Genomic DNA, 56,956 nt, shown 5'->3' on the forward strand with positions numbered 1-56,956 from the left:
CCCCCCCCATCCCGAGGCATGGAGGTGACGCTGCTGAATCGCGGTCAGTCGCGCCGGGAGCCCGCGGAGGGCGTCGAGGTGCTGACGGCCAACATCACGGATGCCGCCGCGGTCGACGCCGCGCTCGCCGGGCGCGAGTTCGACGTCGTCGCCGACATGATCGCGTTCACGCCTGACCAGGTGCAGCGCGACATCGACCGCTTCGAGGGTCGCACGGGGCAGTACGTCTTCATCAGCTCGGCATCCGCCTATCAGAAGCCCGTCGCCCGCCTGCCGATCACCGAGTCGACGCCGCTGCGCAACCCGTACTGGCAGTACTCGCGAGACAAGATCGCGTGTGAAGATCTGCTCACCGCCGCCTATCGCGACCGCGGCTTCCCGGTCACGGTGCTGCGCCCCTCGCACACCTACGACAAGTGGACGATCCCGGCGTTCGGCGGATGGACGGCGATCGATCGCATCCGCCGTGGCCAGGAGATCATCGTGCACGGCGATGGCACGTCGCTGTGGACCCTCACCCACTCGAGCGACTTCGCCGTCGGATTCGCCGGGCTGCTCGGCAACCCGCTCGCCTACGGCGACACTTTCCAGATCACCAGCGACTTCGTCTACACGTGGAACGAGATCTACTCGATCCTCGGACGCGCGGCCGGGGCCGAGCCGAAGATCCGCTATGCCACAAGCGCGGCGATCGAGGATGCCGCACCGGATCGCGCCGGTCAGCTCTCGGGCGACATGGCGCACTCGGTCGTCTTCGACAACACGAAGATCCGCCGGGTCGTGCCCGACTTCACCCCCGTCATTCCTCTGCACACGGCGGCGCGAGAGATCATCGACTGGCACGACGCGCACCCCGACCTGCAGCGGGTCGACCCTGCCGTGAACGCCCTGTTCGACGGCCTGCTCGGCTGACGCCGGATCAGCCGGCGGCGAGCACGGCGAGCACGTTGCCCGCGGGGTCCTTGAACCAGGCGATATCGGGCCCGCGGTCCGGGCCGCCCCGAAGGATGCCCTTGTCGTCGGTGTCGAACTCCGAATCGTCGTAGATCTTCGTCACGACCCCGCGGCCGTTGAGCTCGTCGACGGCGGCCTCGACGTCATCCACCGGGAAGTTGAGGATCGTGAAGCTCGCGGGCTCGTGGTTCGGTTTGGCGTAGACGAGGATCGACCCGCCCTCGGGCAGGCTGATGTCGAGGAACCCCATGGCGTTGGTGGTGACGTCCATGCCGAGGGTGTCGCCGTAGAAGGAGCGGGCGGCATCGATGTCGTCGACGCTGAATCCGCTGAACGCGTGTGCTGTCTGAAAGGCGGTCATGGGTTCAGCATGCGCCGCTCCCGGCGAGGTGTCCAGACCCTATGGCCGCACCTGGTTCACGAGACCGTCGCCGGCGAGCAGGCGGGTGACGTTGTCGTCGACGAGCCGGGCGGCACCCACCGGCCGGTTGCCGGCGATGTGCGGTGTGATGAGCAGGTTCGGCGCCTCCCAGAGCGGATCGGATGCCGGGAGCGGCTCCGACTTCGCGACGTCGATCGCTGCGGCGCGCAGCTGCCCTGACTCGAGTGCCGCGATCAAGGCGCCCTCGTCGACGGTGGCACCCCGACCCACGTTCACGAACACGGCACCGGGCTTGAGCGCGGCGAACACCTCGGCGTCGAACAGATCGGCGGTCTCGTCGGTGGCGGGCAGGATCGACACCAGCACGTCGGTGTCTGCCAGCACATCGGTCGCATCGGCATCCGCGTGCACGTCGAAGCCCGACCGCTCGCCGGCGGTGCGGGCGATGCCCTGCACCTCGGCCCCGAGTGCGGTGAGCGACGGAGCGAGCGTCGAAGCGATCGATCCGAAGCCCCAGATGGTCACCCGAGCACCGGAGAGCGTGTGCAGCGCCCGGGTCTCGGCAGCACTCTGCTCGTCGATGAACTCGTCGTCCCAGCGGTGCTCGCGCTGGGCGTCGCGCAGGCGGTCGAGTCGGCGCACCGCGCTCAGGATCAGCGCCAGGGCGTGCTCGGCGACCGGACCGTCGTGCAGCGAGCGACCGGAGCAGATGCGCACGTCCGCCGCGAACCCGGCGTTCAGCACCGCGTCGGCTCCCGAGGCCAGAGCCTGCACGAGCTGCAGCCGGGGGAGCACGCGAGCTGCGTGCTGCAGCCACGACGAGGAGTTGTGCCAGACCACCAGCACCTCGGCGTCGCGGTGCTCATCGGGGACGTCCGCGTCGATGTCGTAGACGACGGTCTCGACGTCTGCTGTCAGCGGCAGCGCGATGGTGTTCGGGATCAGGATCTTCATGTGCGTCTCCAGTTCACGGCGGTCAGCGGGGGGGATTCGGTCGACTCGCGCCAGATCACGGTGAGCAGACCGTCGGGTTTCGTCGGCGGCTCTCCACCGCGCACGGCGGCGATGAGGCGATGCATCGAGTAGGCCCCCAGTCTCTCGCGGTCCTGCGAGACGCTCGTCAGCGAGGGCACGAGGAACGCGCTCTGGGGGTGGTCGTCCCACCCGGTGACGGCGACGTCGTCGGGCAGCGTCCATCCGCGCCTGGTCGCCGCGCGGATGGCGCCCGTCGCGATGACGTCGTTCGCCGCGATCACGGCCAGGGGCGGTGCATCCGACGGCAGCGCGTCGACGGCGGCCTCACCGGCGCTGCCGCTCCACTCGTCGCCGAACACCCCCAGTGACTCGAGTCCGAGTCGGGCGATCGTGTCGAGATAGGCGGCGCGGCGGGCTCGCGCCGACGGGAAGTCGTCGGGGCCGGCCAGGTGCACGAATCTCCTGTGGCCCTGCTCGGCGAGTCGCTCGATCATCTCGGCGATCGGACGGGAATCGGTGAACTCGCCGGTCATGTGCATGGCGTCGTCGAACTCGCCCACCGACAGCACGACGGGCCCGCCGCCCCCGTTCGTGTCAGTGAAGGGGAGCGGGGTGAATGCGAGCACCCCCTCGTACTGACCGGAGTCGACGAGCTCGGAGAGGCGCTCGTCGCGGGCCGTCGGGTCCTCGGGCAGGCTCACGACCTCGACGACGTAGCCCTCCTCGCGGGCGGCGGAGATCGCACCCGACAGCAGGGTGAGCGGGTTCATGGTGGCGATCGGCACGACGACCGCGAGTCGCCCGGTGCGGTGCGTGCGCATGGAGCGGGCGGCGAGGTTCGGCCGGTAGTTCAGCTCGGATGCCGCTCGCATCACCCGGTCTCGGGTGGCCTCCGAGATTCCGGCGCGCCCGGTGAAGACGAAGGACACGGTCGACTGCGACACCCCGGCGAGGTGTGCGACGTCATGGCTCGTCGGCCTCTTGTCCACGGCATCCGTCCTTTCCGGGCTTGACGTGACGGGTGTGCCTCTCGATAGTATCTACTACGTCTTAGTAATACGTAGTAACACCTCATTGAGGAGGCAGCGAATGCTCAGGATCGGCATCATCGGCACCGGCGGGATCGCCGACGCGCACATCCGCGGATACCTCGCGTTCCGCGACGAGTGCGAGGTGGTCGCGCTCGCCGACGTGATCCCGGGCAGGGCGCCGCAGAAGGCCGAGTCCTTCGGACTCGCGGATGCGGCGACGTTCGACGATCCGCTCGAGATGATCGCCCACGCGGACCTCGACGTCGTGAGCATCGCGACTCCGCCGTCGACGCACGCGTCGCTGGCGATCGCCGCCCTCGACGCGGGGATCCACGTGCTCGTCGAGAAGCCGATGGCCCCCTCGCTCGAAGAGTGCGACGCGATGCTCGCGGCACAGGAGCGCTCGGGCAGAGTGCTGTCTGTCGTCGCGCAGAACCGGTTCCGTGACGACCTCGCCGCGTTGAAAGACGTCGTCGACTCCGGTCTGCTCGGCTCGATCTCGCACGTGCGCGTCGACTCGGCCTGGTGGCGAGGGCTGCCCTACTACGACCTCTGGTGGCGCGGTACGTGGGAGAAAGAGGGTGGCGGATGCACGCTGAACCACGCCATCCACCACATCGACCTGCTGCTGTGGCTGCTGGGGACTCCGACCGAGATCACCGCCATGCTCGCCAACGCGCAGCACGACAACGCCGAGGTCGAGGATCTCTCGGTCGCGATCTTCCGGTACGACCGCGGCCTCGCCCAGCTGACCAGCTCGGTGGTGCACCACGGCGAGGAGCAGGCGATCGTGATCCAGGGTGCGGATGCGCGGGTGTCGCAGCCGTTCTCCGTCGTCGCAGAGCAGTCCCGGCGCGACGGATTCCCCGAAGAGGGCGGAGCTCCCGACGCCGTGGCGCGCATCGAGGCTCTCGTCGCGGGCCGCACACCGCTCGCGCATCTCGGCCACGAGGGTCAGATCGGCGATCTGATCGCCGCGATCCGCGACAGCCGGCCGCCGATCGCCGGGGGTCAGGACGGCCGCAATGCGGTCGAGGTGGTCACCGCCATCTACAAGGCGGGGTTCGAACGCCAGTTCGTGTCGCTGCCGATCGCCGCGTCCGACCCCTACTACCGAGCCGGGCAGCTGGTCGCGCACGCTCCGCACTTCTTCGAGAAGACCTCGTCGCTGGTGGAGGCGGCATCGTGACCGCATCCTCGTTCCCGGGTGGCACCTCGCTGTCGCATCTCGACGTGTATGCCGATGCCGCGCCCGACGGCATCTGCGGAGGGAGCCCCCACATGCACCTCGTCTCGACCGAGGCCTATGTCGTGATCTCGGGTGAGGGCGCGCTGCAGACGATCGACGCCGACGGAGTCCGTGAGACGACCCTGACTGCCGGGTCGGTCGTGTGGTTCACCCCCGGCACGATCCACCGCGCCGTGAACCGCGGAGACCTGCGCGTGGTCGTGCTCATGAGCAATGCCGGGCTGCCCGAGGCAGGCGATGCCGTGCTGACCTTTCCGTCCGACGTCGTCAGCGACCCCGACGCGTATGCCGCAGCGGTGTCGCTCGGGGACGACGACGGCGAACGCGCAGTACGAGCCGGACGACGACGCGACCTCGCGGTGACGGGGTTCGAGACGCTGCGGGACGCCGTCGCCGCCGGCGACCGCACCGCTCTCACCGCCTTCCACGATGCTGCTGCGGCGCTCGTGCTCGACCGTGCCCGGACATGGCCCGACCTGGTGCGAGAGGGCCCACTGGCTCAGGCCGAGCACTCGCTCGCGCTCGCCGAGGCGGTGGCATCGGGCTCTGTGGCGCATCTGGCCGACGCCCGCGTGCACCGGGCCGCACCCTCGGTGGGAGAGCGCGCATTCGGCATGTGCGGACGCCTGCGCACCTATAGCGTGAACGATGGTGGCGTGAACGATGAGGAGACCCTGCGATGACCCGCACCTACACCTTCGATCCGCTGCCGGAGCCGGTCGTCGGCCCCGGTGAGTTCGTGTTCGCCGCCGTGGGGCTCGACCACGGCCACATCTTCGGCATGGTCGAGCAGCTTCTCGAGGCTGGCGCCACGCTGTCGCTCGTCTACGACGCCGACCCCGCGAAGCTCGCCGACTTCGTCGAGCGGTTCCCGCAGGCGCGGGCGGCCGCCAGCGAGCAGGAGGTGCTCGACGACCCGCACGTGCGACTCGTCGCGAGCGCGTCGATCGCCAATCAGCGGGCTCGGCTCGGTGTCCGCGTCCTCGACGCCGGCAAGGACTTCTTCGCCGACAAGCCCGCGATCACGACGATGGACGACCTCGCCGCGGCCCGCGAGGCCGTCCAGCGCACCGGGCACAAGTTCGCCGTCTACTACGGCGAGCGGGTGCATTCCGAGGCGGCGATCCTCGCCGGCCAGCTGATCGATCAGGGAGCGATCGGAACCGTGCTCCAGGTCGCGTCGTTCGGCCCTCATCGCATCGGCACCGGGCGCCCCGACTGGTTCTACGACCCCGAGCAGTACGGCGGGATCATCTGCGACATCGGCAGCCACAACTTCGAGCAGATGCTCTACTACACCGGCGCGACGGACGGAGAGGTGGTCAGCTCGACGGTCGCCAACTACGCGCATCGCGAGACCCCGGGGCTGCAGGACTTCGGCGATGCACACGTGGTGCTCGACAACGGCACGACCGGCTATGTGCGCGTGGACTGGTTCACCCCGGCAGGACTGGACGTCTTCGGCGATGGGCGCACCGTGCTGCTCGGCACGGACGGGTACATCGAGCTGCGCAAGTACACCGACATCACGACCGACAACGGCGGCGGTCAGGTGCTGCTCGTCAATCAGGACGGGCAGTTCCGGTTCGATGCGACGGGCAGGACGGGGTTCCCGTTCTTCGGCCGGCTGATCCGCGACTGCCTCGACCGCACCGAGCATGCGATGACGCAGCAGCACGCCTTCGCCGCGGCCGAGCTGAGCATCATCGCCCAGCGCGACGCTCGGGTGCTCGCCGGCTGACCGCATCCGCATTCGGCATCCGCATTCGGCATCCGCCTTCGGCATCCGCTGCCTCGCGCGTGGTTCGCAGTACGCGTCCGACGCAGTCGCCACCGGTTCGGGAGGAGTACTGCGCCTCGGGAGGACGGATGCCGTTCACGGCTCCTCCCGAAGCGCAGATCTCCTCCCGAGGCGCACATCTCCTCCCGAGGGGCTGTCCTCCCGAGGGGCAGGTGCGCAGGATCAGTCGACGATCAGAGCAGCCTGGCGCGCAGCGCCGAGCGCCACGTACTCACCGGGTTCCGGCACCTCGACAGGGAGACCCAGGATCTCCGGCGCGACGCGGCGCACGGCCTCCGACTGCGCGCCGCCGCCGATCAGCAGGGCGCGCTCGAGAGGGATGCCGAGGTCGCGCAGCGCGTCGAGGCCCGCGCCCAGTCCGCGCAGCATCCCCTCGACCGCAGCGCGTGCCAGGTTCTGCCTCGTCGTGGATGCCAGTGTCATGCCCGAGAGGGATGCCGTGGCATCCGGCAGGTTGGGTGTGCGCTCGCCCTCGAAGTAGGGGAGCAGCGTGAGTCCGTCCGCGCCCGGCGTGGCCTGCAGAGCGAGATCGCTGAACTCGTGGTGCGTCACACCGAGCAGTGCTGCCGTCACGTCGACGACCCGGGCCGCGTTGAGCGTGGCGACGAGAGGGAGGAAGTTGCCCGAGGCATCGGCGAACCCTGCCACAGTTCCGGTCGCATCGCTCAGCGGGGTGGTGCTGATCGCACACACAGTGCCGGATGTGCCGATCGACACGACCACATCCCCGGGCACGGCGCCGAGTCCGAGTGCGGCAGCGGCGTTGTCTCCGGCTCCGGCGCCGACGCGCCGACCATCGGCATCCGTCGTCCACTCGTCGTGTGCGAGCACCCGGGGCAGGATCGCATCGTGCCCCAGAGCGGCGACCAGCAGCTCACGGTCGTACTCGCCCGTCGACGGATTCCAGTAGCCGGTGCCCGACGCATCCGACCGATCGGTCACGAGCTCGTCGAGCACCGGGTTCTCGGGGCCGAAGCCGCGCAGGCGCCACGTCAGCCAGTCGTGCGGAAGAGCGACCGCGGCCACCCGTGCCGCGTTCTCGGGCTCGTGATCGCGCAGCCAGCGCAGCTTCGTGATCGTGAACGAGGCCACGGGAACGAGCCCGGTGCGCGCGGCCAGCTCGGTTGCCCCGTACTCGGCGATCAGATCCGTCGCCGCGCCGGCGGAGCGCGTGTCGTTCCACAGCAGTGCATCGCGGATGACACGGCCGGATTCGTCGAGCGCCACCAGGCCGTGCTGCTGCCCGCCGATCGACCAGGCCTCGATCTCGTCGAGAGAGCCGGCCTCCGTGATCGCGGCGTTCAGGGCACGCCACCAGGCCTCGGGGTCGACCGACGTCCCGTCAGGGTGCGTCGCTCGACCGGCGCGGACGACCGCTCCGGTCGCCGTGTCGACGACGACGGCCTTGCAGGACTGGGTCGACGAGTCGACCCCGAGAACCAGCGGCATGTCGATCAGCGAGCGCCGAGCAGGTGCTCGGTCGCGAGCTGCTGCAGTCGGACGAAGCCGAAGCCCTTGCCGCCGAAGTAGGAGTTCGCGTCGAAGTCCTCGTATGCCGAGCGGTCGGCGAGGAAGTCGTCGTAGCTCTCTCCGGGGCTGAGGGTCGGCGTCGAGAGCTCGTCGACGCGAGCCGCCGCGAGTGCCTCCTGCACCTCGGGGTCGGCGCGGAACGCCGCAGCGCGCTCCTTCAGGAGCAGGTAGGTGCGCATGTTCGCGGCCGCAGAGTCCCAGACGCCCTTCTCGTCTTCGGTGCGGCTCGGCTTGTAGTCGAAGTGGCGAGGGCCGTCGTAGGCGGGCACTCCGCCGGGGCCGCCGTTCTCGAGCAGGTCGACGAGCGAGAAGGCGTTGTGCAGGTCGCCGTGACCGAAGACGAGGTCCTGGTCGTACTTGATGCCGCGCTGACCGTTGAGATCGATGTGGAAGAGCTTGCCGTGGAAGAGCGCCTGCGCGATGCCGGCGGTGAAGTTGAGTCCGGCCATCTGCTCGTGACCCACCTCGGGGTTCACGCCGACGAGCTCGGGGCGCTCGAGCGAATCGATGAAGGCGATCGCGTGTCCGAGGGTCGGCAGCAGGATGTCGCCGCGCGGCTCGTTGGGCTTCGGCTCGATCGCGAACCGGATGTCGTAGCCCTTGTCGGTGACGTAGTCGCCGAGCAGGTTCACGGCCTCGCGGTAGCGCTCGAGTGCCTGGCGGATGTCCTTCGCGGAGTCGTACTCGGCACCCTCGCGCCCACCCCACATGACGAACGTCTTGGCGCCGAGCTCCGCGCCGAGGTCGAGCTGGCGGAACACCTTGCGCAGGGCGTACCGGCGCACATCGCGGTCGTTCGACGTGAAGCCGCCGTCCTTGAAGATGGGTGCGCTGAACAGGTTGGTGGTGACCATCGGCACGACGAGGCCCGTGTCGTCGAGGGCGCCCTTGAGCCGGTCGATCTGCGTCTGGCGCTCGGCGTCGGTCGATCCGAAGGCGAACAGGTCGTCGTCGTGGAAGGTCAGACCGTAGGCGCCGAGCTCGGCGAGCTTCTCGACGGCGTGCACCACGTCGAGCGCGGGCCGGGTGGGGCCGCCGAAGGGGTCTGCGCCGTTGTAGCCGACGGTCCACAGGCCGAAGGAGAACTTGTCATCGCGGGTGGGGGTGCTCATGGCTGCTCCTGTGCAGGTCATCGAATAAGTTGTGCTTGACAACATATCTCATGACAGGGGGCGCGTCCACCCCCTACAGTGAAGGGATGCCGTCGCAGTCGAGCCCCGCGCTGGGCACCCGCCCCCACAATCTCTCCCTCATCCTGCGGCTCGTGCACGAGAACGGCGCCCAGTCGAGAGCAGCTCTCACCGAGCAGACGGGGCTCAACCGCTCGACGATCGCCGACCTCGTCGCAGAGCTCGTCAGACGGGGGCTCGTCGACGAGCGGGTCCCGGACGTCGCCGGTCGCGTGGGTCGACCGTCGCCGGTCGTGACTGCCTCTGCTCGCATCGTCGCCATCGCGGTGAACCCGGAGGTCGATGCGATCGAGATCGCTGCGGTCGGCCTCGACCGCAGCATCCTCGTGCGCGAACGCCTGCCGAACGAGACGGTGCCGACACCCGGAGTCGTCGCGGCGACGATCGCCGAGCGCATCGCCGCATGGCGCGAGGGGCCGCTCGCCGATACGCGGATCGCGGCCATCGGCGTCGCCGTGCCCGGTCTCGTGCGCGCCTCCGACGGGGTCGTGCGCAACGCGCCGCATCTGGGCTGGACCGACGTGCCGCTCGCCGACCTCGTCTCCGCGGCCACGTCGTCTGCCGCCTTCGTCGACAATGATGCGACGCTCGGGGCCATCGCCGAGCACCGCTACGGCGCCGGCCGCGGCATCGACGACGTCGTCTACCTGAACGGAGGTGCGTCGGGCATCGGCGGCGGCCTGATCGTCAACGGCAAGCCGGTCGCCGGCGCGGGCGGATACGCGGGGGAGTTCGGCCAGAACAGGCCGCGGATCTCTGCAGACGCGGATCGCCGCACCGCCGATGGCGTGCTCGAGGCCGAGGTGAGTCGCCGTCTGCTGCTCGACGCGGTGGGCCTCGATACGGCGGATGACGAGACGCTCGACGCCGAGCTCTCGGAATCCGGATCGGCGGTGGTGGCTGATGAGATCACGCGTCAGGCGCGTGTGCTCGCGGGGGCGCTGGCCAACGCCGTCAACGTGCTCAACCCCGCTCTCGTCGTGCTCGGAGGGTTCCTCGCGACGATCGCCGATCTGAGGGCGACGCAGATCGCGGACGACGTGCGAGCGCTGGCGATGCCGGAGAGCGCGGAGACGCTCGAGATCCGTCCTGCCGCTCTCGGCGCCGACAGGCTGCTGATCGGCGCGGCCGAACTGGCCCTCGCCGACCTGCTCGCGGATCCGGGGGAGCGCAGCTGACCTCGCGAGGCGACTGATCGGATCCGACGCGGAAAGTCGGGTCGCGGCACACCCTCGGATCGCACGATGGTGAGGAAAGGAGGACCTCATGATCGGAACGCTCAACGCACTGGTCGATCTCGTCGAGGCCGACGCCGCAGACGAGATCGACGTCGCCGGGTTCGCTCGTGTCCACGGGACGACGGAGTACCACCTGCGGCGGATGTTCTCGGCTCTGGCCGGGATGCCGCTGTCGGAGTATGTCCGCCGCCGCCGGATGACGCTCGCCGGAGCAGAACTCGCCGCCGGCGCCCCGAACGTGCTCGATGTCGCGGTGAGACACGGCTACGGCTCGAACGAGGCGTTCGGCCGCGCGTTCCGCGCCGTGCACGGGATCAGTCCGGTCGACGCGCGCCGCGACGGGGGTCCTCTCCGCACACAACCCACGCTCCGGTTCCGCCTGAGCGTCGAAGGGAGCACCCAGATGGACGTCACCATCACCACCACCCCCGAGCTCGTGCTCGTCGGCCACGCCGCGCGAGTGCCGCTCATCCACGAGGGCGCGAATCCGCACATCCAGGCGCACATCGCCTCGATCGCACCCGAAGAGCATCTCAGGCTGAAGGCGATGAGCGACGCGGAGCCCGGCGGAATCCTCGCCGTCACCGGTGATGTCGCACCGGACGCGCCGGAGGGGACGGAGCTCACCTATCTGCATGGCGTCTCCGTGTCTGCATCCACCGTGGTTCCCGACGACCTCGACGCCATCCGGGTCGAGGCGGGCGCGTGGGCGGTCTTCTCCGCGTCAGGTCCGTTCCCTGAGACCCTGCAGACCCTCTGGGCGGCCACGGCGACCGAGTGGTTCCCGTCGAACCCCTGGCGGCTGCGCCCTGGTCCGTCGATCGTGCGGTACCTCGAGTTCACCGGCTCGCACGCGTCGTGCGAGCTCTGGCTGGCGGTCGAGCCGGCGTGACGCGACTCGGGTGGGCGGCACGTACTGTCGCGCCGCCCACCCGATGTCTGCGGCCCGTGCGACACTGTGGCGACGGTCGGATGCCGATGCCGCCGTGAGAGGACCCGCGATGGCGCTCGATCCCAAGAAGACCCTCGACGCCTATCGGGCGAAGCGCGGTGAGTTCCGCATCCTCGAGGTGCCCCCGATGCAGTACCTGATGGTCGACGGCGCGGGCGACCCGAACAGCGCCCAGGCGTATCAGGATGCGGTGTCCGCCCTCTTCCCCGTCGCCTACACGCTCAAGTTCGCGAGCAGGGAACAGCTCGGGATCGACACGGTCGTGATGCCTCTCGAGGGGCAGTGGCACGCACCCGACATGGAGTCGTTCACATCGCGCCGCGACAAGTCGGCGTGGGAATGGACGCTCATGATCATGGTGTCGGAGCACGTCACCCGCGAGATGTTCGATCGCGCGGTCGACACGGTCGAGGAGAAGCTCGCGAGGAAGAAGCAGGCATCTCCCGCGCTGCGGTCCGTGCGGCTCGAGACGCTCGACGAGGGACTGTGCGTGCAGACCCTTCACGTCGGCTCATACGACGATGAGGCCCCGGTGCTCGACGAGCTGCACCACCGGTTCATCCCCGAGAACGGTCTGGCCATGACGGGGCTGCACCACGAGGTCTACCTCAGCGATGTCAGGCGCGTCGATCCGTCGAAGCTCCGGACGATCCTGCGCCAGCCCGTGGAGCGCACCGGCTGACGAGTGTCGAGCGCGCTCCGCGCAACCCCTCCGGCGTTCTTCGTGGCGGGGGATATCCTGCTCGGATGACCTCAGCGAAGGGTGCCGCGCGCACCGCGCAGCGATCCGATGCCTTCCGACGGGTGGCGCGGGCAGGTTTCGTCGTGGTCGGTCTCGTGCACATCATCATCGGGGCGATCGCCGTCTCCATCGCCACAGGCGGCGGCGGCGACGCCGACCAGGACGGAGCGATGGAGCAGATCCGCTCGACCCCCGTCGGCGGGCTGGTTCTCGGGCTGGTCGCGGTGGCGCTGGTCGCCCTTGCCGTGTGGCAGATCGCCAGCGGGCTCCTCGCCCGCGGCAAGGAGCCCCGCAAGTGGGGGATGAGGATCAAGCTGATCGGCATCGCGGGCGCGTACCTCGTGATCGCCGGCCTTGCGCTGATCTTCGCCTTCGGAGGGCACGTCGAGTCCGAGACGACGCTGCGCGCCCTCAGCGCGGTGATCCTCGGTGCTCCCGGCGGGATCGTGCTGCTCATCATCATCGGGCTCACCGTGGCGGGTGTGGGTGTCGGGTTCATCGTCATCGGCTTCACCAGGGGCTTCGAGAAGACGATGGATGTTCCGGAGGGGCCCTCGCGGCCCGGGATCATCGCCCTCGGCATCGCGGGCTACATCGCCAAGGGCATCGCGATCACCGTGACTGGCTTGCTGTTCGTCGTCGCGGCGTGGACGCAGGACCCCGAGAAGGCTGCCGGCCTGGATGGAGCCCTGCGGAGTCTGATCGACCTGCCCCAGGGCCGCGCGATCCTCTGGCTCGTCGGGGTCGGACTCGCGATCTACGGCATCTTCTCGATGGTCCGCGCGCGCTTCGCACGGATGTGACGCTGCGCCTCAGCCGTTAGCGGGCTTCTCGCTCCACAGCAGCAGGAACGCGCCGAGGCCGATCATGAGCCCACCTCCGGTGGCGCCCATGGCCTCGACGCGGCGAGGAGATCGACCGAACCACTCACGGGCGCCGCTGGCGAGCAGCACCCAGATCGCATCACAGGCGACACCGATCGCGACGACGATCGCGCCGAGCACGAACAGCTGCATCGGCACCGACCCCGCGTGCAGGTCGACGAACTGCGGGAGGATCGCCAGGAAGAAGGCGATCGACTTGGGGTTGGTGACGCCGACGACGAAACCCTCGACGAGCAGCCGCACGCCTGATCGCCTCGCCACCGGCCCGGTCATCGTGGCCGCGGAGTCCTTGCGATGCCTGATGGCCTGGATGCCGAGGAACACCAGGTAGCCGGCGCCGAGCACCTTCACGATCGTGAAGAGCACGATCGACTGCGCCACCACCGTGCCCACCCCCAGCGCGACGCCGACGACCAGCACGATCGACCCGAGCGCCGTGCCCAGGATGCTGAGGAACCCGCCGAGCCGCCCCAGGGCCATCGCTCTGCCGATCGTGAAGAGCACCGTCGGCCCGGGGATCACGACCATCACGAACGCGGCCACGACGAAGGTCGCAAGGGTCTCGGCGCTGAACATGCTGCGAGCTTAGGGCAGGCCCGCGGAGACCCTCGAAAAGTTTTTTCTCGCGCCCGTCATAAAAACTCCGCATCCAGGTCTGGGTATGTGACAGGCAGCTTCTGCTTCCTGTTCGCACTGGGGACACACACGACTTTTCGGGGACAAGGCATGCGCCTCTCCTGCTCGCCGTACGTGGCGGACGGGATCGGCGCGCCGGGATTGGGACATTCATGAGCATTCGCTCGCACCACCGCACGACGGAGCGGTCATCACGCTCCGGAGTCGCGCCTCGCCGACGGGCGATGACGCGGCTGCTCGGCGTGCTCGCCATCGCCGGCGTGCTCGTCGCCGGCGCGACTCTCGCCCCCAACAGCGGCATCACGGCCGCGGCGACGGTGCCTGGCACTCCTGGCACCCCGCAGCCGGGCACGCCCGTGTACACCGAGAACTTCTCGAACCAGAACGCGTCGCTCCTGCCGATCAGCATCCTGAACTACACGGGTGGCGCGGCCGCGGCCAACTCGACGTACACCGCCTCGACTCAGTACACGCCCGCCGGCAACCAGTGCAACGGATGGGTCATGAGCAGCGTGACCCCGACGGCGCCCGTCACCGATGTCGGCTGCCTCAACAACCCGACCACGACCTGGCCCACGCTTCAGCAGATGGCGGCGGCACTGGGCACAGCGCAAGGGCAGACGGCGGCTCAGGCCGCGACGAACCAGGTGCTCACCTCGTACACCAACGCGACGAACGGCGTCATCGCCGCCGGTACGCAGTTCCGCACGGTCAACACCATCCCCGCGGTCGCCGGACACTACTACGCCGTGTCGGCGTACTTCGCCGCGGTCAACTGCCCCGCCGCCGGTGGTGCGAACCAGCCCAAGGAGACGTTCAGCCTGATCGTCAACGGCAACCCGATCGTGCTCAGCACGGGTCTGAACCCCTGCACGAACAACACCTTCTGGGGCACGCAGACCGCGAAGCTGCAGTCTGCTGCCTATCAGGTGCCCGTCGGAACCACGGCCAACCTCGGCCTGACGCTGTTCAACGCGACCGCCACGGGTTCGGGCAACGACGTCGCCTTCGACCTGCCGCAGATCGTCGATGTGACTCCTCAGCTCGACAAGGCGTTCAGCCCGACGGTGATCACGAACGGCTCGACCTCGAAGATGACGCTCACGGTCACGAACACGAGCGACCTCATGGCCAAGAACGACTGGTTCATCACCGACGCGCTGCCGGTGAACCTCAAGATCGCGGCGGCGCCGAACGTCGGCGGAACCTGCGTCCAGCGCGCCGGTGCGGCCTATGCGGTCACGGCACCCGCAGGCGGAACCTCGGTGTCGGTCACCGGCGGCGACCTCGCCTTGGGCCAGGCCTCGTGCACGATCACGGTCGACGTCACCTCGACGGTCAACGGCACCTACATCAACGGCCCGGCCAACATCACGACGAACCTGAACCCGCCGGCCGACGCCTCGCTCGAGGTCATCCAGCCGTCGATCGACATCGTCAAGAGCATCACCGCCGTGAACGGGGTCGCCGTGACCAGCGACACCGACCCCGACAAGGTGTACACCAAGGTCGGCGACGTCATCACCTACTCCTTCGTGGCGACCAACACGACTCCCAAGGCACCGACCAACACGACACTCAGCACCAACCTGACGAATGTGCGCATCACCGAGGACGCGTTCTCCGGTGTCGGTGACATGAGCGCCCTGACCTGCGTTCCGCCGCAGGGCTCCACGCTCGCCAGCGGCGCCAAGATGACCTGCACGGCCACCTACGTGGTGCAGCAGGGCGACATCGACAACGCACCGCTGACGAACGTCGCACGCGCCACCGGAACTCCGGCCGTCGGCCCCACCGTGACCGACACGGACGACGAGATCATCCCGGCCACATGGACGCCCGAGATCGTGCTCGACAAGACGGCCTCGGTCGTCGACGTCGACCAGGACGGCGTGACCGGGCTCGGCGATCACATCATGTACGCGTTCGACGTCACCAACACCGGCAACGTCACGGTCGCGAACATCACGGTGGTCGACGACCGGCTGACGCAGCGCAACATCACCGTGACGTGCACGCCCACGACCATCGCGCCCACTCAGGTCTCGCACTGCATCGCGAATGCGCCGTACGTCATCGGACAGGCCGATGTCGACGCGAAGAAGGTCATCAACACGGCCTACTCCACGGGAACCGACCCCAAGGGCGGCCCGGTGCGCTCGAACAACGACAGCACCGAGACGCCGATCGAGCCGTTCCGCATCCCGTTGCAGATCGAGAAGGTCGGCGAGGCATCCGCGAACACGTGGGTGCGCATGGACGGCTCCTCGTTCGCCGTGCTCGCCGACGCGAACGGCGAGCCGGGCACCGCGCTGCCGTTCACGATCGACGGCATCGAGACGGGACTGTTCCAGATCGACAGCATCCCCGCCGGCACGTACTGGCTGAGCGAGCTGACGGCACCAGACGGATTCAGCCTGCTCGCAGCGCCGGTGAAGTTCACCATCAACCCCGACCGCACCGTGAGCATCACGGCAGGCGGCGACGCGGCGGTGACCGCCACAGGCCAGATCATCACGGTGCGCGATGTTCCGGCGATGAGCCTTCCGACCACCGGGGGGACGGGCGCGCTGCCCTACATCCTCGCCGGTTCCCTGACCGTGTTCGGCGCGGGCGCGCTGGCCCTCTGGGTCCGCAGACGTAGTGCACGTGCCGACGCCGATGACCCGCAGATCTGATCTGCACTTCTCACCGACCACCATCTGTACACCACCAGGGCGACCTGGCCACCGAGAGAGAGACACAGTGAACACTCCCAACAACGGACGCGGATCCCGCGTCGCGGCAGGTCTGCTCGTCGCAGGCGTCGCCGCGCTGACCCTCGCAGCACCCGCAAGCGCTGCGACACCGAACCTCGTCGACCCGGATGCTGTCGGTTCGCTGACGATCCACAAGTTCGAGGCGCCTGAGACGCCGACCGGCCTGCCGAACGACGGCACCGAGCAGAACGTCGCACTGGCACCGCTGCCCGGCGTGGGCTTCACGGTCTACAAGGTCGACACGATCGATCTGACGAGCAACCAGGGCTGGATCGACGCGAACGATCTCGCCGACCTCGACCCCGACAGCGTCGCCGACATCACCGCTGCCGGCTACACGGCCAGCGCGGTCGGCGGTCAGACGCTGACCGACGCGAACGGCGAGATCGCTCTGGCGAACCTCGACCTGGGTCTGTACTTCGTGGTGGAGACCGCACCGCTGGCGGGCTCGACCGGTGTGGCGCCGTTCCTCGTGACCGTGCCGTTGACCGATCCGGCCGATGACAGCAGCTGGCTGTACGACGTGCACGTCTACCCTAAGAACGCCCTGACCGAGGCGACCAAGACCGTCGAGGACTCGGAAGACGTCAAGCTCGGCGACGAGATCGACTTCACCATCACGGGTGACATCCCCAATGTCGCCGTCATCGACGGCTACAAGATCGTCGACACGCTCGACGACAAGCTCGACTACGTCAGCGCCGCTGTCTCGCTCGTCGACGGAACCCCGCTCGCCGCGGGCGACTACACGATCGTGCACGACGCCGCGACCAACGCGGTCACGGTCGAGTTCACCGCGTCGGGCCTCGCAGTGCTCGCTGCTCACCCCGCGACGCAGGTGCAGGTCGTCGTCACGACCGAGGTCAACACGGTCGGCGAGATCGCCAACACGGCAGTGCTCTACCCGAACGCCGGTTCGTACACGGTTCTGCCCGGTGAGCCCGGCGGACCCACGGTCACCCCTGAGGTCATCACCAAGTGGGGCGACATCACGGTCGAGAAGACGGACAAGGCCGGCGCACCGCTCACCGGCGCCGTGTTCTCGGTGTACCCGACCGAGCAGGACGCGATCGACGGCACCAACGCCATCGCCCTCGCCGGCTCGACGGAGTTCGCGGTCGCCGCTGACGGCACCGTGACCATCTCGGGTCTGCGCTACTCCGACTGGGCGGACAACGCCACGGTGGCAGTGGGCGAAGACGGCTACCAGTCGTACTGGCTCGCCGAGATCGTCGCACCCGACGGATTCGAGCTGCTCGCGGCTCCGATCGAGTTCACCGTCACCGCAGCCACCACGGCCGTGGGCGTCGACCTCGAGGTCGTCAACGTTCCCTCTAACGCCGGCTTCACCCTGCCGCTGACCGGTGGCACCGGCACGACCCTGTTCCTCGCCGGTGGCGTCATGCTGCTCGGTGGAGCGGTCCTCCTAGCCATCCGCAGCCGCCGCAAGGCCGCAGCACAGGCGTAACCCGAAGACCGGCCGTGCGGGGGAGGTGAAGACATTCCTTCCCCCGCACGGCCCACTCGTCTTCACCTTCTTCTTCCCCTTCTTCGATCAGAGAGCGCAGCATGACCCTCATCGACGCGTCCACACCGGATTCTCCGACGCGACCCTCCACGCGTGCCACCGCGCACAAGGCGCGGTGGGGATGGAGCCAGTCGATCGTCATGCTCATCGCGACCATCGGCATCGTGGTGCTCGTCTATCCGACCGCAGCCTCGTGGTTCTCCGCGTGGAGTCACGACACCGATGTCGACGGCTACGTGCAGTCCGTCGAGCAGATTCCCGATGCGGCCGTCGACGAGATGCTCGCCGCGGCCGACGAGTACAACGAGAACCTGCCGACCGGACCGCTGCGTGACCCCTATGCACTCGGCGCTGACGGTCAGCAGACAGCGATCGGGGAGGGCGCGTCGGCATACTTCGACACCCTGAGCGCCGACGGAACAGACACGATGGCACGGATCCGCATTCCGAGCATCCACGTCGACCTGCCGATCTTCCATGGCACCGACGAAGAGACACTGTCGCGCGGGATCGGGCACCTTTACGGATCGTCCCTCCCCGTGGGCGGCTCGGGCACCCACTCGGTGCTCACCGGGCACAACGGCTTCGTGCAGGCAACCCTCTTCGACGACATCGACGAACTCGTCGAGGGCGACATCATCGTCGTCAGCACCCTGGGCCGAGACCTCTACTACGAGGTCGACCAGACGAAGACCGTTCTTCCGAACGATGCCGAGGATCTGCGCCAGGTCGTCGGCAAGGACTACCTGACGCTCGTCACCTGCACGCCCACGGGCGTCAACACCCACCGTCTTCTGGTGCGCGCCGAGCGCATCGACGCTCCCACCGAGGAATCCTCCGTCACCACGATCGCGGATACGACCGACCCGGCGGGATTCCCGTGGTGGGCACTGCTCGTCGTCGGGGTCCCGGTGCTCACTTTCATCGTCGTCATGCCCCGGCGCGGGCGCAAGAACCGCAGCGGCCGACGAGCCACGCATCGTGCCGCTGAATCCGACTCATGACAGTCGACATGACAGTGGACCGCACCGACTCGAACCGAGGAGCTTCCGGTGGGACTGTTCCGAGTCGCCGACCGCGGCGACGATTCGGTCTGTTGTTCGCGAGCATCGTGCTCGTCGGACTCGGGATGTCCTTCCTCTCGGCATCCGTGTTCGCCCCCGATCTCGTGGACAAGGTGACCGGTGACGTCAAGGTCTCGGTGCTGAAGCAGTTCCATCAGATCTTGGCCCCCGACGAGCTGCCGTCGATCCGGCTCGGGGGTGAGGGCGGGATGGTGGAGCTCGACCACTGCGACGGCACGTTCACCGAGATGGTCAGTTATCGGATAGACGACGTGCTTCCGCTCTTCGCCGCCCACAACAACTGCGGAGGCGACGTGATTCTCGGGTGGGATCTCGGTCAGCGCGTCATGGTCGAGGGCTCTGACGTCGTCTACGAGGTCGTCGAGGAGAGGCACACTCCGAAGTGGTCGAACGTCGAGGCGCTCGTCGGCATGACGGGCGAGTTCATGGTGCAGACCTGCTTCTACGGCGAGAACAGGATGCGCTTTCTGTCGCTCGCACCCGTGGGTCCGGCGGGGAGCGTCGACTGATGTGCCTTTCGTCGAAGAAGTCCGGTGGACCCCGTCATGTTTTCCGGTCATATCGGTCTTGTAGGTATGGCCATCGGCCTCGCGTCGGGTTCCCGGCCGACGCCCGCACAGCAGAGATCGACCGCTCCCCGGCCGAACCCTCTCCCCGCGGAATCGACCCCTACGAGGGTCCGAGGGACGAGGCATCCCCACTGCCTCGTCCCTCATTCGTCTCCGGCGCTCCCCGTGAGACGCCGGTCCTGACAGCATCCGGAGCAGCATGACTCTCGGCACGCACATCGATGGTGAAGACGACATCCCGGGTGAACCATCCGATGCTCAGATCATCGAGGCCGTGCGCGGCGGGGACATCGGTGACTTCGCGCTTCTCTGGCGCAGGCACGTCGAATCGGCTCGACGTGCGGCCAGGGCGATCTCGCCGTCGTCGGATCCCGACGATCTCGTGAGCGAGGCCTTCGCGTCGATCCTCCGGGTGACGAAGGCGGGCGGTGGACCGAGCGACGCCTTCCGGCCCTATCTTCTCGCCACGTTGCGCAACACCGCCGCCCGCTGGGCTCGGAACGGGACCGCGCTCTCGATCGACCTGGTGTCAGAGCGCGACCTGTCAGCGGAGGACGGCGACGCCTTCGAGCGCATCGCCGAGCGGTCCAGCATCGCCGCGGTGTTCGGCACGCTGTCGGCGAGGCACCGGACCCTGCTCTGGTATCTCGAGGTCGAGGGGATGAAGCCGAGAGAACTCGCGCCCCTGATGGGAATGACCTCGAACGCGGTCTCCGCCCTGGCCGCACGGGCACGCGACAGCTTCCGTCGAGCCTGGCTGGAGGCGCACATCCACGACCCCTCCCGGTCGGAGGAGTGCCGGTGGTTCTGCGAGCGCGTGGTGGCCAGGCGAGAGCGCTCGATGGGTGCCGGCGACGCGGACCGATTCAGCGAGCACATGAACACGTGCGGCGGATGCCGGATCGTCGCTGCGGAGATCGACACCGTCTCGCAGCGGCTGCGTTCGATCCTGCCCGCGGCACTGCTCGGCGGCGCGGCGGCGGCGATCTACACAGGCGATCGGACGGCAGAGGCCCACGTCATGGGGGCGGCCCCGTCGGTCGGGTCAGCCGGGGCGTTCCGGACGGACGGTGGGGCATCGTTCGGCGCCGGCACTCCTGCCGCCGCGCACGGAGCAGCATCGGCGGTTCCGGCCGGAGGCCTCGCGGCGCTGGCGGCCACCGCTGTCGTCGTCGTCGGCGCTGTCATCTTCACCGGCAGCGTGCTGACTCTGTCCGCCGGGGATTCCGACCGCACCGCACTCCCTTCGTCGTCGTCTGAGGTGACGATCGCGGGTGAGGCCGGTCCGGTTCTCAAAGAGCTGCCCCACCTTGTGGTCCTGCCGCCTGCGGCCGAACCGACGCCCGAGGCGCAGCCGGCACCGGAGCACGAGCCGGCGCCCGCACCGGAGTCGATGTCGGATTCGACGGAGAGCGATCCGCGTGAGAGCTCGGCACGAGTCACGGAGGAGGGCCACCCGCTGGTTCCGGGCAGCGATGGCACTCCGGTTCCCTCGGCAGTCGCGCCCGAGACGACGGGGCCGACCGAGGGCAGCGAGGAGGCATCACCTCCCATCGACGCACCGGAGTTTCCCATCACGAAGTCGATCGCGCAGAACTCCTTGATCCCGGATCTGCTGGAGGGGATCGGCACTCCCGGCGCGATCATCACGGTCGTCGACGAGAACGGTGTCGTGCTGCATAAGGCGATCGTCGATGAGTTCGGCGCGTTCGTGCTCGACGTCTCGGGCGAAGAGACTCACCAGGGCATGACGCTCAGTGTGAGGCAGCAGAACGCCGTGACCGGAGTCACCGAGTGGGCGGAGGACGTCGGGCCGCTGACCTTCGCGACGCCGACCATCGCGCCCGCCGACCCAGACACCTGCCCCGGGGTCTCTCTCGGCGCTGTGAGCTGCCTGCATCTGCGCGCAGAGCCGGATGCGTGGGTCGAGCTGCTCGATGGTCAGGGGCGGTCGCGCATGGTGTGCCTTCCGGCCGCAGCTCGCGACGGGATCGTCATCCGCTCCGGGGCCGATGAGCCGTTCGTCGCCGCCCGATATGTCGACCCGACGACGAAGCGCGCCGGCGTGACCATCCTGCTGCCGGCGGCCATCGAATGAGCGCTCAGTCCGTTGTGCGCGAGTCGGCTGACAGACGGAGCCAGAGCCAGAGCCGAGTGTCGGGCGAATCGAGATCGATCGCCAGCTCGGTGCGCACGACATCGAGCCGGTACCGGACGGTGTTCTGGTGAACGTGCAGCGCATTCGCCGTCTCGCGGACGCTGCCGAGCTGGTCGAGGTAGACGCGCATGGTGCGCGTCAGATCGGTGCCCTGCGCCGCGTCATGTGCGGCGAGGATGCTCGCCGCATCGCCGACCGCGGCGTCGAGACCCTCGATGAGATCGCCGACCTGCAGGATGGCGAGGCGATCGCGCATCTCGTCGAAGGTCGCGACAAGGGCGTGACGGTCTCTGTCATGGCGCGGCGAACTCATGAGCGCGCCGGCGACGGCTCCGGCCTCGCGGTACGAACGAGCGATGCCGTTGATGTCGTTCGCACGCCTGCCGATGCCTGCGATCAGCGCGTTGTCGACGCGGACCATCGCCTGGGTGAAGGTCTCGGCCGCTGCCTGGTGAGGGCCGGGGATGAGCGTCACGACCTGGGAGCCCACGATCGCGCTGTGCGAACCCGGGAACGCGGCGCTGGACACGCTGATCGCCAGATGGAGCACGCGGTGCAATCCACGCACAGCCTCGACCTCGTCGAAGGTGTTCACCCGCAGGCACACGACGGTGCAACCGGCCTCGGGTCGGAGAAGCAGCTGCGAGGCCGCGCCGCGGGCAAGCCGACGGTCCTCGAGAAGCGTTCGGAGAAGCCCGGAGGTGCGCTGGTCGCGGTCGCCCGCGTCCTCGCGTGCGCGCAGCAGATGCTGGGCGACGATCGGCTCCATCTCCTGCAGCAGATCTCGGGTGTGGGCGGCGTGCGACGGGTCGACCTGGATCACCCAGAGAGAGCCGAGCAGTTCTCCGGACGCCCTGACGGCGATCCCGACCCGGCCGAACAGGTCGGTGCTCGAGGGGAAGTGCCGCGCCTCGGTGGCACGGAGCAGCGATCGGTAGCGGGAGTCGGACGTGATCGAGATGTCCTCCTGCAGCAGGAGAGTGGTGCGTCGTCGTGCGTCGTCGATCGGCTGCTCGCTGTGCGTGGAGTACCCCACGACCTGGCCCGCGGAGTCGACGATGCTGACCGCTCCGCCTGCCAGGGTGGCGACCGCGTCGGCAAGACCGAAGAGATCACCCAGTCGCACGCCGGTGACCTGCCCGATCGAGTGAGCACCCAGCAGCGACCGCAGGACGTTCGCGAGCTGCGCCCAGTCTCCCTCGCCGTGGCGGAGCACGGCGAGGGCGGGGTGCTGATCGGTCGACGTCCAGTCCCGAGGATCGTCGTCCATGGGGGCACGCAGCACGAGAGCGGACGCCCCGGCGTCGGCCAGCTCGGCTGTGAGCGCCGTCACGTGACTCGATGCGACGCCGGCACCGAGCACGATCCGGTCGATGTACGCGGGGGCCGGTGTCGACGGATCGTAGAACTCCACTCCGGCGAACGTCCTCGAGTCGAAGCGGGCGCTTCGGGCAGCCGTGAAGAGCCGCCCGCCACTGACCCGCAGCGCGTCTCGCAACGTCGGATCTGCGGGGTGTACCTCCGAGGGTGCCATGGAACCTTCTCTACTCGCCGCGGAGAACTTTCATACGAATCTACATACCGGTCAGATCGCTGGATCGCAAGGCTGGTAGTGAGAAATCGAAAGGGAACCCAGTGAACAACCCGCCCGTTGCTCCTGACTCGATGCGCGCCCCCGGGGCCATGCCGTGAGCGCCTCGACTGTGCGCGAGCGGCGCATGCGGACCGCCTCCGAGGTGAGCGACGACGAACTCGTGCTCGCCACCCGCGCGGGGGACAGCAGGGCGTTCGGCGTGCTCTGGGATCGTCATTCGCCGGCCGCACTTCGCGCCGCGCGTTCGATCACGAGCTCCATCGATCCGGAGGACCTCGTCAGCGAGGCATTCGCCAAGACTTTCAGCGCGATCCGCAACGGCGGCGGTCCGACCGACGCCTTCCGGCCCTACATCTTCGCTGCCGTGCGCAGTGCCGCGGCCACCTGGGGAGGCAAGCAGAAGGACGTCGTCGCACTCGAGTACATCGACGAGCTGCCGGTCGAGCACGCCGACGACTCGCTCGACCTGCTGTCGGACAAGGCGCTGCTGACAGCGGCGTTCAAGGATCTCCCCGAGCGATGGCGCACCCTGCTCTGGTACCTCGAGGTCGAGGGCATGAAGCCGCGAGAGATCGCACCGCTCATGGGAATGACCCCGAACGCCGTCTCGGTGCTGGCAGCGCGGGCGAGGGAGGGGTTCAAGCTCGCATGGCTGCAGGCGCACATCACAGAACCCGGACGCGACCCTGAATGCCGGTGGGCGTGTGAGCGCATCGTGGCGCAGGGACGGAAGCGCCATGTGGCGCGCGCCGACCGCGCGCGCTTCGACGCGCACCTCGAACGCTGCCCACGATGCACGATGGCCAGTGCCGAGATCGAGCGGGCTTCGTCGAAGCTGCGGGCCGTGCTGCTGCCCGTGGTCATCGGCGGACCTGCGGCGGCAGCCTATTCGGCCGGATCTCCGGCGCCCGCCATGGCGGCTTCGATGACGGGCTGGATGCCCCGAGGAAGGTCGCAGTGGCTCGTGGTCGGCGGATCTGTCGCCGCGGCGACGGCGGTCGTCGCGGTCGCGGCGGTCGCCACGCAGCTGGCGCCGGTCGGATCCCCGGATGCCGACGAGTCGTCCGCACTCGTCGTCGCATCGCCGGCTCCGATCGAATCGCCCGCATCGGCTGTGGCTCCGGCACCGGTCGATTCCCCGGCACCGGTCGCATCTCCGGAACCGACCGAACCTCCGATCGAGGCGGAGCCTCCTGTCGAACCGCAGCCGCCCGCGTCGGTCCCTGAGGCGCAGCCCGATCGCGAGGCCGTCGAGGACCCGATCGCCGTGCCCCCGGCGCCCGCGGACACCACCGAGCCTTCGACACCGGGGGACGTGCGCACCCCACCCCCGGTACGACCGCCGTCGGCCCCCGCGCAACACCCTCCGGTCGTCGAGCCTCCCGTCGTGGACCCGCCGGTGGTGGACCCTCCGGTGGTGGACCCTCCCGTCGATCCGCCCGTGACGATCTCCTGGAGCATCCTGCCGACCACGGCCGTTCCGCCGGTGATCACCGGCACCGGGACGCCGGGTGCAGCCGTCGAGATCGTCGATGAGACGGGCCGCGTGATCGCCACGACGGTCGTCACTGCGGACGGAACGTTCTCGGTTCGTCCCGACGTCGAGTTCCTTCATCAGGGCATCTCGATCTCGATGCGGCAGACCTCGCCGACCACAGGCGAGCAGACGGCGAGCGAGCCGACCGGACCGGTGTACTTCCCCGTCCCGGGACTTGCTGAGGACTCGGACGGGGTCATCTCGCGCACGGATTCCGACGGCGACGGGAGGCGCGATGACCTCGCGCTCGATGTTCGGGGCATCGCCGGGTCGACGGCATCCGTATCCGTCGACGGGGGTCCTGCGTCGACCGTGGTGCTCACGGGCGCGTCGACCATCGTGTCGTTCGTCGATATCCGGCCGGGACTCCATCGGGTCACGCTGCGCTATGTCGACCCGGCGACGGGGACGTTCGGGTTCGCAGATACCGACCACATCCTCGTGGTGCCCTGACCGACTCCTCTGCGCGAAGGGGCGCCCCGCAGGGTGCGCCAGATGAGAAGCTAGAAGGATGAGCCTTTCCCGCGAATCCGACGTGATCGCCCCATCGGGAGGTGGCGCTCTGACCGATGCGGAGGTGCGGCGCCTCCGTGAGGACTTCCCGATCCTGCGCGCCGAGGTCAACGGACATCCCCTGACGTATCTGGATTCGGGTGCCACCTCGCAGCGTCCGTTCGCCGTGCTCGACGCCGAACGCGAGTTCGCTTCGACGCTGAACGCCGCCGTGCATCGCGGCGCACACACCCTCGCCGCTGAGGCGACGGAGGTGTTCGAGGATGCCCGTGCGACCGTGGCGCGGTTCGTGGGCGCCGACGAGGGCGAGATCGTGTGGACGTCGAACGCCACCGAGGCGCTCAACCTCGTCGCCTATTCGATCTCGAACGCGTCGCTGGGACGCGGGGGAGCGGCTGCCGAGCGTCTTCGGCTGCGTGCGGGCGACGAGATCGTCACCACCGAGATGGAGCACCACGCGAATCTCATCCCGTGGCAGGAGCTCGCGGCACGTACGGGGGCGACCCTGCGGGTGATCCCGCTCGACGACGACGGGGCCCTCCGACTCGATGCCGCCGCCGACCTCATCACCGAACGCACGAAGCTCGTCGCGTTCACACACGTGTCGAACGTGCTCGGCGTGATCAACCCCGTCGAGCAACTCGTCGCCCTGGCCCGCGCGGTCGGCGCGATGGTCGTGCTCGACGCCTGCCAGTCGGCTCCTCATCTGCCGCTCGACGTGCGCGCGCTCGATGTCGACTTCGCTGTGCTGTCGGGTCACAAGATGCTCGGCCCCACCGGCATCGGCGCGCTCTACGGTCGGCGCGAGCTGCTCGAAGCCATGCCGCCGTTCCTCACGGGCGGTTCGATGATCACGACGGTCACCACCACGGAGGCCGCCTATCTGCCGCCGCCCCAGCGCTTCGAGGCCGGCACCCAGCGGGTCTCGCAGGCGGTCGCGCTCGCCGCGGCGATCGACTACCTGACCGCGGTGGGCATGCCGCGCATCGCCGCGCACGAGGCAGCCTTCGGCAGACGACTCGTCGAGGGGCTCACAGCGATCGACGGGGTTCGCGTGCTCGGCGCCGACATCGACCTGCCGCGCGTCGGGCTCGCGAGCTTCGACGTGGACGGCATCCACTCGCACGACGTGGGCCAGTTCCTCGACGATCGCGGCATCGCCGTGCGGGTGGGGCACCACTGCGCGCAGCCGCTGCATCGTCGTCTCGGCATCACGTCGTCGACGAGGGCCAGCACCTATCTGTACACGACCCAGGCCGAGATCGATGCAGTGCTCGACGGCGTCCAGGGCGCGATCGACTTCTTCCGGAGGGGCGCATGAGCGACCTGCAGAACCTGTATCAGGAACTCATCCTCGACCACTCCCGCACCCCGCACGGGTTCGGGCTGCGCGGCGAGATCGCCGCGCAGTCGCACCAGGTGAATCCGACCTGCGGTGACGAGGTCACCCTGCAGGTGCATCGCGCCGACGACGGCAGCATCGAGGCGCTCGCGTGGGAGGGCCACGGTTGCGCCATCTCGCAGGCCTCCGCGTCCCTGCTCGCCGAACTCGCCGAGGGGCTCACGGTCGACGAGCTCGAGATCCGCATCGCCGCGTTCCGCGAGGCGATGCGCTCGCGAGGCAAGATCGAACCGGATGAGGAGCTGCTCGGCGACGCCGCCGCCCTCGGGGGCGTCTCGCGCTATGTGGCGCGAGTGAAATGCGCCATGCTGGCGTGGGTCGCCGTGGAGGACGCACTCCACAAGGCATGAGCCTCGGCGCCATGCGGTGCAGGATGGACTCATGCCTCTTGACCTGACCCCGCTCAGCGCAGACCACTTCGACGACTGGCTCGAGGCCACCAGAGCGCGGCTCGTGACGCTTCGGCAGGAGTCGGGGATGTTCGTCGGCGAGGACGCGGGCTCGCACGTCGATGCCGTCCTGGGTGACCTGCTCTCGGCCGGCCACGAGACCGAGACCTCGCTCATCCTCACGATCGATGAAGAGGGCACCCGCATCGGCACGGTGTGGCTCGCCGCGAACAGCGGGGTGCTGATCATCGTCGATCTCGCGTTCGCGATCGATCCGACCGCGCGACAGCTCGACGAGCTGCTCGACGAGCTCCGGTCTTTGGCACGCAGGCAGCACGTCGGTCGCCTCAGCATCGCGTTGCACTCCTCCGACATCGCGGGCAGAGCCTTCGTCGAGGGACGAGGCTTCGAGGTCGCGTCGATCCAGATGCTTCTCGAACCTCTCCCGTCTCGCGCGTCCGGTGGCCTTGTCGTGACACCGATGACGCCAGAGCGATTCACGAGCTTCGCCGCGGCATCCGAAGCGGCCTTCGCCGAGGATCTGGTGTCTTCCGGCCGGTATTCGGCAGAGGATGCGGTGGTCGAGTCGCACCGGCAGATGGAGCTCGAACTTCCCGAGGGCATCGATTCGGAGGGGCAGGAGCTCTTCACGGCCCACGTCGACGGCGCCGAGGTCGGGGTGCTGTGGATCGGGGTGCGCCGCCGGGGTGGGCGTCCGCATGCGTTCATCCTCGACATCGAGATCGCGTCCGAGCAACGTCGCAAGGGCTACGGTCGCGACCTCATGCTCGCGGCTGAGCATGAGGCGGCACGGCTGGGAGCAGACTCGATCGGGCTGCATGTCTTCGGCTTCAACACCTCGGCGATCACGCTCTACGAGAGCCTCGGCTACCGCCGGATCGAGGAGCGGTTCCTGCTCACGGTGTGATCGGCGACACGCGGCGTCATGGGGGAATAGCAGGGCCGCGCACACGTTGGCCCGAGCATGACTACTCTCGGAATCATCGGTGCAGGACACATCGGCAGCCAGGTCGCACGCGTCGCCGTGGCCAACGGCTATGACGTCGTGATCGCGAACTCGCGCGGACCGGAGACCCTCGCGGGCCTCGTCGCGGAGCTGGGCGATCGGGCGACGGCCGCGACTGCTGCCGACGCCGCCGCCGCGGGCGACGTCGTGGTCGTCACGGTGCCGCTCGGCAAGATCGACCAGCTGCCCGTCGAGCAGCTCGCCGGCAAGATCGTGCTCGACACGAACAACTACTACTTCGAGCGCGACGGGCACATCGACGCCCTCGACCGGGGCGAGACGACCACGTCGGAGCTTCTGCAGGCGCAGCTGCCGACCTCGCGCATCGCGAAGGCGTTCAACCACATCTACGCCGCCGACATCACGACCGACGGGTCGCCGGCGGGCACGCCCGATCGACGCGCGCTCGCCACGGCCGGTGATGATGCCGAGGCCGTCGCCTTCGTCACCCGCTTCTACGATGAGGCCGGCTTCGACACGGTCAACGTCGGATCCCTCAGCGAGTCCTGGCGCGTGGAGCGCGGCCGGCCGGCGTACGTCGTGCGACAGAACGCCGACGAGCTGACGGCGAACCTCGCGATCGCCAACCGTCTGCCCTGACGTGAGGGGAGAGGGGAGGGATGCCGGCGGCATCTGCTCCCCTCTCATGTCAGCCGTCCGACGAGGCACGGAACGGTAACATATGCGTTCCGTTGGGATACCAAACTTGTCGGACGGATCGGCGAGTGCGATAATTCCGGCATGGTGGGGGTGGGGACTACCGGCGAACTCGAGTCGGTGAGGGTGACGCGCGTTCTGCGCGACGACATCGTGCTCGGTCGACGCGCCCCCGGATCCCGGCTCATCGAACGCGACATCGCTGCGGAGCTCAACGTGTCGAGGCTGCCCGTGCGCGAGGCGATCCGCACGCTCGTCGGCGAGGGAGTGGTCGTCGCCCGACCACGCAGTTGGGCAGTGGTGCGGGAGTTCACGCATGATGACATCCGGGACTTCGGAGAGGTCCGAGAGGCGATCGAGACGCTGATCTTCGTCTTCGCCGCTGAGCGCCACACCGACGAGGGGATCGCGCGGCTTCGGGCGGCCTACGAGCGCGAGTTCGCCGCCGCATCCGCCGACGAGGTCGAAGCCGCCCGCATAGCGGCGGGCGAGTTCCACGAGATCGCCGCCGAGCTCGCCGGCAACGAGATGCTCGGCGAACTCATCGCCGTCTTCGTCACGCGCCTGCGCTGGCTGTTCGGACAGCACGACGATCTGCTCGGAATGGCCGAGGAGCACCGCCTCATTCTCGACGCTGTCGCAGCGCGTGACACCGACACCCTCCGCTGGATGATCCCCCGGCACCTCGCCAGCGGTCAGGAAGCCGCAGAACGGCGCCTGAGCGATCAGGCGTACTCGATCTGAGCGTCCGGTCTGTCCCGCCCCGCGCTGAGCGCGCAGTGGTCTGGAGAGTGCTTCCCGGCGAGGATATATTGGCCGTACGGAATCGTTCCGGAAGTCGTCGTGTCCTGGGGAGCGATATGAGAGGCGTCGCCGTCGTCGCCGGTGGGCTGCTGCTCCTCGGTGGAACGGTGCTCATCGCGGTTGCCGATCAGCAGCGCGTGGATGCACTCGCCGAGGCGAGGGCTGCCGTCGTGCAGGCCGAAGAGCGGCTCGACGCCGCTCACGAGGTGAACTTGCGCCTCGCAGGGCAGCTGACCACGCTGCGCACGGCCATCGCCGAACAGGAGACGCTCCTCTCCGAGACCTCGGGTCTGCTGCCATGAGGGGAACTCTGTGATCCGACGGGTCCTCTCTGTCGCCATGGTCGCCGCGCTGATGCTGGGTGCGGGCGTCGTCGCTCGCGCCGTCGCTCTCGACGAGGACAGGGCGACCGTGATCGCCGAGCTGCAGTCGCTTGCAGAGTCGACTCGCACGGCGCAGATGCGCACCGACCATCTCGAAGGGTCGATCGCGATCGCCGAGAAGGACACCGCTGCGCGCGCCGCCGTGCTCGAGGTACGGCCGGCGTTCGTCACTGAGATCACCGCGCTGAGAGTGGCGATGGAGGGAGCAGACGGCAAGATCGACACCTCGGCGCACCGGGCGGCCGCGATGTCAGCGCAGGAGTCCGTCCTCGCCGAGCGGAAGAACCCGGCCACGGTCATCGCCGCCACCGCCACCGTGCATGCGCTCATCGACAGGGTGGGGCAGGACATCGGCAGCTGGGAGGCGGCGCAGTACGCGGCGCCGTCGGGCCCGGCCTGGTCGTCGAGCGGGCCGGATGGATTCGCGCGGGTGCGCGCCGCCCTCGACCGGGTCGGAGGAGGGGGCGTCGGCCTCTACGAATCGGCTTCATGTGCGGGAGGCACCGCGCCGGCGTGCGCGAACAGCAGCGGCTACATCAAGTACCGTGCCGACATCGTGGACTGGAGCGTCGACCGGCTGAACTGGGCGATGGCGCACGAGCTGGCCCACATCTATCAGTTCCGGGTCTGGGGCGCCCTGACCTCGTCGGACTTGTACTACTCGTCCTTCGGCGGCGACCCCGAGTTCCTCGCCAACTGCATGGCGGTCGTGCGCGGCTACCCCGGGTCCATCGGGTGCGACAGCGAGCAGCAGTCGTGGGCGTCGGGGATCTGGGTCGGCGCGGTCCGCTGAGTCAGGCGATCGGGGTGGTCGTGTCGATGGCCTCGCGCAGAGGGCCCCGCATGACCCGCCAGTAGCCCGTCGGTGCGAGGCGTGCGAGAACATCGATCAGCCGCGCCTCCCTGCCGACCATCGTCCGCGCGCGGCGACGCTCTGTCGCCTGCACGATCAGCGCGGCGGCATCCGTCGGCTCGGTGTGATACATCGCAGCCTGCGCCGCCGCGGCGCGCGCGGCGACCGCCGGATCGATCGCGGCCGCATATCTTCCGTGCAGGATGATGCCCGTGCGCACGCCGGCGGGGTAGACCGCACCGACCGTCACCGAGGTGCCCTCGAGTTCGTGTCGCAGCGCCTCGGAGAACCCCCGCACCGCGAATTTGCTCAGGGAGTACGGGATGCGTCCGGCGGGCGCGGCCAGCGCGTACACGCTCGCGAGGTGCGAGATGTGCGCAGCGGGTGCCGCACGCAGGGCGGGCAGCAGCGCCTTCGTGATCGACACCGTTCCCCAGAGGTTCACATCGGTCAGCCAGCGCATCTCCTCCATGGTCAGCTGTTCGAGATCTCCGAGCATCGACGAGCCCGCGCACGTGATCAGAGCGTTCACGCGCGGATGCGCTGCGGTGATCTCGTCGGCCGCGGCGAAGACGGCGTCGTCGTCGCGCAGATCGACGACGTGCGTGGTGACGGTGGAACCGCCGAGTTCGGCGGCGAGGGCCGCGAGCCCCTCGGCGTTGTGGTCGATGAGCGCCAGATGCACGCGCCGGCGCGCGAGCAGGCGGGCGATGTCGGCGCCCATCCCACTCGCAGCGCCGGTGATGACCGTCGTGCTTCCCGTGAGCGTGAGACGCTTCATTGCACCCCTCCTGGCGGCGATCCGAGCAGCAGCCGGTCGCGGAGCAGGTCGCGGAGACCCGATTCCGATCCATTCTGGCCCACTGCAACCGAGAGCGATACCGGTACGCTCGAAGCAAGGAGGTAGCGGTGGGACGAACTGCAGATGCCATCGCAGAAGGCGTCGCGATCGCGACCGCTGCGGCGCGCCTCGCCGTGAAGAATCACATCCTCATCGGCACGATCGCCGAGAACGGCGTCTTCGACACGGACAAGTACATCGCCGATGCGCGCGAAGCGCTGCGGGCGATGGCTGAGGAGTCCGAAGAGGTCGAGCGCAACATGACCGAGTTGCGTAAGCGCGCTCGCGGGCGCCACTCAGACCCCTCGGGAACCCACGACTACCGTGACCGCGATGTGCGCAACCTGCGTCGGCGGGCCAAGCAGTCGCACGGGGTCGCGACCAAGCTGCGCGACATGATGGAGGACGAGGCCGCGTTGCGCGTCATCGTCGAAGAGGCCCGCGAGGGCGCCTGGGCCGATGTGCGGCACAACCTCGATCGTCGACTGCGTGTCGAGGGCATGCGGCCCGATCAGGATCCCGATTACGAACGGATGCGCGAGGCGCGGATGCAGGCGCTGCGCCTCGTCGATCTGCAGGCGCTGTCGTCTCTGCAGCGCGCGAAGGCCAAGCGCAAGAAGAAGCAGAACACGCCCGACAGTGACGAGTGAGCCCTCGTTTCGCTTTCGTGTCGCGTCTGTTGTAGGCTGTTCTACGGCCCGCTGAGCGGTCCAGGAGCGCCCGTAGCTCAATGGATAGAGCATCTGACTACGGATCAGAAGGTTAGGGGTTCGAGTCCCTTCGGGCGCACATCAGCTGAAACCCCCGTCGCGAAAGCGGCGGGGGTTTTGCGTTGCCTGCCGGGCGAGAGCGCTCGGGTCAGTCCCGACGCCACATCTCGCCGAGGGTGGACGTGCGGGGGAGAAGGCGCGGTTCCAGGGTCACGCTCCGTGCCCGAGCCCCCGGGTGTGCGATGCGCTCCAGCAGAAGGTCGGCGGCGACGGCACCCATCTCCTCACCGGGCTGGCTCACGGTGCTGATCGGGATCGCGCTCTCGGATGCGAAGTGGTTGTTGTCGTAGCCCGTGATCGCGATGTCGCCCGGCACCGAGAATCCGGGCACCTCGTTGAGGATCTGGATCAGTCCGATCGCCACGAGGTCGGATGCCGCGACGATGGCGTCATAGGTTCCCGCGCCGCGTGTGAGGATCTGCCGACCGGCATCCCGTCCGTGGCGGATGTTGACGCCCCGGGTCTCGAGGATCTCGATGGTCGCCTCGGGGTGGGCGGCCGTCGCCTGCTCCGCCCCTTCCCAGCGCTGGTTGACCGCTGTCAGGAAACGAGGGCCGCCGACGAACAGCAGCCGCCGGCGCCCGAGGGCGATCAGGTGCGACGCGGCCAGTGCGCCTCCGTGGCGCTCGTCCACGGTGACTCCGGGGTAGGCGAGCGAGGGTGACTCGAAGTTGACCAGGACGGTCGGGGTGGTGCGGTTCTCCGGATGCGGCGACTTCGCGAGCGCCGTGTCGAGAGGGGCGAGGATGATGCCGGCCACCCGCGAACGATCGAGGAGCTCGAGGTTGTGCACCTCGCGGTCGGGGTCGACATCGGAGTTGACGATGAGGACGTCCATCTTGTGGCGGCGCAGCGCACGCTCGGCTCCACGGGCGATGTCGACGAAGAACGAGTTGCCGAGGTCGGCGAGCACCAGGCCGACCGACGTGCTGTTGCCCGCGGCGAGCGAACGTGCGGCGTCGTTGCGGACGAACCCGAGCTCGGCGATGGAGGAGAGCACTTTGCGACGCGTCGCTTCGCGCACCTTCTCGGGGTTGTTGAGGGTGTTCGAGACCGTGCCGAGCGCGACACCGGCGTGGGCCGCGACGTCCGCCATGCTGGGCTTCGATCGCCCGGAAGGGGGAGTGTCGGTCACGTCTTCCTCCTCGGCATCCTCGCCATGACCTGGCTCTTCAACTCTAGAGCATGTCAATTCATGAAGCGCTTCATTTCTGATCGGTAACGGTCTTGACAGTCTCTTTTTCTGTATGGCATGGTGTGAATGAAGCGCTTCAAAAGAGGCGTCGCTCTTCAAGGAGGAACAGTGACCACAGCAACGAGGCGCGCCCGTCGCCTTGCCCCCGCAATCGCGCTCATCGGTGTCGGTGCACTCGCGCTCTCGGCCTGCTCGGGCAGCTCCGGAGGATCCGGATCGGAATCCGGCGCCGGAGACGGAGAGTTCACCTACCTCGGCCAGACCGAGAACACCACGATCATCACCACGCTGGAGACCCTCGCGGGCGACCAGTGCAAGGCCGCAGCCGACGCCGCTCCGCTGAAGTCCGACGACATCTCGGGCACCCAGTGGGACCAGCAGCTCCAGCTGCTCGCCAGCCAGGATGGTCTGTCCGACATGCAGATGGCCGCGGGAACTCCTGCGCTCATGTCGGAGTTCATCGACGGCGGCAAGGTGCTCGACCTCTCGAAGGCTCTCGACGATCTGGGCGTCTCGGATCGTCTGGTTCCCGCGGCCGAGTCGACCGTCAAGGCGCTCTACGGCGATGGTGCGCTCTATGCGCTGCCGACGGAGTTCAACATCGAGGGCTTCTGGTACAACAAGGAGCTCCTCGAGGCGAATGACGTCGAGGTGCCCGAGACCTGGGACGACCTCGTCGAGGCTGCGTCCACGCTCAGCGACGCGGGCGTGCAGCCGTTCGCCACCGCCGGGAAGGACGGCTGGCCGGTCACCCGACTGGTCGGCGACTACATCTTCCGCACGCTCGGCCCCGATGCCCTGCAGAAGGTCGCCGACGGCGACGCCAAGCTGACCGACCCCGAGTACGTCGAAGCGGCCGACGCGGTCGCCGAGCTCGGCAAGGCCGGGTACTTCGGCGACGCGGTCGGCTCGATCGACTACAACGCCTCGATGAACCTGTTCCTGTCGGGCAAGGCCGCGTTCTACTACATGGGCAGCTGGGTCCTCGCGAACTTCAACGATGAGGCGCAGAACCAGATCGGCGCCGACAACATCGGCTTCGCGCGGTTCCCCGAGGTCGAGGGCGGCGCAGGCAGCATCGACCAGATCCCGGCCAATGTCGGCATCCCGGTGATGTTCGCCGAGAAGAACTACGACGACGAGTCGGCCGCCTGGCTGAAGTGCATCGCCGAGGGCTACGGCGACACCGCGCTCAACGACAGCGGAGTGGTCTCGGGCTTCGTGGTCGATAACCCGCCGGCCGACCTGCCCCCGACGACCCAGATGGTGCAGGAGGAGATCGCGAACGCTCCGTCCAGCGTGCTCTGGTTCGAAGCGCTCTTCACGCCCAAGGCCACCGGCATCAGCCAGAACAACGGTGCAGGCCTCGCCAACGGCAGCCTCTCCGGCGAAGAGTTCATGAAGCTCGTCCAGGCAGCCAACGACGAAGGCTGACCCACTCCCGGGGCGGGCGCCGCTCGCCCCGGGACCGTCGTCGTCGCATCAGGAGATCCACCATGCACAAAGTCCTCGGTGACAAGCGCGCCATCTTGGTCCTTCTCGGACCCGCGCTGCTCGTCTACTCGCTCGTCATGCTCGTCCCGATCGTGTGGTCGCTGTTCTACACGGTGCAGGACGGCAACCCCATCACCGGCTTCACCTTCAACGGGTTCGCCAACTTCACGAAGTTCTTCCAGGACCCGGCCGCCTGGGACGCGATCTTCTTCACGCTGAAGTACGCCCTCATCCTCACGGCGCTGCAGGTGATCGTGGGGTACCTGCTCTCCCTGATGTACGTGTTCTGGCTCCGCAAGGGGTCGGGCATCATCCGCACGATCGTGTTCTTCCCCGTGGTGCTGCCCACGGTGGCGGTCGCACTCCTGTTCCAGCGCCTGTTCGAGGCGGCGCCGACCGTCGGTCCGGTGAACTCGTTCCTCGGCATCCTCGGCGTGCAGAACCTCGACTGGTTCGGCACCCCCGACGCATCGTTCTGGGTCATCATCGCGATGGACCTCTGGAGGTCCATGGGTTTCTATGCCGTGCTTCTCTACGCCGGCCTCGTCGACATCCCCGATGAGCTCATCGAATCGGCACGCATCGACGGCGCATCCGGATGGAAGCTCATCCGCACGATCATCCTTCCGCTGTCGCTGCCCGTGCTGCTGTCGTCGATCATCTTCAGCATCAACGGCACGCTCAAGGTGTTCGACACCGTCGTCGCCTTGACCAACGGCGGGCCGGGCAACGCGACCACACCGCTGACCCTGTACATGTTCCGCACCTCGTTCGCCTACGGCGACTACGGGTACGGCAGCACCATCGCCCTCATGCTGACGATCCTGTGCCTGCTGTTCACGGTCTTCATCTTCCGCTCCACCCGCCGCGATCTGACGAAGGACTGAACCAGTGAGTGCGACAACCGCCATCGTCACGGGCACGCCGCTGCCCACCCGCCGCGACGTCGACCCGAACCGCCGGGGAGCCCGCGACTTCTTGCGCCGCCTTCCGATCCGGCTGCTCATCGCCGTGCTGCTCATCGTCGAGATCTACCCGATCCTGTGGATGATCCTCGGGTCGTTCAAGACGCAGAACGAGTTCCTCAACGAGCCGTTCTGGGCCCTGCCGCAGTCGTGGGACATCGTGAACTACATCGAGGTGTTCACCACGGGTGAGTTCGGCAAGTACATCGTCAACAGCGTGATCGCGGTGTTCCCGTCGCTGGCGATCATCCTCGTCTTCGGCACGGCCGCCGGTTTCGCGCTCGAGGTGATGGTGTGGAAGGGCCGCGGCACCGTCCTGCTGCTGTTCCTCGCGGGCATCATGGTGCCCGCGCAGATGATCCTGCTGCCGCTGTTCACGATCTACTTCCGCACGAACATGACCGGCACGCTGTGGCCGCTCATCATCACGTATGTGGCGTTGGGGATGCCGTTGACGGTGTTCATGATGGCGACGTTCTTCCGTTCGGTGCCGCGGGAGATCTTCGAGGCGTCGACCCTCGACGGAGCCTCGATCTTCCGCTCCTTCTTCTCCATCGGGCTCCCGCTGGTCAAGAACGCCCTCTTCACGATCGGTCTGGTGCAGTTCTTCTTCCTCTGGAACGACCTGCTGATCGCCCTGACGTTCACCAACAGCAGCGACCTGCGCACGATCCAGGTCGGGCTGCTCAACTTCACCGGAGAGTACGGAGCGGTGCAGTACGGACCGACCTTCGCCGCGATCTCGGTCAACGTGCTCGGAACACTGCTGATCTACGTGTTCCTCAACCAGCAGGTCATGAAGGGCCTGACCGCAGGATCGGTGAAGGGCTGACATGACGAACATCATCGAGATCTGGTTGGAGAATCGACGCGGCGGCAAGACCGTCGGGATCGGAGAGGTCGAGCCGCGGATCTCCTTCTTGGCGGATGCCGCGGCCCCGGCGTTCGAGCTGGAGTTCACCCCCGACGCCGGCGCCCCCCGCGTCGTGCAGGCGACCACGACGCAGCGCGTGGCGTGGCCGTTCGCGCCGCTCGCTCCGCGCGACGGAGGCGAGCTCCGTATCCGCGCCGTCGATTCGGAGGTGTGGAGTGAGCCCGTCAGGATCGAGGCGGGACTCGGCGATGACTGGGCGGTCGACTTCGTGTCGCCCTCCGTTGAAGCCGCCCGCGATGCGCCCCGCCCGGCCTACCTGATGCGTGCGGTGATCGCAGAAGGCGCCCTGCCCGATGGCATCGTCAGAGCGCGGGTCTACTCGACCGCCCACGGCGTCTACGAGCTCGAGGTCAACGGCGAACGCGTCGGTGACGACGTGCTCGCCCCCGGGTGGACGAGCTACAGCCACCGCCTCCGCTATCAGACGCACGATGTGACGGCGGCGCTGCGCAGCGGCGAGAACGTGATCGGCGCCTGGCTGGCCGACGGCTGGTACCGCGGTCACATCGGATTCGACGGCGGGGTGTGGGACATCTACGGATCGGACGTCGCGCTGCTCGCGCAGCTCGAGGTCACCACGGCTGACGGCTCCCACCACCGGGTGCCCCTCGAGTGGAGCACGTCTGTGTCGCCGATCACCTCGGTCGGTCTCTATGAGGGCGAGACCTTCGATGCGCGGCTCACGGACGACGGATGGTCGACCCCCGGTCACGACGCCTCCGGCTGGTCTCCGGCGGCCGTGCTCGCCCGGTCCGACTTCCCCGCGGCGATAGAGCCGCCGACGGCCCTGCCGGTGCAGGAGACTGAGACGCTGCGACCCGTCTCGATCACGCGCCAGCCGAGCGGACGCATCCGACTCGACTTCGGACAGAACATCTCGGGTGTGCTGCGCATCAAGGTGCGGGCGGAGGCGGGTCACACCGTGCGGCTGCACCACGCAGAGGTCATCGAGAACGGTGAGCTCGGCACCCGTCCGCTGCGCGCAGCGACGTCGGTCGACACCTACATCACCTCGGGGCGCGGTGAGGAGACCTACACGCCGAGGTTCACGATCCACGGCTTCCAGTACGCCGAGCTCGAGAACTGGCCCGGCGAGTTCCATGAGGGCGACGTCGAGGCCGTCGTGATCCACACCGGCATGCGTCGCACCGGCTGGTTCGAGTCCTCGAACGACGGACTCGACAAGCTGCACTCGAACGTCGTGTGGAGCATGCGCGACAACTTCGTCGACCTGCCGACCGACTGCCCGCAACGTGACGAGCGGGTGGGGTGGACCGGTGACATCCAGGTCTTCGCCCCGACCGCGCTGCGGCTGTTCGCGGCCCACGGCACCCTCACCGGCTGGCTGCGCGACCTCGCGTTCGAACAGCACGATCAGGGACACGTGCCCAACTTCGTTCCGTGGGTCGAGTGCGGCTTCCCGAACTTCCCCACGGCTGCCTGGGGTGACGCGGCCGTGATCGTCCCATGGGAGTTGTACCGCAACGACGGCGACCTGCGCATCCTCGCCGACCAGTATGCGAGCATGCGCGCCTGGGTCGACCTCGTCGACGACCTCACCGGGCACTCGGGGCTGTGGAACACCGGCTTCCAGCTGGGCGACTGGCTCGACCCGACGGCGCCGCCCGAGGACCCCGGCAAGTCGCACACCGACAAGTACCTGGTGGCGACGGCCTATCACGTGCGCACGGCTCGGATCCTGGCCGATACGGCGACGCTGCTCGGCGAGGAATCGGATGCCGCGCACTACCGCACAGTCGCCGAGCGTGCCGCGCGCGCCTTTCAGAACGAGTTCCTCAGCGACACCGGTCGAGTGGTCAGTGACACCCCGACCTCGATCGCCGTCGCGCTCGTGTTCGAGCTCTTCGAGAACGAGGAACAGGTGCGGCGAGCCGGCGCTCGACTGCAGGAGCTGGTGGGAGCCGGCGGGTTCCACATCTCGACGGGTTTCGTCGGGACCCCGATCATCTGCGATGCACTGGTGCGCGCCGGCAGCATGGACTACGCGTACCACCTGCTGCTGCAGGACGAGCTTCCGTCGTGGCTGTATCCGGTCAGCATGGGTGCGACGACGATCTGGGAGCGGTGGGACAGCATGCTGCCCGACGGATCGATCAACCCCGGCGACATGACATCGTTCAATCACTACGCGCTGGGAGCCGTCGCAGACTTCCTGCATCGCGCGGTCGCCGGTCTCGCCGCTGACGCACCCGGGTGGGAGCGCATCCGCTTCGAGCCGCGGCCGGGCGGTGGGCTCGAGCATGCGGGTGCGCGGTACGACAGTGTGCGAGGCACGGCGGCGATCTCCTGGCGACGAGACGGCGAGAGCCTGTCGATCGAGGTCGAGGTGCCCGCGGCATCCGCAGGCGTTCTGGTGCTGCCCGGATCCGCGGAGGAGATCCCCGTCGGACCGGGTCGTCATTCGTTCACCACGACCTTCCGAGCGGTGGCCGACGACCCCGAGCGTCCGTTCTTCGGGTGGCGCAGGCCGGAGCCCGTTCTCGAGACCGAGGGAGCATCATGACGCAGCAGCACATCCGGCCTGGGCAGGTGTGGCTCGACACGAAGGGCGAGCGGATCCACGCCCACGGAGGCTCTGTCCTCACGGTCGACGGCGTGCACTACTGGTACGGAGAGAACAAGGAGTTCTCGACTCCCGGCAGCGGGATCTGGCACTGGGGCGTGCGGTCCTATTCGTCGACAGATCTCGTCAACTGGGATGACCGTGGCGTGATCATCCCACCCGACGAGGACGACGAGTCCTCGCCGCTGCATCCGTCGCAGGGCCTCGATCGTCCGCACATCATCTTCAATGCGCAGACGGGCAAATTCGTGTGCTGGGTCAAGGTGATGACCAAGGGATCGGTGCAGCGCTCGACGGTGCTCACCGCCGACAGCATCCTGGGCCCGTACGAGATCCAGCGCACCTGGCTGCGCCCGCTCGACATGAGCGCAGGGGACTTCGATCTGGTCGTCGACCCGCACGACGGCAAGGGCTACTACTACTTCGAGCGCGTGCACTCCGAGATGATCTGCGCCGATCTGACCAGTGACTACACCGACGTCACGGGGTACTACTCGACGCATTTCCCGCAGCCGCAGCCCCCGTTCGTGCGGGAGGCGCCGGCGCACTTCCAGCGCGGCGGGCTGCACTATCTGCTGACCTCCGGGACGACCGGGTACTACCCGAACCCCTCGGAGTCAGCCGTGGCGCGCAGCTATCACGGCCCGTTCGAAGTGCTCGGCGACCTGCATCCGAGCGATGAGTCCCGCACATCGTTCCATTCGCAGATCTCGTCGGTGTTCCGGCACCCGGGCAAGAAGGATCTCTACATCGCGATCGCCGATCGCTGGCTTCCGCGTTACGTCGACCATGGCGACCGAGCTCGTCAGGCCTTCATCGAGCATTTCGCACCGGGCAGAGACGGCGACGAGCCGATGGAGGAGTTCGCCTACGTCGACACCTCGATCGCCGACTACGTCTGGCTGCCGATCCGATTCGACGGCGACCGACCGGTCGTCGAGTGGCGCGAGGAGTGGTCGCCCGACGAGTACGAGGACGCCTGACCGGATCCTTCGCGCAGGCCTGTGATCGCCGAGTTCCGACGGGTGTCTCCGCGGCCGACCCCACTCGATAGGCTCGTGCCCATGACGCTTCCCGAGCAGGCCCAGAACAATCGGGTGTGGCATGTCGCGGGCCTGGTATGCGGCGTGCTGGCGATCTTGTCGTCGTTCGTGGTGCCGAGCGGCGTCGTGGGCTACCTCGTCGCGATCGCGATCGCCGCGACCGCTGTGCTGATCGGACACGCATCGGTTCGGCGGCGCGGTGCGTTCCGTGCTGCGGCCATCACGGGTCTCGTGCTCGCCTACCTGGGGCTGATCGTGTCGGTCGGTCTGCTGGCGGTCCGGCTCACCCGCATGTTCACCGCCTGAGCGACCTCAGTCGAGCAGGCTCGTGATGGCCGGGTCGCGGCGGGCGACCTCTGCCGCTGTGCCGACGATGACGTGGCGCATCGCGGCGACCGCGACGGCGGGCGTGACGTCGGCGCGGTGGGCCAGGCTCACGGTGCGCCTCATCATCGGGTGCGAGATCCTGACCGAGCGCAGCGCCGGCTGATCGAGCAGCACCATCGCCGGAACCACGGCCACACCCACTCCTCGTTCGACGAAGCGGAGCAGCGCATCCATCTCGGCTCCTTCGAGGACGACCGTCGGAGTCAGCCCCGCCGAGCGGAAGGCCGCGTCGGTGGTCGCCCGCAGCTCATAGGTCTCGTCGAGGGCGATCAGCGGCAGCGTGGCGAGATGGTGGAGGCTCATGATCGACGACGTCGACACCGGAGGCTCGGACGCCGCAGACACGACGACGAGCTCCTCGGTCAGCAGCGGCATGCGAGTCAGACTGAATCCCGAGGGCGGGGGTCCCTCCGACTCCGTGATGAGCGCGATGTCGACGGCCCCGACGGCCAGCTGGTCGACGAGCAGCCTCGACCCGCTCTCGGTCAGGTGCAGGTCGACGCCGGGGTGCGCGGCATGGAAGGTGCTGATCGCCTCGGCGACGAGGCTGATGCAGAGAGTGGGTGGCGCTCCGAGACGCACGCGTCCGCGGCGGAGCCCGGCGAGCTCGGCCATCTCCTCGCGAATCGCGTCTGACTCTGCGAGCATCCGCTGAGCGCGGGGGAGCAGAGCCTCTCCGGCCGCGGTGAGGCCGATGTGGCCGCGTGCGCGGTGGAACAGCTCGGCGCCGAGTTCGCGCTCGAGGGTCGAGATCTGTCGGCTCAGCGACGGCTGTGCGAGGTGCAGGTGCTCGGAGGCGCGGGTGAAGTGGCCGAGGCGGGCGACCTCGACGAACCCGCGGAGCTGCTCGAGGTTCATGTGTTCACTGTATCGATACCAGTAGAACAATGCATTGGAGTTATCAGGTCACCCTACCTAGCGTGGAAGGCATGAGTACTCGCGAACGTCAGATCTCCACCACGGTCCTGGTCATCGGCACCGGCGGATCCGGGCTGCGGGCGGCGATCGAGGTCGCCGAGCACGGCATCGACGTCCTCGCCGTCGGCAAGCGCCCCCGACAGGATGCCCACACCTCCCTCGCCGCCGGCGGCATCAACGCCGCGCTCGGCACCATGGACGAGGGAGACAGCTGGCAGCAGCACGCGGCCGACACCATCAAGGAGAGCTATCTGCTCGCCAATCCCCACACGGTGGAGATCGTGACGCAGGGCGCCGAGCGCGGCATCCGCGACCTCGAGCGCTGGGGCATGGATTTCGCCCGCGAAGACGACGGACGCATCTCGCAGCGGTTCTTCGGAGCTCACACGTTCCGTCGCACCGCGTTCGCCGGCGACTACACCGGTCTCGAGATCCAGCGCACACTGGTCGCCAAGGCCGAGCAGCTCGAGGTGCCGATCCTCGACCACGTGTACATCACGCGTCTGCTCGTGCGAGACAACGTCGTGTTCGGTGCCTATGGCTTCGACCAGTCAGACGGCACGCGCTATTTGATCCACGCGGATGCCGTGATCCTCGCTGCCGGCGGCCACAACCGCATCTGGCGCCGCACCTCCTCGCGTCGCGACGAGAACACCGGCGACTCGTTCCGGCTCGCGGTCGAGGCGGGCGCCCGGCTGCGCGACCCCGAGCTCGTGCAGTTCCACCCGTCCGGAATCATCGAGCCCGAGAACGCTGCAGGCACGCTGATCTCCGAGGCCGCACGTGGTGAAGGCGGCATCCTGCGCAACGCGCTCGGCGAGCGATTCATGTCGAACTACGACCCCGAGCGCATGGAGCTCTCGACCCGGGATCGCGTCGCGCTCGCGGCGTACACCGAGATCGCCGAGGGCCGCGGAACGGAGAACGGCGGCGTCTGGCTCGACGTCTCGCACCTGCCTCGCGAGACGATCATGACCCGTCTGCCGCGCGTCTACCAGACGATGATGGAGCTGCAGATGCTCGACATCACCACCGACCCGATCGAGATCGCTCCCACGGCGCACTACTCGATGGGCGGCGTGTGGGTGCGCCCCGACGACCACCAGACCGACGTCGACGGACTCTATGCGATCGGCGAGGCGTCGAGCGGACTGCACGGGGCCAACCGCCTCGGCGGCAACTCGCTCATCGAGCTGCTGGTCTACGGCCGCATCGTCGGTCAGGCGGCCATGGCGCATGCGGCGGGGCTCGACGCCCAGCGTCGGTCGGCCGATGCCGTGGCGCAGGCCCGAGCAGAGATCGACGACCTTCTCGTCGCCGACGGCCGCGAGAACGTGCGGGCGCTGCAGCGCGCCATCCGCAACACCATGACCCAGCACGCGGGTGTCGTCCGCTCGGAGGAGGGACTGCGGGCAGGTCTCGCCGAACTCGACATGATCGAGGGACGCATGGAGGACATCGGCATCCACCCCGACATCGCCGGCTTCCAAGACCTCGCGCACGCGTTCGACCTGAAGGCGTCTGCTCTCGCCGCACGGGCCACGCTCGAGGCGGCGCTGGAGCGTCGGGAGACGCGTGGATGCCACAACCGCAGCGACTACCCCGACACCGACCCGACGCTGCAGGTGAATCTCGTCTGGTCGCCGACCGGCGGCGTGACGCACGAGTCGATCCCCGAGATCCCCGCGGAGATCGCCGAGCTCATGCGCGAGGTCGACACCGAGGGCAAGCTCGTCGAGTAGCCCTCCCCGAACTCGCTCCCGTCGCAGGGTGCATCGCGACGGGAGCGGCCGGGTGGCGAGCGAGGTAGGAGTCGCTCAGTCGCCCTCTTCGGTCTCCGGACCGTCGATGACCCCGATCCCGACCGCTTCATGGTCGGGCTCGGGGTCGTTGCGCGTCGGGGCCTTGGGCTCTTCCGACGGCTCCTTCTCAGTGCTCGGCTCTTCGAGTTCGTCGTTGCTCGGAACCTCGGAGGGGTCCGCGTCTTCAGGAGAGTCGGCCTCGGCCGGCTTCTCGGCGGTGCTGCCCGTGTCCTTGAACTCGCCGGCATCGCCCGACGACGGTGTCGGGGTCGGCGTCTGGGCCTCGGGGTCGAGGCCGGAGGTCGGGTCCTGCTCAGGAGTGCTGTTCGTCATGGTCGTCCCTTTCGCATCGGATGCATGACCAGGATCGATCTCCGATTCCGCGGCGAGAAGGGCCTTGACGGCGATGCCCCGACCCGTCATCTCGGCCACGACGTAGGCTGAGGAGGTGACAGCGTACGTCTCGGCCTTCGATCTCTTCTCCATCGGAGTGGGCCCCTCGAGTTCCCACACGGTCGGGCCGATGCGGGCGGCGCTCGAGTTCGCGCACCGGCTCCGCGCGACAGGAGCGCTCGATCGCGTCGCGCGCATCGGATGCACCCTCTACGGCTCGCTCGGTGCCACCGGAATCGGACACGGCACACCCGATGCGGTCGTCGCCGGGCTGCGCGGTCTGGCGCCGGAGACCTGCGATCCGGCTGACGTGCGGTCAGCGTGGACCGACCTTCGCGACGGGGCGACGCTGCGAATCGACGGGTCTCACGAGATCCCGTTCTCGAAGACCGACATCGTGTTCGAGCCGCGCACCCGTCTGCCCGGTCATCCGAACGCCATGACGCTCACCGCGTGGGACGCCGCTGCGGGTGTCGTCTCCGAGGAGACCTACTACTCCGTCGGCGGCGGGTTCATCCGGCGGGATGGAGAAGCCGCGAAGCTCGCTTCGGCGCCGCTGCCCTATTCGTATGCCGACGCCGCGTCTCTGCTCGCGCTGTGCGACGATCACGGGCTGTCCATCGCCGAGGTCGCGCGACTCAACGAGACCGCCGAGCGCCCGGAAGAAGAGGTCGCAGCCGGACTCGACGCGATCTGGGATGCCATGGCCGCGTGCGTCGAGAACGGACTGCACTCCGACGGTGTGCTCCCCGGCATGCTCAAGGTCAAGAGACGCGCGAGCATGATCCGCGCCCAGCTCGAGGAGGCAGAGGCCGACGGTCATCGCGAGCTGCCGGGGGAGTGGCTCGGCGCCTTCGCGCTCGCGGTGAATGAGGAGAACGCCGCGGGCGGTCGGGTCGTCACCGCTCCGACGAACGGTGCCGCCGGCATCCTCCCCGCCGTCGCGATGTACTGGTGGCGGTTCCTCGCAGACTCGGGCCTCGGCGCCGGCAATGCCGTGACGCCGTACGGAGAGCTGGTCGGCAGCGCGCTGCTCGGCTTCGACGGCACACGGGCGATCGACGCCGGCGGGGCCGATGACGATGAGGCTGTCGCCGATGCGAACCGTCGCCGCGGCATCAGGCGATTCCTGCTCACCGCCACGGCACTGGGCTCGCTGTTCAAGGCGAACGCCTCGATCTCGGGTGCCGAGGGAGGATGCCAGGCCGAGGTCGGCTCCGCCTGCGCGATGGCCGCCGGAGGGCTGACGGCCGTCATGGGCGGCACCAACCGGCAGATCGAGAACGCCGCCGAGATCGCGATGGAGCACCACCTCGGGCTCACATGCGACCCCATCGGCGGCCTCGTGCAGATCCCCTGCATCGAGCGCAACGCCATCGCGGCGTCGACCGCGGTCACGGCCGCCCGTCTCGCGCTGCGCGGCGACGGCAGCCACTACGTCTCGCTCGATGCGGTCGTCGAGACGATGCGCCAGACCGGCATCGACATGTCGACGAAGTACAAGGAGACCAGCGAGGGCGGCCTCGCTGTCAACGTGATCGAGTGCTGATCCGACCTCCCGACGGTCGCGTCGGTGGCTGCGGCTAGCCTCCTTCGGAGGAGGAACGCATGGAATCGATCTGGACCCCCGGCAGCCGTCGTCGACGAGAGCAGCCGGTCGTCGCCGTGCGAGCGAGCGACGACGCGCCGGAAGTCGGGCGGGTCTGGCCGATGAGCATCCCCGCGGTGGCCCAGGTGCTGGAGGAGGGGATCGACCTCTCGCCCGGGGTGACGTTCCTCGTCGGCGAGAACGGCAGCGGCAAGTCCACGATCGTCGAGGGGATCGCGATCGCATACGGACTCTCGCCCGAGGGGGGGTCGAAGTTCGCCAGACACAGCACGCGACCGACGGAATCACCGCTGTCGGAATGGCTGCAGCTGCAGCGAGGTGTCGGAGCGAACCGCTGGGGATTCTTCCTGCGGGCCGAGACGATGCATTCGTTCTACACGTACCTCGAAGAGAACCCCTCGCCGCGGGGAGACGTGCCGTTCCACGAGATGAGTCACGGTGAGTCGTTCCTCGCCCTCCTCGAGAGCCGATTCGACGAGCCGGGCTTCTACTGTCTCGACGAGCCTGAAGCAGCGCTGTCGTTCCAGTCGACGCTCACCCTCATCGCCGTGCTGCAGCGCATCGTCGGCGACGGCGGCCAGGTGCTGTGCGCCACGCATTCGCCGGTGCTCGCTGCGCTGCCGGGCGCCCGGATCCTCGAGGTGGGTGACTGGGGCATCCGTCCTGCCGAGTGGAACGACCTCGAGCTCGTGAACCACTGGCGCTCGTTCCTGCAGGACCCGCCGCGGTATCTGCGGCACCTGCTCGACTAGGGGTCGCGTCCCGGCACCCCGGTCGCGGGTCGTAGGCTGACGCCATGACCGAGCAGCGTGCGCCGAGGAAGCGCGGTCGTCCGAGGGGTGGCTCGGACTCGCGCGAGCGCATCATCGGTGCCGCCGTCGACGAGTTCGGCGAGCAGGGGTACGACGGGTCGACGGTGCGCTCGATCGCCAGCAGGGCCGGCGTGGATTCCGCGCTCGTGCACCACTACTTCGGCACCAAGGCCGATCTGTTCGCGGAGGCGGTCGGCATCCCGCTCCGACCTGACATCGATGTGCCCGGAATCGTCGCCGGTCCCCGAGGGGAAGTCGGCGAACGGCTCGTCCGCTATGTTCTCGAGGCGTTCGAGCAGCCCGACATCCGCCGACGCGGCGTGATGCTCATGCGCACCGCGATCGGCAGCCGCCTCACGACGCCGCTGCTGGCCGGTTTCCTCGCCCGCGAGCTCATCGGCAAGATCGCGAAGACGCTCGGCGTCGCGGATGCGGAGTTGCGGGCCGCCCTCGTCGCGTCGCAGATCGCGGGGCTGCTGCTCACGCGGTATGTGCTGAAGCTCGCACCGATGGCCTCCGCATCCGTCGACGACATCGTCGCGCGCGTCGGTCCCACCGTGCAGCGGTATCTCTTCGAGTAGTTCGGGGCCGACCCGACTCCACACCCACCACCACGGAACCCGTTGACCTCGCCCGTCGGCGAGCGCATAATTCATCACATGATGAATAACCCGGCGGTCGAGGTCGCAGGGCTGCACGTGCGCCGGGGGAAGACCGTCGTCTTCGACGGGACCGACCTGACGATCCCGCAGGGCGAGATCACCGGTCTGCTCGGGCCCTCCGGATGCGGCAAGACCACCCTGATGCGTGCGATCGTCGGCGTGCAGAAGGTCGCCGCAGGCACGGTGACGGTGCTCGGCGAACCGGCCGGATCGGCGCAGCTGCGCCATCGCGTGGCCTACGGCACTCAGGGCGCTGCCGTGTACGGCGACCTCACCGTGCGTCAGAACCTCTCGTACTTCGCGGCAGTGCTGAAGGCGCCGAAGGGCGATGTCGATCGGGTGATCGCGGAGGTCGGTCTCGGAGCGCAGGCGGGTCAGCTCGTCGAGTCGCTCAGCGGCGGCCAGACCACACGGATCTCGCTGGCCATGGCGCTGATCGGGTCTCCCGAGCTCATCGTCCTCGACGAGCCGACCGTCGGCCTCGACCCGGTGCTCCGCGTCGAGCTGTGGGATCTGTTCCGCGGGCTCGCGCGACGCGGAGTGACGATGATCGTCTCCAGCCACGTGATGGACGAGGCGCTGAGGTGCGACCGGCTCGTGCTGATGCGCAGCGGGCGGATCATCGACGACACGACCCCCAAGGACCTCCTCGCAGAGACCGGCACCGCCGACCCCGATGCGGCATTCCTCGCTCTGATCGAACGCGACAGTCGGATGCCGGACCGCCCGCCTCCCGGCACCACGAGGCGCGAGCGTCGGGAGGCGGCGGAATGAACGGCCGGCGGATCCTCGCCACAGCGGGCCGGGTGCTCGGTCAGCTGCGCCACGACCCGCGGTCGATCGCACTCATGCTCGTCGCGCCGAGCCTGCTGGTCGGTCTGTTCGCGTGGCTGTTCAGCGACCAGGACGGTGTGTTCGATCAGTTCGGCGGTGCGATCCTCGCGCTGTTCCCGTTCATCGTGATGTTCCTCATCACGTCGATCACGACCCTGCGCGAGCGCCGCTCCGGAACCCTCGAGCGTCTCATGACGACTCCGCTCGGCAAGGCGGACTTCATCCTCGGATACGCCCTGGCCTTCGGAGTCATGGCGCTGCTGCAGGCGGTCATCACCGTGTCGTTCGCGGTCGGTGTCTGCGGCCTCGATGTCGACGGCGAGCTGTGGCAGCTCGGACTCGTGGCCGTGGTCGACGCGCTGCTCGGAACAGCGCTCGGACTGCTCGCGAGCGCGTTCGCCCAGACCGAATTCCAGGCGGTGCAGTTCATGCCGCTGCTCGTCTTCCCGCAGATCATCCTCGGCGGGCTGTTCATGCCGCGGGATCAGATGCCCGATGTGCTGTACGCGATCTCCGACTGGCTGCCGCTGAGCTATGCGATCGACACGATCAACGCCGTGACCGCCGGGGACGAGGGGTGGGACGTCTACGCCCCGTTGCTCGTGGTCGTCGCCTTCGGCATCGGAGCCCTCGTGCTCGCGTCGCTGACCCTGCGGCGCCGCACGCCCTGACGCATCAGCGCCGGCCGCTGCTCAGCGCGCCGAGCGGTTCTTGGTGTGCTTCGTGGGCACGGCGGCCCAGGGATCCTCAGGCCACGGATGCCGCGGGTAGCGCCCCCGCATCTCGGCGCGCACCTGGCCATAGGGACCGGACCAGAACGAGGCGAGATCATCGGTGACCGCGAGGGGACGACCCGCGGGCGACAGCAGATGGAACAGCACAGGCACTCGCCCGTCGACCAGCCGAGGGGTCTCCGCCCAGCCGAAGCACTCCTGCAGCTTCACGGCCACGACAGGGCGCTCCGTGGCGTCGGCGGGGTCGGGGTAGTCGATGCGGATTCGCGAGCCGGTGGGCACCTCGAGGCGTTCCGGAGCCAGCTCGTCGAGTCGCGCGGCGTCGGGCCACGGCAGCAGGCGCCGCAGCGCGGACGTCAGAGAGATCCGCCCCGCAGGCGTGCCGCCGGCCAGCACGTCGAGCTCGGGAGCCAGCCATTCGTCGAGAGCGTCGAGCAGCCCGGCATCCGACACATCGGGCCAGGGGGCGCCCAGCTCTCGTCGCAGCAGCCCCAGTCGGCAGCGCAGCGCGGCGGCCGAGTCAGACCAGGTGAACATGTCGAGCCCCTCACGCCTGATCGCGCGGCGCACGGCGTCGCGCCCCTCCTGGGCTGATGCCCGGACAGGCGAAGACGAACGCAGGATCGCGCCGACGCGGCGCTCCCGCCGCGCCTGGACGCGGCCGGCCGTGAACTCCGCCTCGACGCGGTCGGTCATCAGGTGATTCGCGGCGCGCTCCATCTGCGCCTCGGTGAGCACGGCCGCCGATCGGATGATCGCGCCTGAGCCGGCAGTCGCCCGTGCCGAAGCGCGCGCGACGTCAGCCACCGCGAGCCACTCGACGGCGCCGAGCGGGCCGCGCACCCCGGCCCGGGTTCCGGATGCCAGCAGAAACGTCGCCCCTTCGGCGGTGCGCTCGACGCGATGGGCGATCCGCTCGGGGAACGCCAGGGCGATCACGAAGCCGACGCCGTCGAGGCCTGAGCGTGCGTCCGGTGTCGGACGGACCATGCGCTCGAGGCGATTCGCATCGTCGCGCCATCGTCGCGCGTCCGGTGTGCGTCCGCCTCGCAGGGTGATGAGTGCGTGAGCGACGTCCGCCTCGGCGATACGCAGGTCGCCGCCGAGCACCGCGACGACCTCGGCCGCGAGGCGGCTGCCGACCACGGGGCTCCCGTCGCGGAGCGCGCGGGCAAGGCGGGGGTCAGCAGGAACTCGTGCGAGGGCACGGCCTTCGGCGGTCGCGCGACCCTCGTGGTCGATCGCGCCGAGACTGCGAAGCACCGAGAGGGCATCAGCCAGGTTGTCTGCGGGCAGCGGATCGATCATGCGGAGACCTGCGCCACCCGGAGCGCCCCAGCAGGCGAGCAGCAGAGCGGCATCCGCGAGGTCGGTCACCGCGATCTCCGGAGCCGGGCGTGCGGGGGCTGCCGCATAGGAGCGCTCGTCGACGCAGCGGATGACGACGCCGGGGCCCTGGCGTGTGGCTCGGCCGGCGCGCTGCACGCACGATGAGCGTGACGCGGCGGTCGTGACCAGACCCGTCATGCCGCGGGTCGCGTCGCGCTGCGGATGCCGCGAGAGACAGCTGTCGACCACCAGACGCACACCGGGCACCGTGAGCGAGGACTCGGCCAGCGATGTCGTGACGATGATGCGCGGGCGGTCGTTCGGGGAGCGGCCGCGGATCACGGCGTCCTGTTCCGCCGCGGGGATCTGGCCGTGCAGCTCCCGCACGTCGAACGCATCGCTCGTGTCGCGGATGCGACGGGCGATCTCCGACACCTCGCGTGCGCCCGGTGCGAAGACCAGCACGTCGGCGTCGGGGTTCTCGCGTCGCAGATCGAGGGCCGCTGACGTGGTGGTGCGGGCGACGTGGTCGAGGAACCCTCTGGTGACTCCGCGCTCGTCGAGGCGCGGCGTCGCGCTCGGCGCCCAGCGCTCGGTGAGCGGGAAAGCGGGGACGTCGTGGTCGACGACCGGAGCCGGACGGTCATCCGCGCCGAGGACTGCGGCGATGCGCGCCGCGTCGAGTGTGGCCGACATCGCGACGACGACGAGGTCGTCCCGCGGCTCGCGGACCTCCGAGAGCAGGCCGATCAGCAGATCGGTCTCGAGTGCGCGCTCGTGCACCTCGTCGATGACGACGGCATCCACGCCGTCGAGGCCCGGGTCGTCGATCATGCGCCGCAGCAGCACTCCCGCGGTGACGAATTCGACCCGGGTCTGCGGTCCCGCCGAGCGCTCCCCGCGCACCGTGAAGCCGACGCGGGTGCCCAGCGGCGAGCCGTCGAGCTGCGCGAGGCGCCGCGCAGCTGCCCGGGCGGCGACGCGACGAGGCTGGGTGACGATCACTCGTCCGGTCGATCGCGATGCGAGGAGCGGCGGCACGAGGGTGGTCTTGCCCGTGCCGGGCGGTGCGCTCACGACCACCGACCCGCTTTCGTCCAGGGCAGTCGAGAGCTCGTCGAGAGCGGCCGCGAACGAGAGGCCCGCGCCGATGGCGGCGAGGTCGAAGGCGGCGGGCGTCATCACTCCAGTCTGCCCCGCCGGAGAACGGCGTTCACAATTCAGCATGAAGATGCTCGACCTGTCCCAGAAAGCGATCCCCGGCCCCCGACGCCCCGATTCATGCTGAACAGTGAACGGTGCTCTCCCCGAGACGACGGATGCCGCGACCGATCCGGCCGCGGCATCCGCTGTGTGCTGTGTGCTGTGTGCTGACTACTCCGCTGCCGGAGCCGGCGGTGCGGGCGGCGGCGGGGTGGTCGGGGTCGACGTGCGCGTCGCCGGAGCAGACGGCGCGGATGCCGCAGCCACCCCCTCGCCGATTCCGCGGCCGACGGCCTGACCCTGGATGATCGACGCGAGGTCGAGTCCGGTGGCCGAGCTGACGCTGTCGAACACCGACTTCAGCGCCTTCGCGCTGTCGGCGCCGACGAGGTTCGACGCGCCGTCCTCGCCCGAGCTGCCGATGATGGACACGTTGCCGATCGCGGCGTAGCCCTTCGAGAACTCCGCCATGATCGACGGCAGCACGTCGAGCACGCGCTGCGACAGGAACGCGTCCTGGTTCGACGCGATGGCCTTCGCCTCGGCCTCGACGGCGGCGGCTCGCGCCTCACCCTCGGCACGGATGGCGTCTGCCTCGGCGTTCGCACGCAGGCGGCGGGCCTCGGACTCGGCCTCGGCCTGCGCACGAAGGGCGTCTGCCTCACCGGTCGCACGCGCGATCGCGGCTGCGGCCTCACCGTCGGCCTTGGCCTTGTCGGCCTGTGCCTGCTGCTCGGCGATGCGGGTGCGGGCCTCGGCCTGCTTGACCTGCTCGATCGCGCCGGCCTCGGCTGCACGCTCACGCGTGTAGAGCTCGGCCTGTGCGCGGGTCTCGGCCTCGTATCGCTGAGCGTCGGCGACGCGCTTGACGTCGGCGTCGAGCTGAGCCTGACGGTTCTCGGCCTGCTGCTGCAGAACGGCCTGCTGAGCCTGCTCGCGGGCGAGGTTCTCGGCCTGCTCGGCCTCGGCGCGCGCACGGCCGATGCCGGCGTTGGCGTTGGCCGTGTTCGTGTCGAGGGCGGTCTGCTCGACCAGGTTGGCTTCCTGGTTGGCGATGTTCTTCTGGTTGATCGCACGGTCGGCGTTGGTCTGCGAGATCTCCGCCGACTGACGCTTCGCCTGGATCTCGGGAGCACCGAGCGACTGGATGTAGCCGACCTTGTCGGTGATGCCCTTGATCTGGAACGAGTCCAGGATCAGACCCTGCTCGGCGAGCTCCTGCGAGACGTCGGCGGCGATCTGGTCGGAGAACTTCTTGCGCTCGCGCATGAGCTCGACGACCGAGAGGGTCGCGACGATGCCACGGAGCGCACCTTCGAGCTGCTCGGTGGTGAACTGCTCGATGGCCTTGTCCTGCGAGGCGAAGCGCTCGGCGGCGCGGCGCACGAGGATGGGGTCGGAGCCGATCTTCACGATCGCGACGCCGTCGACGTTGAGCGTGACGCTGTCGAGCGACTGGGCCTCGGCGTTGAGCGAGACCTGACGCGAGCGCAGCGAGATGATCTCGTGGCGCTGCGTGATGGGGTTCACCAGCGACTTGCCGTTCACGATGACCGTGACGGGCGACTCCGACATCTCGTCTCTGGTCGAGCCGTCTGCGCCGATGACGGCGCGCGCCACCTTCTGTTTGCGTCCCGAGATGACGAGCGCCTCATCGGCGCGCGCCACCTTGATCCAGCTGCGTGCGAACAGCAGCAGGATGAGCAGGACGACGATAGCGATGGCTATGCCGATGCCGACGATGATGAGGATGCCTACGACTCCGGCGATCTCCATGGATGACCTCCCTGGTTCCCCCCGAGGGGGCGGTCTCGGATGCCGGCGCGGCCGCGCGGGCGTTCACGCTCCACCCTGCCAGAGATCGGCGGATGCCGTCGAAGGAGTCGACGACTCGGGATGCGCCTCGGGAGGAGAAATGCGCTTGGGGAGGACGTCTCAGCCCGAGATCTCCTCCCGTGAGGCAGATATCCTCCCGTGGGGCAGGCTTCTCCCGTGACGCAGATCTCCTCCCGTGGGGCAGGCTTCTCCCGTGACGCAGATATCCTCCCGTGCGGCAGGCTTCTACCGTCAGGCCGAGGCCCGCGCGCCGCTCAGTGGCTGCGGAGCTTCTCCGCCAGGTCGCGCAGCGTCCTCAGCTCGGCGTCGTCGAGTCGCGACATCCGCTCGGCGATCGAACGGCCATGCACCGTGGCGACGCTGCGGAACTCTCGGACACCGGCATCCGTGGCCCTGATCAGCGCGCCGCGCCCGTCATCGGGGTCGGGGCACTTCGCGACGAGTCCGCGGGCGACCATGCGGTCGACGAGACGAGAGACGCTCGGCTGGCTGATCAGCATGTTCGCGGTGACATCGCGCAGGCGAGCTGACATGCCGGGGGAGCGGGTCACGGTGAGCAGGACGTCGTACTCGGCCTGCCCGAGATCGGTGTGAGCGAAGTCGGTGTTCATCTCGGTGAACAGCTCGTGCTGTGCGCGGAACAGGCTCTCCCAGGCCTCGAGGGCGAGCTTGCGATCGGTCATGGAGAACAGCGTACTGGCAACAGTAAAGGGCCGGTCGGAGAGGCTCCCGACCGGCCCTTGTCCCTTGCACCAAGAGTGTCCTGCAATCACATGCGGTGTATGCCACAGCAAACATTCACCGTGCGATCACTCTATAACGGCGAGATAACGAATGCAACGGTTTGGTCACGGAATCTTCGGCATTCGTGCCCTTCGTCGACTTCGGGCTCGAGGACGCGCTCATCCACGCCGCGGTGTTCGTCCCGCTCGGTGTGCTCGTCCCCCTGCTCACCGCTCGGCCGCGCCGGTGGAAGGCAGTGGCGATCGTCCTCGCGACGCGCTCGAAGGCCGTCGCGGGATTCGTCGAGCGATTCCGGTGGCCGGCGCGCGAGCGTCCCCGCAGCCAGCCAGCCGGGATCCCGAAGCCGGGTCGCGGGCATGTCAACCAGGGCGAGGCCTGATGCGTCGCTGATGCAGGGGGAGGTCCGGAGCGGGACGACGGCCCTCGCGAGGCCTCCGCTGTTCCGTTCCCGGGATCCGGATCCGACCACGACTGTCCTTTCGGACAGGGCGATCCCGTGCGGCCGGCGGGGGTGCTCGAGAGCCGCGCTGGCGAGGCTGGAGACATGAACATCTCCACATCTCCGCCGCTCCAGGCGCGCGGACTGCACAAGTCCTTCCATGGACGCTCTCGCGTCGACGGAGTCGGTTTCACGATCGCGTCAGGGAGAGTCGTCGGCCTGCTCGGGCCCAACGGCGCCGGCAAGACCACCACGATCCGCCTGCTGCTCGGACTCATCGCCGCGGACCAGGGCGAGGCCCTGGTCTTCGGGCGCCCCTACCGCGACCTCGAGCGGCCGGCCACGATGGTCGGCGCCGTTCTCGACGCCGGCGGTCTGCACCCCGCCCGCACCGGACGTGAGCACCTGCGCATCGCCGCGGCCCGCGCCGACGTCGCCCCCCAGCGCGTCGATGGGGTCCTCGCCGAGGTGGGCATGACCGCCGACGCCGACCGCAGATCCGGCGGATACTCGCTCGGCATGAAGCAGCGCATCGCGGTCGCGGCAGCGCTGCTCGGAGAGCCGAAGCTGCTCGTGCTCGATGAGCCCTCCAACGGCCTCGACCCCGCCGGCATGCGCTGGCTGCGTGATCGCCTGCGGGCCTTCGCAGATGCCGGAGGGACGGTGCTGCTCTCCTCACACCTGCTCTCCGACGTGCAGGACATCGCCGACGACATCGTCGTGATCGCCGAGGGGCGGGTCGTCGCCGACGTGACGTTGGCGGATGCCGTCGCCACAGCGAGCGGAGACCTCGAGGGCTACTACCTCCAGGTCACCGGAATCGCGGGGGTGCGCTGATGTTCCGCGCAGAACTCCTCGGACTGACCACGACCACAGCGACGAAGGTCAGTGCGCTCGTCGCCGTGATCGGACTCATCCTGACGCAGCTGATGTTCGTGACCGTGCTCCCGGCGCTGGCTCGCGGCGACATCGGTCCCGGCGCAGAGGCGCTCGGTGCCGACCTCCCCGTGCTCGACCTGACATCTCCGGCGGCGCAGCTCGACGCGATCAATCCGCTCGGCGCGTCGATGGGAGGCGGGTCGATCGGCATCGCGCTCCTCGCCATCGTCCTGCTCGGCACCCTCGCCGGCACCAGTGACGACCGGTACGGCGGCATGGTCGGCGCAGCCCTCGCGTCGCCCCGTCGTGGTCGCATCGTCGCGGGCAAGGCCATGGCCGTCGCAGTCGTCGGTGTCGTCATCGGCGCCCTCATGGCGGTTGTCAGTCTCGCCGCCCTGCTCGTCGCGCTCGCGACGACCGCAACGCCTTTCACCGCGGGCGTCGGTGACGTCGTCGCCACCCTGGGGCGGGGCGTCGTCGCAGTCGCGGGCCTCGCACTGATCGGCCTCGCGGTCGGCATCCTCGTGCGGACGCAGCTCGCCGGCATCCTCACCATGCTCGCGGTGCTCTTCGCCGAACCGCTCGTCACCGCCATGACCTCGCTGATCGGCGGCGGCTCCGCGCCCGTCTGGACGCAGTTCCTGCCGGTCGCGCTCGCGCAGAACGTCATTCACGGCGGGTCGGCCGGGGTGCCTGTCGGAGTGGCGCTGGCGGCCCTCGCCGCCCTCTCCGCGGCGGCGCTCGCCGCGGCATCCGTCGCTCTGTCCCGGCGCGACCTCTGATGCCCGACGCATCCGACACGACTCACGGGAAAGGACACGACATGAACGACATCCCCACACCCCAGAACCATCCCGCCCCCAGACGCAGGATGCGGACGGTGATCGCGATCGCGGCCGCCGCCGTGCTCGTCGCGGGAGCGATCACAGCGGGCGCGCTCTTCCGGGCGTCCGATCGACCGGCCTCGTCCGCGGATGCGGAGGCGACCAGCGCGCTCGAGACGAGATTGCAGTCTCTCGTCGACGCCGGCTACCCGGCGGCCCTCGCATCGGTGACCTCGCCGGATGGTGAGGTCGAGAACGCGGTCGCCGGCGAGGCGACATCGAGACCGGCCAGGCGCCTCCACCCGACGCAGAAGTGCGGATCGCCAGCAACACCAAGATGTTCGTCGCGACGATCGTGCTTCAGCTGGTCGACGAGGGCCTCGTCGACCTGGACGCTCCGATCGACACGTATCTTCCCGGGCTGATCAGGGGAGCGGGGATCGACGGCGCCGGCATCACCGTGCACCAGCTGCTGCAGCAGACGAGCGGTCTGCCGGAATACGCCGACCGGATCGCGGCCGATGCCTTCGGCGCGCAGGAGAAGTACATCTCTCCGCGGGACATGCTCGACATCGCCCTCACTCGCCCTGCGAGCTTCGCGCCGGGGGAGAGATGGGAGTACAGCAACACGAACTACCTGGTGCTCGGGCTGCTCATCGAGGCGGTGACCGACCGCGCGATCGCCCAGCAGATCGATGAGCGCATCGTGACGCCGCTGGGACTCGAACACACGTACTTCCCCGCCCCCGGTGAGCTCCCGCTCCGCGGTGAGCACCCCACCGGTTACCACGCCGACGTTCCGGGGGAGCTGCGTGACATCTCCGCCATGGACACGTCATTCGCCTGGTCGGCCGGAGCCATGGTGTCCACTCCGGCAGAGCTCAATACCTTCATGCGCGCGCT

General features: G+C 68.7%; 52 protein-coding genes and 1 tRNA gene (1 of these 53 cut by a window edge). 39 read left to right on the forward strand and 14 right to left on the reverse strand.

Features of this window, described 5'->3' with window-relative positions; genetic code table 11:
• The first annotated feature begins 24 nt into the window (after positions 1-24).
• The gene (locus OPU70_RS12265) at positions 25-912 is read left to right on the forward strand and encodes an NAD-dependent epimerase/dehydratase family protein (protein WP_498557913.1); all 888 of its coding nucleotides are present in this window, start codon (positions 25-27) and stop codon (positions 910-912) included.
• Positions 913-919: 7 nt separating this feature from the next.
• On the opposite strand, the gene OPU70_RS12270 is transcribed toward OPU70_RS12265, so the two are convergent.
• The 3 genes from OPU70_RS12270 to OPU70_RS12280 are packed head-to-tail and all read right to left on the reverse strand — an operon-like array spanning position 920 to position 3,300.
• A complete protein-coding gene (locus OPU70_RS12270; protein ID WP_042537065.1) occupies positions 920-1,315 on the reverse strand; it encodes a VOC family protein in 396 nt (131 codons plus the stop codon).
• Between the two features lie 39 nt (positions 1,316-1,354).
• The gene (locus OPU70_RS12275) at positions 1,355-2,290 is read right to left on the reverse strand and encodes an NAD(P)-dependent oxidoreductase (RefSeq protein WP_498557914.1); all 936 of its coding nucleotides are present in this window, start codon (positions 2,288-2,290) and stop codon (positions 1,355-1,357) included.
• Positions 2,287-3,300, reverse strand: a complete 1,014-nt coding sequence (locus OPU70_RS12280) for a LacI family DNA-binding transcriptional regulator (RefSeq protein WP_498557915.1) — start codon at positions 3,298-3,300, stop codon at positions 2,287-2,289. The genes OPU70_RS12275 and OPU70_RS12280 overlap by 4 nt, the downstream gene beginning before the upstream one ends.
• Before the next feature lie 100 nt (positions 3,301-3,400).
• On the opposite strand from OPU70_RS12280, the gene OPU70_RS12285 reads away from it, so the two are divergent.
• From OPU70_RS12285 to OPU70_RS12295, 3 genes are read left to right on the forward strand one after another with little or no spacing between them, the layout of a single operon-like run.
• Positions 3,401-4,531: a Gfo/Idh/MocA family protein gene (locus OPU70_RS12285; protein WP_498557916.1), complete on the forward strand. Its 1,131-nt coding sequence runs from the start codon at positions 3,401-3,403 to the stop codon at positions 4,529-4,531.
• Positions 4,528-5,274 carry a cupin domain-containing protein gene (locus OPU70_RS12290; RefSeq protein WP_498557917.1) on the forward strand — a complete coding sequence of 249 codons (747 nt, stop codon included), beginning with the start codon at positions 4,528-4,530 and terminating at the stop codon, positions 5,272-5,274. Before OPU70_RS12285 ends, OPU70_RS12290 begins: the two co-directional genes overlap by 4 nt.
• Positions 5,271-6,332 (forward strand): Gfo/Idh/MocA family protein, encoded by a 1,062-nt coding sequence (locus OPU70_RS12295; protein ID WP_498557918.1) that lies wholly within the window; start codon positions 5,271-5,273, stop codon positions 6,330-6,332. Before OPU70_RS12290 ends, OPU70_RS12295 begins: the two co-directional genes overlap by 4 nt.
• Before the next feature lie 222 nt (positions 6,333-6,554).
• Here the strand turns inward: OPU70_RS12295 and xylB are convergent, their stop codons facing one another.
• Positions 6,555-7,841, reverse strand: a complete 1,287-nt coding sequence (gene xylB, locus OPU70_RS12300; protein WP_475433744.1) for a xylulokinase — start codon at positions 7,839-7,841, stop codon at positions 6,555-6,557.
• 5 nt (positions 7,842-7,846) lie between these two features.
• Positions 7,847-9,034 (reverse strand): xylose isomerase, encoded by a 1,188-nt coding sequence (gene xylA / locus OPU70_RS12305; protein ID WP_498557919.1) that lies wholly within the window; start codon positions 9,032-9,034, stop codon positions 7,847-7,849.
• An 86-nt stretch (positions 9,035-9,120) separates the two neighbouring features.
• Between xylA and OPU70_RS12310 the strand changes: the two genes are divergently transcribed.
• From OPU70_RS12310 to OPU70_RS12325, 4 genes are all read left to right on the forward strand, one after another.
• Positions 9,121-10,290: an ROK family transcriptional regulator gene (locus OPU70_RS12310; RefSeq protein ID WP_042537082.1), complete on the forward strand. Its 1,170-nt coding sequence runs from the start codon at positions 9,121-9,123 to the stop codon at positions 10,288-10,290.
• 88 nt (positions 10,291-10,378) lie between these two features.
• Positions 10,379-11,242: an AraC family transcriptional regulator gene (locus tag OPU70_RS12315; protein ID WP_475433748.1), complete on the forward strand. Its 864-nt coding sequence runs from the start codon at positions 10,379-10,381 to the stop codon at positions 11,240-11,242.
• Positions 11,243-11,351: 109 nt separating this feature from the next.
• A complete protein-coding gene (locus OPU70_RS12320; RefSeq protein WP_475123433.1) occupies positions 11,352-11,984 on the forward strand; it encodes a GyrI-like domain-containing protein in 633 nt (210 codons plus the stop codon).
• Positions 11,985-12,049: 65 nt separating this feature from the next.
• A complete protein-coding gene (locus OPU70_RS12325; protein WP_042537090.1) occupies positions 12,050-12,847 on the forward strand; it encodes a DUF1206 domain-containing protein in 798 nt (265 codons plus the stop codon).
• A 9-nt stretch (positions 12,848-12,856) separates the two neighbouring features.
• Here the strand turns inward: OPU70_RS12325 and OPU70_RS12330 are convergent, their stop codons facing one another.
• Positions 12,857-13,504, reverse strand: coding sequence for a LysE family translocator (locus OPU70_RS12330; protein WP_475433751.1), 648 nt, complete (start codon positions 13,502-13,504; stop codon positions 12,857-12,859).
• A gap of 212 nt (positions 13,505-13,716) precedes the next feature.
• Here OPU70_RS12330 and OPU70_RS12335 point away from each other — a divergent pair, with 212 nt between their 5' ends.
• The 5 genes from OPU70_RS12335 to OPU70_RS12355 all read left to right on the forward strand — a co-directional run bounded on the left by OPU70_RS12335 (position 13,717) and on the right by OPU70_RS12355 (position 21,603).
• A complete protein-coding gene (locus tag OPU70_RS12335; RefSeq protein ID WP_498557920.1) occupies positions 13,717-16,242 on the forward strand; it encodes a prealbumin-like fold domain-containing protein in 2,526 nt (841 codons plus the stop codon).
• Positions 16,243-16,309: 67 nt separating this feature from the next.
• Positions 16,310-17,791 carry a SpaH/EbpB family LPXTG-anchored major pilin gene (locus tag OPU70_RS12340; RefSeq protein WP_228385647.1) on the forward strand — a complete coding sequence of 494 codons (1,482 nt, stop codon included), beginning with the start codon at positions 16,310-16,312 and terminating at the stop codon, positions 17,789-17,791.
• 101 nt (positions 17,792-17,892) lie between these two features.
• On the forward strand, positions 17,893-18,855 hold the full coding sequence (locus tag OPU70_RS12345; RefSeq protein WP_475433755.1) for a class C sortase: 963 nt from the start codon (positions 17,893-17,895) through the stop codon (positions 18,853-18,855).
• A gap of 92 nt (positions 18,856-18,947) precedes the next feature.
• Positions 18,948-19,445, forward strand: a complete 498-nt coding sequence (locus tag OPU70_RS12350; protein WP_498557921.1) for a hypothetical protein — start codon at positions 18,948-18,950, stop codon at positions 19,443-19,445.
• 259 nt (positions 19,446-19,704) lie between these two features.
• Complete coding sequence (locus tag OPU70_RS12355) at positions 19,705-21,603, forward strand: sigma-70 family RNA polymerase sigma factor (RefSeq protein ID WP_498557922.1); 1,899 nt, start codon at positions 19,705-19,707, stop codon at positions 21,601-21,603.
• Between the two features lie 4 nt (positions 21,604-21,607).
• Here OPU70_RS12355 and OPU70_RS12360 read toward each other — a convergent pair whose 3' ends face one another.
• A complete protein-coding gene (locus OPU70_RS12360; protein WP_498557923.1) occupies positions 21,608-23,197 on the reverse strand; it encodes a PucR family transcriptional regulator in 1,590 nt (529 codons plus the stop codon).
• 154 nt (positions 23,198-23,351) lie between these two features.
• Between OPU70_RS12360 and OPU70_RS12365 the strand changes: the two genes are divergently transcribed.
• The 8 genes from OPU70_RS12365 (at position 23,352) to OPU70_RS12400 (ending at position 30,762) form a co-directional block, all read left to right on the forward strand.
• Positions 23,352-25,247 (forward strand): sigma-70 family RNA polymerase sigma factor, encoded by a 1,896-nt coding sequence (locus OPU70_RS12365; RefSeq protein ID WP_498557924.1) that lies wholly within the window; start codon positions 23,352-23,354, stop codon positions 25,245-25,247.
• A gap of 58 nt (positions 25,248-25,305) precedes the next feature.
• Complete coding sequence (locus OPU70_RS12370; protein WP_498557925.1) at positions 25,306-26,628, forward strand: cysteine desulfurase; 1,323 nt, start codon at positions 25,306-25,308, stop codon at positions 26,626-26,628.
• Positions 26,625-27,059, forward strand: coding sequence for a Fe-S cluster assembly sulfur transfer protein SufU (gene sufU, locus OPU70_RS12375; protein ID WP_042537106.1), 435 nt, complete (start codon positions 26,625-26,627; stop codon positions 27,057-27,059). Before OPU70_RS12370 ends, sufU begins: the two co-directional genes overlap by 4 nt.
• A 31-nt stretch (positions 27,060-27,090) precedes the next feature.
• The gene (locus tag OPU70_RS12380) at positions 27,091-28,026 is read left to right on the forward strand and encodes a GNAT family N-acetyltransferase (RefSeq protein ID WP_498557926.1); all 936 of its coding nucleotides are present in this window, start codon (positions 27,091-27,093) and stop codon (positions 28,024-28,026) included.
• A gap of 57 nt (positions 28,027-28,083) precedes the next feature.
• Entirely contained in the window at positions 28,084-28,725 is a 642-nt protein-coding gene (locus tag OPU70_RS12385) for an NADPH-dependent F420 reductase (RefSeq protein WP_309694195.1), read from the forward strand.
• Between the two features lie 183 nt (positions 28,726-28,908).
• The gene (locus tag OPU70_RS12390) at positions 28,909-29,526 is read left to right on the forward strand and encodes a GntR family transcriptional regulator (protein ID WP_237049535.1); all 618 of its coding nucleotides are present in this window, start codon (positions 28,909-28,911) and stop codon (positions 29,524-29,526) included.
• Between the two features lie 116 nt (positions 29,527-29,642).
• Positions 29,643-29,888 (forward strand): hypothetical protein, encoded by a 246-nt coding sequence (locus OPU70_RS12395; protein ID WP_498557927.1) that lies wholly within the window; start codon positions 29,643-29,645, stop codon positions 29,886-29,888.
• A gap of 10 nt (positions 29,889-29,898) precedes the next feature.
• The gene (locus tag OPU70_RS12400; RefSeq protein WP_498557928.1) at positions 29,899-30,762 is read left to right on the forward strand and encodes a hypothetical protein; all 864 of its coding nucleotides are present in this window, start codon (positions 29,899-29,901) and stop codon (positions 30,760-30,762) included.
• Between the two features lies 1 nt (position 30,763).
• Here OPU70_RS12400 and OPU70_RS12405 read toward each other — a convergent pair whose 3' ends face one another.
• Complete coding sequence (locus OPU70_RS12405) at positions 30,764-31,603, reverse strand: SDR family NAD(P)-dependent oxidoreductase (RefSeq protein WP_311879803.1); 840 nt, start codon at positions 31,601-31,603, stop codon at positions 30,764-30,766.
• A gap of 128 nt (positions 31,604-31,731) precedes the next feature.
• Between OPU70_RS12405 and OPU70_RS12410 the strand changes: the two genes are divergently transcribed.
• Both OPU70_RS12410 and OPU70_RS12415 read left to right on the forward strand, forming a co-directional pair.
• Positions 31,732-32,313, forward strand: a complete 582-nt coding sequence (locus OPU70_RS12410) for an asparagine synthase (RefSeq protein WP_079112258.1) — start codon at positions 31,732-31,734, stop codon at positions 32,311-32,313.
• A 66-nt stretch (positions 32,314-32,379) separates the two neighbouring features.
• Positions 32,380-32,452: transfer RNA gene (locus tag OPU70_RS12415), tRNA-Arg, on the forward strand.
• A 69-nt stretch (positions 32,453-32,521) separates the two neighbouring features.
• Here OPU70_RS12415 and OPU70_RS12420 read toward each other — a convergent pair.
• The gene (locus OPU70_RS12420) at positions 32,522-33,568 is read right to left on the reverse strand and encodes a LacI family DNA-binding transcriptional regulator (RefSeq protein WP_498557929.1); all 1,047 of its coding nucleotides are present in this window, start codon (positions 33,566-33,568) and stop codon (positions 32,522-32,524) included.
• Positions 33,569-33,736: 168 nt separating this feature from the next.
• Between OPU70_RS12420 and OPU70_RS12425 the strand changes: the two genes are divergently transcribed.
• The 6 genes from OPU70_RS12425 to OPU70_RS12450 all read left to right on the forward strand — a co-directional run bounded on the left by OPU70_RS12425 (position 33,737) and on the right by OPU70_RS12450 (position 40,954).
• Positions 33,737-35,062 (forward strand): extracellular solute-binding protein, encoded by a 1,326-nt coding sequence (locus OPU70_RS12425; RefSeq protein WP_498557930.1) that lies wholly within the window; start codon positions 33,737-33,739, stop codon positions 35,060-35,062.
• Positions 35,063-35,124: 62 nt separating this feature from the next.
• Positions 35,125-36,009, forward strand: a complete 885-nt coding sequence (locus OPU70_RS12430; RefSeq protein WP_498557931.1) for a carbohydrate ABC transporter permease — start codon at positions 35,125-35,127, stop codon at positions 36,007-36,009.
• A gap of 4 nt (positions 36,010-36,013) precedes the next feature.
• Positions 36,014-36,919 carry a carbohydrate ABC transporter permease gene (locus tag OPU70_RS12435; protein ID WP_311879799.1) on the forward strand — a complete coding sequence of 302 codons (906 nt, stop codon included), beginning with the start codon at positions 36,014-36,016 and terminating at the stop codon, positions 36,917-36,919.
• Position 36,920: 1 nt separating this feature from the next.
• Positions 36,921-39,545 carry a family 78 glycoside hydrolase catalytic domain gene (locus OPU70_RS12440; RefSeq protein WP_498557932.1) on the forward strand — a complete coding sequence of 875 codons (2,625 nt, stop codon included), beginning with the start codon at positions 36,921-36,923 and terminating at the stop codon, positions 39,543-39,545.
• The gene (locus OPU70_RS12445; RefSeq protein ID WP_498557933.1) at positions 39,542-40,588 is read left to right on the forward strand and encodes a family 43 glycosylhydrolase; all 1,047 of its coding nucleotides are present in this window, start codon (positions 39,542-39,544) and stop codon (positions 40,586-40,588) included. The genes OPU70_RS12440 and OPU70_RS12445 overlap by 4 nt, the downstream gene beginning before the upstream one ends.
• An 81-nt stretch (positions 40,589-40,669) precedes the next feature.
• On the forward strand, positions 40,670-40,954 hold the full coding sequence (locus OPU70_RS12450; RefSeq protein WP_079112263.1) for a hypothetical protein: 285 nt from the start codon (positions 40,670-40,672) through the stop codon (positions 40,952-40,954).
• Positions 40,955-40,960: 6 nt separating this feature from the next.
• Here OPU70_RS12450 and OPU70_RS12455 read toward each other — a convergent pair whose 3' ends face one another.
• A complete protein-coding gene (locus tag OPU70_RS12455; protein WP_309686033.1) occupies positions 40,961-41,893 on the reverse strand; it encodes a LysR family transcriptional regulator in 933 nt (310 codons plus the stop codon).
• Between the two features lie 71 nt (positions 41,894-41,964).
• Here OPU70_RS12455 and OPU70_RS12460 point away from each other — a divergent pair, with 71 nt between their 5' ends.
• Positions 41,965-43,695, forward strand: a complete 1,731-nt coding sequence (locus tag OPU70_RS12460; RefSeq protein WP_079112264.1) for an L-aspartate oxidase — start codon at positions 41,965-41,967, stop codon at positions 43,693-43,695.
• A gap of 75 nt (positions 43,696-43,770) precedes the next feature.
• On the opposite strand, the gene OPU70_RS12465 is transcribed toward OPU70_RS12460, so the two are convergent.
• Positions 43,771-44,241: a prolipoprotein diacylglyceryl transferase gene (locus tag OPU70_RS12465; RefSeq protein ID WP_228385652.1), complete on the reverse strand. Its 471-nt coding sequence runs from the start codon at positions 44,239-44,241 to the stop codon at positions 43,771-43,773.
• Here OPU70_RS12465 and OPU70_RS12470 point away from each other — a divergent pair.
• From OPU70_RS12470 to OPU70_RS12490, 5 genes are all read left to right on the forward strand, one after another.
• Positions 44,204-45,697: an L-serine ammonia-lyase, iron-sulfur-dependent, subunit alpha gene (locus tag OPU70_RS12470; RefSeq protein ID WP_455904297.1), complete on the forward strand. Its 1,494-nt coding sequence runs from the start codon at positions 44,204-44,206 to the stop codon at positions 45,695-45,697. The genes OPU70_RS12465 and OPU70_RS12470 overlap by 38 nt on opposite strands.
• A gap of 59 nt (positions 45,698-45,756) precedes the next feature.
• Positions 45,757-46,509: an AAA family ATPase gene (locus OPU70_RS12475; RefSeq protein ID WP_498557934.1), complete on the forward strand. Its 753-nt coding sequence runs from the start codon at positions 45,757-45,759 to the stop codon at positions 46,507-46,509.
• Between the two features lie 44 nt (positions 46,510-46,553).
• Complete coding sequence (locus OPU70_RS12480; protein WP_079112267.1) at positions 46,554-47,150, forward strand: TetR/AcrR family transcriptional regulator; 597 nt, start codon at positions 46,554-46,556, stop codon at positions 47,148-47,150.
• Positions 47,151-47,231: 81 nt separating this feature from the next.
• Positions 47,232-48,005 (forward strand): ABC transporter ATP-binding protein, encoded by a 774-nt coding sequence (locus OPU70_RS12485; RefSeq protein WP_498557962.1) that lies wholly within the window; start codon positions 47,232-47,234, stop codon positions 48,003-48,005.
• On the forward strand, positions 48,002-48,736 hold the full coding sequence (locus OPU70_RS12490) for an ABC transporter permease (protein WP_056375633.1): 735 nt from the start codon (positions 48,002-48,004) through the stop codon (positions 48,734-48,736). Before OPU70_RS12485 ends, OPU70_RS12490 begins: the two co-directional genes overlap by 4 nt.
• A gap of 21 nt (positions 48,737-48,757) precedes the next feature.
• Here the strand turns inward: OPU70_RS12490 and hrpB are convergent, their stop codons facing one another.
• From hrpB to OPU70_RS12505, 3 genes are all read right to left on the reverse strand, one after another.
• Positions 48,758-51,310 (reverse strand): ATP-dependent helicase HrpB, encoded by a 2,553-nt coding sequence (gene hrpB / locus OPU70_RS12495; RefSeq protein ID WP_498557935.1) that lies wholly within the window; start codon positions 51,308-51,310, stop codon positions 48,758-48,760.
• 192 nt (positions 51,311-51,502) lie between these two features.
• Complete coding sequence (locus OPU70_RS12500) at positions 51,503-53,107, reverse strand: SPFH domain-containing protein (RefSeq protein WP_042537139.1); 1,605 nt, start codon at positions 53,105-53,107, stop codon at positions 51,503-51,505.
• A 314-nt stretch (positions 53,108-53,421) separates the two neighbouring features.
• Entirely contained in the window at positions 53,422-53,850 is a 429-nt protein-coding gene (locus tag OPU70_RS12505) for a MarR family winged helix-turn-helix transcriptional regulator (protein ID WP_498557936.1), read from the reverse strand.
• A gap of 185 nt (positions 53,851-54,035) precedes the next feature.
• Here OPU70_RS12505 and OPU70_RS12510 point away from each other — a divergent pair, with 185 nt between their 5' ends.
• The 4 genes from OPU70_RS12510 to OPU70_RS12525 form a co-directional block, all read left to right on the forward strand.
• Complete coding sequence (locus OPU70_RS12510; RefSeq protein ID WP_498557937.1) at positions 54,036-54,290, forward strand: hypothetical protein; 255 nt, start codon at positions 54,036-54,038, stop codon at positions 54,288-54,290.
• A 165-nt stretch (positions 54,291-54,455) separates the two neighbouring features.
• On the forward strand, positions 54,456-55,187 hold the full coding sequence (locus tag OPU70_RS12515) for an ABC transporter ATP-binding protein (protein WP_079112272.1): 732 nt from the start codon (positions 54,456-54,458) through the stop codon (positions 55,185-55,187).
• Positions 55,187-56,011 carry a hypothetical protein gene (locus tag OPU70_RS12520; protein WP_042537147.1) on the forward strand — a complete coding sequence of 275 codons (825 nt, stop codon included), beginning with the start codon at positions 55,187-55,189 and terminating at the stop codon, positions 56,009-56,011. The genes OPU70_RS12515 and OPU70_RS12520 overlap by 1 nt, the downstream gene beginning before the upstream one ends.
• 355 nt (positions 56,012-56,366) lie before the next feature.
• Positions 56,367-56,956, forward strand: the 5' portion of a protein-coding gene (locus OPU70_RS12525) for a serine hydrolase domain-containing protein (protein WP_498557938.1). Its footprint extends 322 nt past the window's final position; 590 of the gene's 912 nt are visible here — the first part of the coding sequence; its start codon is at positions 56,367-56,369; its stop codon lies beyond the right edge, outside the window.

The sequence above is a fragment of the Microbacterium sp. SWDP-B6 genome, assembly GCF_059803615.1.

What these genes read in the sequence shown, in the direction of transcription:
- OPU70_RS12270 (WP_042537065.1), bottom strand. Translation starts at nt 1,315, where the DNA reads ATGACCGCCTTTCAGACAGCACACGCGTTCAGCGGATTCAGCGTCGAC.
- OPU70_RS12275 (WP_498557914.1), bottom strand. Translation starts at nt 2,290, where the DNA reads ATGAAGATCCTGATCCCGAACACCATCGCGCTGCCGCTGACAGCAGAC.
- OPU70_RS12285 (WP_498557916.1), top strand. Translation starts at nt 3,401, where the DNA reads ATGCTCAGGATCGGCATCATCGGCACCGGCGGGATCGCCGACGCGCAC.
- OPU70_RS12295 (WP_498557918.1), top strand. Translation starts at nt 5,271, where the DNA reads ATGACCCGCACCTACACCTTCGATCCGCTGCCGGAGCCGGTCGTCGGC.
- xylB (WP_475433744.1), bottom strand. Translation starts at nt 7,841, where the DNA reads ATGCCGCTGGTTCTCGGGGTCGACTCGTCGACCCAGTCCTGCAAGGCC.
- xylA (WP_498557919.1), bottom strand. Translation starts at nt 9,034, where the DNA reads ATGAGCACCCCCACCCGCGATGACAAGTTCTCCTTCGGCCTGTGGACC.
- OPU70_RS12310 (WP_042537082.1), top strand. Translation starts at nt 9,121, where the DNA reads ATGCCGTCGCAGTCGAGCCCCGCGCTGGGCACCCGCCCCCACAATCTC.
- OPU70_RS12315 (WP_475433748.1), top strand. Translation starts at nt 10,379, where the DNA reads ATGATCGGAACGCTCAACGCACTGGTCGATCTCGTCGAGGCCGACGCC.
- OPU70_RS12320 (WP_475123433.1), top strand. Translation starts at nt 11,352, where the DNA reads ATGGCGCTCGATCCCAAGAAGACCCTCGACGCCTATCGGGCGAAGCGC.
- OPU70_RS12325 (WP_042537090.1), top strand. Translation starts at nt 12,050, where the DNA reads ATGACCTCAGCGAAGGGTGCCGCGCGCACCGCGCAGCGATCCGATGCC.
- OPU70_RS12330 (WP_475433751.1), bottom strand. Translation starts at nt 13,504, where the DNA reads ATGTTCAGCGCCGAGACCCTTGCGACCTTCGTCGTGGCCGCGTTCGTG.
- OPU70_RS12335 (WP_498557920.1), top strand. Translation starts at nt 13,717, where the DNA reads ATGAGCATTCGCTCGCACCACCGCACGACGGAGCGGTCATCACGCTCC.
- OPU70_RS12345 (WP_475433755.1), top strand. Translation starts at nt 17,893, where the DNA reads ATGACCCTCATCGACGCGTCCACACCGGATTCTCCGACGCGACCCTCC.
- OPU70_RS12355 (WP_498557922.1), top strand. Translation starts at nt 19,705, where the DNA reads ATGACTCTCGGCACGCACATCGATGGTGAAGACGACATCCCGGGTGAA.
- OPU70_RS12360 (WP_498557923.1), bottom strand. Translation starts at nt 23,197, where the DNA reads ATGGCACCCTCGGAGGTACACCCCGCAGATCCGACGTTGCGAGACGCG.
- OPU70_RS12370 (WP_498557925.1), top strand. Translation starts at nt 25,306, where the DNA reads ATGAGCCTTTCCCGCGAATCCGACGTGATCGCCCCATCGGGAGGTGGC.
- sufU (WP_042537106.1), top strand. Translation starts at nt 26,625, where the DNA reads ATGAGCGACCTGCAGAACCTGTATCAGGAACTCATCCTCGACCACTCC.
- OPU70_RS12380 (WP_498557926.1), top strand. Translation starts at nt 27,091, where the DNA reads ATGCCTCTTGACCTGACCCCGCTCAGCGCAGACCACTTCGACGACTGG.
- OPU70_RS12385 (WP_309694195.1), top strand. Translation starts at nt 28,084, where the DNA reads ATGACTACTCTCGGAATCATCGGTGCAGGACACATCGGCAGCCAGGTC.
- OPU70_RS12395 (WP_498557927.1), top strand. Translation starts at nt 29,643, where the DNA reads ATGAGAGGCGTCGCCGTCGTCGCCGGTGGGCTGCTGCTCCTCGGTGGA.
- OPU70_RS12405 (WP_311879803.1), bottom strand. Translation starts at nt 31,603, where the DNA reads ATGAAGCGTCTCACGCTCACGGGAAGCACGACGGTCATCACCGGCGCT.
- OPU70_RS12430 (WP_498557931.1), top strand. Translation starts at nt 35,125, where the DNA reads ATGCACAAAGTCCTCGGTGACAAGCGCGCCATCTTGGTCCTTCTCGGA.
- OPU70_RS12440 (WP_498557932.1), top strand. Translation starts at nt 36,921, where the DNA reads ATGACGAACATCATCGAGATCTGGTTGGAGAATCGACGCGGCGGCAAG.
- OPU70_RS12445 (WP_498557933.1), top strand. Translation starts at nt 39,542, where the DNA reads ATGACGCAGCAGCACATCCGGCCTGGGCAGGTGTGGCTCGACACGAAG.
- OPU70_RS12450 (WP_079112263.1), top strand. Translation starts at nt 40,670, where the DNA reads ATGACGCTTCCCGAGCAGGCCCAGAACAATCGGGTGTGGCATGTCGCG.
- OPU70_RS12455 (WP_309686033.1), bottom strand. Translation starts at nt 41,893, where the DNA reads ATGAACCTCGAGCAGCTCCGCGGGTTCGTCGAGGTCGCCCGCCTCGGC.
- OPU70_RS12460 (WP_079112264.1), top strand. Translation starts at nt 41,965, where the DNA reads ATGAGTACTCGCGAACGTCAGATCTCCACCACGGTCCTGGTCATCGGC.
- OPU70_RS12465 (WP_228385652.1), bottom strand. Translation starts at nt 44,241, where the DNA reads ATGGAGAAGAGATCGAAGGCCGAGACGTACGCTGTCACCTCCTCAGCC.
- OPU70_RS12475 (WP_498557934.1), top strand. Translation starts at nt 45,757, where the DNA reads ATGGAATCGATCTGGACCCCCGGCAGCCGTCGTCGACGAGAGCAGCCG.
- OPU70_RS12480 (WP_079112267.1), top strand. Translation starts at nt 46,554, where the DNA reads ATGACCGAGCAGCGTGCGCCGAGGAAGCGCGGTCGTCCGAGGGGTGGC.
- OPU70_RS12485 (WP_498557962.1), top strand. Translation starts at nt 47,232, where the DNA reads ATGAATAACCCGGCGGTCGAGGTCGCAGGGCTGCACGTGCGCCGGGGG.
- OPU70_RS12490 (WP_056375633.1), top strand. Translation starts at nt 48,002, where the DNA reads ATGAACGGCCGGCGGATCCTCGCCACAGCGGGCCGGGTGCTCGGTCAG.
- hrpB (WP_498557935.1), bottom strand. Translation starts at nt 51,310, where the DNA reads ATGACGCCCGCCGCCTTCGACCTCGCCGCCATCGGCGCGGGCCTCTCG.
- OPU70_RS12500 (WP_042537139.1), bottom strand. Translation starts at nt 53,107, where the DNA reads ATGGAGATCGCCGGAGTCGTAGGCATCCTCATCATCGTCGGCATCGGC.
- OPU70_RS12505 (WP_498557936.1), bottom strand. Translation starts at nt 53,850, where the DNA reads ATGACCGATCGCAAGCTCGCCCTCGAGGCCTGGGAGAGCCTGTTCCGC.
- OPU70_RS12515 (WP_079112272.1), top strand. Translation starts at nt 54,456, where the DNA reads ATGAACATCTCCACATCTCCGCCGCTCCAGGCGCGCGGACTGCACAAG.
- OPU70_RS12520 (WP_042537147.1), top strand. Translation starts at nt 55,187, where the DNA reads ATGTTCCGCGCAGAACTCCTCGGACTGACCACGACCACAGCGACGAAG.